We start from the raw sequence: 57,671 nt of genomic DNA on the forward strand, positions 1-57,671 counted from the left end.
GGGGCTGAGCGGGGGCTGTGGGGGTGGTTGAGCGGGTGGTTGAGTTCCGTGGGTTGTGTGCGGGTTAGAACAGGCTGGCAGCGGGGGGAGGGGTGGGGGGTGCGGGTCCGGTTCGTTGGCTGTGCGGCCGGTGGGGTGTTGGGCGCCGTACTCGTGCCGTCGCGGATGCGGCTGCGTGAGGAGACCGGACGCTCCGTCTGTGGCTGAGGGGGAGCGGGCTGCTGCCGCGATGTGGCTGGGCCCGTCGTGGGCGCTTCGCTCGGCTCGCCACCGTCGTGGCTGGGCGGGCGGGTGTCCCTGGGCTGTGGTTCCTGTGGCGTAGGGCGTGTGGTGGGGCTGCGGGTGGCTTGCGGCCTGCGAGCGGGCCCGCTTATCCGCCGCGGCGGCGGCCAACTGCCCTCGAATGTGGGCTCCTGTGACAGGAGAGGCCCGGTGGGGCTGGAGGTGGCCTGCAGTCTGCGACTCGGCCCGCTTATCCGCCGCCGTGGGCGGCTGGCCGTCCCTGAGGGGGCCCGTCTGTGACAGGGGCATCCTCGTGGTGCAGCTGAGGTGCTCGGCTGCCATTCCGGGCCACTTATCCGCCCGCTGTTGCACGCCGGGCCGGTGGATTTCCGTCCCCTCATCGAGCCATCACCCCCACCAGCCCGCACCCGCCCGCGCAACCACAACGGACGCGAGCTGAGCGAAGCGCCCCCACCGGCCTCAGCCACATCGCGGCAGCAGCCAGCTCCCCCTCAGCCACGGCCGGAGGGACCGGTCTCCTCACGCGCCCGCATCCGTGACGGCGCGAGTACGGCGGCCAGCCTCCCACCGGCCGCACAGCCGACCAACCGAACCCGCGCCCCCCACCCCTCCCCCTGCTGCCGGCCTGTTCTGACCCGAGTCGGGACACACCTCGCGGCGGCATGTCACATTCGGGACCTCGGACGTGTCCTTATCCGTGACAGCACCACTGACCAACGGAGGGATGCCGACCATGAACAAGCCGATCCTGGTGACCGGAGGCACCGGCACCCTCGGCCGTGCCGTCGTCGCGCGGCTGCTCGCCGACGGCCTGCCCGTGCGGGTGATGAGCCGCCGGCCGCGGCCTACGGGCGACGATCGACCGTACGAGTGGGCGGTCTGCGACCTCGCCAAGGGCACGGGCCTCGATGCCGCCCTGGCGGACGTGCGGGCCGTGGTGCACTGCGCGACCAACGCCCGCAACGACGTGGCGACGACCCGGCGGCTGGCCGAAGCCGCGCGGCGGTCCGGGAGTCAGGGCCCGCACCTCGTCTACATCTCGATCGTCGGCATCGACGACGTGCCGCTCCCGTACTACCGCTCGAAGCGGGCGGCGGAGCGGATCGTCCGGGAGTCGGGACTGCCGTGGACCATCCTGCGCACGACGCAGTTCCACGACCTGGTGGCAACCATGACCGCGGTGCAGCGCCGGCTGCCGGTCGTACTGACGCTGAGCGGCGTACGTGTCCAGCCCGTCGAAGTCACGGAGGTCGCCGACCGCCTGGCGGAACTCGTCCAGGGCGCCCCGACAGGCCGCGTGCCCGACATGGCGGGCCCCGAGGTCCGGGACGCCCGCGACTTGGCTGCCGCCACGCTCCGGGCGATGGGCCTGCACCGACGCGTCGTGCCGCTCCGACTCCCGGGAAAGATCGCCCGCACCCTGCGCGCGGGCGGCCTCCTCGCCCCGGACCGGGCGATCGGCAAGGTCACCTTCGAGCAGTACCTGGCCGGTCGCGGGTGAGCCCCTCGCTTCGGCCCTACGCCGGCCAGCGCCCGGACCGCACCTCATGGATGAACGCGGTCCAGGCCACGGCCGGGGTTATGAAGGCGGGGCCGTTGTGTTGTTTGGAGTCGCGGACGGCGATGTGGGTGGCTAGCGCCGCGACCGATATGCAGCCGGCGCCGGTGTTGTCACCGCTGTGCGAGGACTTGAACCAGGATGATTCGCGGGCTATGTCGAGAGCGTTGAGGTAGCTGTTACTCGTCATCGATTTCTTTCGCCAGTCTGTGGAGGAACTCGGGTGTCGTCACCGGTGCCAGGGCGCCCTCACGCATCGCGTCGAACCTCCGGGTGTAGGCCCAGACCTCGCGTGGCTTGTCGGATACCGTCATGACTTGGGGGCCGTCCTCCATGACCACGGGATCGAGCTCGGAGTCGAAGTCGAGGAGCACGAAGTTCGCTCCGGACCGGTACGTTGCAAGGTCTTGCGGGAGGATCTGAACGGTCACGTGGTCGAGTGCGGCTACCCGCTCGATCTCCTCGTACTGCTCACGCATGATGTCGGGGCCGCCGACCATGCGCCGGAGCGCCGCCTCATCGAGGATCACGCGCAGCTCAATCGGATTGTCGCCGTGCACGATCGCTTTGCGCTCCATGCGGAGGGCGACGTTCTTCTCGACGAACTCGGTTGTCCTCTCGTCAACCAGCTTCGCTGTCATGAACAGCGCCCGGGTGTAGTTCTCGGTCTGCAGGAGTCCGAAGACCAGATGCGAATTCCAAGCGCGCATGGTGACGGCATCGGACTCCAGTCCCACGTATAGCAGGGCACCTGAAGGCATGAAGTTCTGATACGGCCTGTACCAGTCGGCGCTGAGCGAGTCCCGGTGAAGTGCCAGCAGGTGCTCACGGTCGCCGCGGTCGTTGACGCCGTACAGATCGAGCAGGTCTTCCAGATCGCGGACGCGTGGGAGCTGATTGTGTCCGGACTCGACCCTATGGATCTTGGTGTGTGAGCTCTCGATGGCCTCGGCGGCATCCTTTGCGCTGTACCCCTTCCTCTCTCGGAGGCGGCGGAGCTCCTTGCCCAGCTCCCTCCGACGGAACGTCGGACCGCGTCGTGCTGCCACTTTGAGCCCTCCCGGTGCTGTACCCCGTGCTGCGCCTCTGTACCCCGAGGGCGCGCGCATGCTGGTTCACGACAAGCCCCAGTTGTCCGCGAGGGCAGGTCTGTTGGCAGTCTTCCACCCCCTGTCCGCTGCTGTGCAAGCCATGCCCAGGCTTAGGCATATGCCAATTCTTCTAAGAACCTTGAGGATGCTTGTGAGTGAACACGCCGCTGCGGGACCGTAGTTCGGCCAGCCCCCACACGCTCGCAAAGGAGCCGGACCATGCCTCCATTCCCCCGCACCGCCCACACCGGTGGAGGACTCACCTACGCACTCCCGCCCGCCGGGGGAACCGTCCTCGACTCCGTGATCCGCGACGCCATCGCCATGGACCGCTGGCTCCCCGCCCCCAGTCGCGTGGCCGAACTGGCCGACCGGCTCCGCGCCTGCATCGAAGCCGTCGTGCCCGCCGTCGAGGGCGCCGTGCAGGGCAGGCCCGTGGACGATCCCGTCCGTGTGGAGGTCCTGGCCACGGCCGCGGAGGCCCGCCACCGCCTCGGGCTCGGGCCCGGAGACGGCTACGCCTCGGCGATCACCTTCGCCAGGGGGCTGGGGCTGGTGGCCAGGGATCTCCTCCGGCTTCAGGAGGGGCTGCGGTGAAGGGGGCCTGGAGACGCCTGCGCGTATGGTGGCGTCGGCCCGTACCGGCCCGGCGGCCGGGCCCGACCCCGGCGGGCGCCGGAACGGGGCCGGGGCCCGTACCCGTCCCCGTTCCCCACACCGGCGGGCCGCCCGCGCTCAGCCCCCTACCGGGCTGTACCTGCCTACGTCGATGAGACCGGCGTGCTGGCCGCGCAGGCCGCGTCCGTGTTGCCCGAAGGGCAGTTGTTGCCCGCCGTCGTGGAGGTGATCCGGTTGTCCAAGTGGTCGTCGCCCGTCGGCGGGTTGGCCACCCGCACCGAGTAGCTGATCGTCGCCTTGGCGCCGGAGGTCAGGTCGCCCTGCCACTGGAGAGTGCGGGACGCGTACGAGGTCCTGCCTCGGTCGGAGGTGGCGGAGGCGAACGTCGCGTCGTCCATCACGTCCGACAGGTCGTCGGAGATCGCCGCGCCGTCGATCGCGGTCGTGCCGGTGTTGGTCACCGTCACGGTGTAGGTGACCGTGTCCCCGGGGTGTGCCGTCGTCCGGTCGACGGTCTTGGCGATTCTGATGGACGTCGCCATGGTGTCGAACGGCGCCGTCGGCGCCATCGCGGCGCCGGTGATCACCCCCACGCCCACCAGGAAGGCGACGAGGGTCAGAACTCTGGGCAGACGATCAGGCAAGACGGTCCCCTCTCCCTGCGCGCATTCAGTGGGGAGATGGCTTGCACCGGGACATGAGCACTACCCATAAACCGCCCCTAGGGGTGAACGCTCGCTCAGGCTGACACTCGTTTCACGGCGGCGTATGAGGAACTCGCCGCTCGCCCACTCGCGGAAGGGCTCGCGTGCGACGCGATCCCTGGGTAGCTTAGGGATCGGCACGAAGAGGCCCCCGCCACGGGCCGGATACCCGGGCGAGGGCCAACCGTAGGGACGGTGGTTTGACCGTCAGCCCTCAGTCTGTGTGAGGACTGCCGGTCACCGTCCAGCGGTCACCTTTTGGCGCACCACCTCCACAGCTCGCGAACCACGGCCGCGATTCGCTCGTGCAGAGGCTTCTTACGGTGGCGCCCCACTGGCGCCCCCCTTCATCGGGATGCGGCCAGAATCCGGTGACCGCGCCGGAGGGAGCCCGGACCGGGACACCCTGGGCGAGAGCCCCGATGTCGGGACCTCTTGAAGGGGGGCGCTCTCGAAGCGCTGAGAGGGACTCTATAACCGCGAATCCCACCAAGTCGCCCGATAGCACGGAAGGTTGATCGGGACTTTCTTGTGCGACTCGCGTTCGATCTAGGTCGGCTCTCCCAGGAACACCGGATTCGTCAGCGCCACCATCGCCCCCGGCACCCCCGAGCCTCCCGCCGCCGCTCTCCGCACCTCCGCCCGTACGTACGCCGCGTGCGAGGGCGTCGTGTGCCACTCGACCGTCCCCGCACCGGAAGTAGGCAGTGGCGTCTCGTGCAGGCGGCCCTGGTCCGTGATGAAGGTCGCCGTGCAGCCCTCCGGTGCCCCCGATACCTTCAGGCGGATCGTCACCGGTGCATCCGCGGCGACCGGGAGGCGTTCGCCGATGCCGGCGTGGTGGCCGCGGCCGCCTGTCGCTGTGAAGGTCAGGTTCACCGCCGAGGACTCCGCGATCCAGCTGCGGCCCGCGCGGAGGGCGGTCAGGAGGGCGTCGCGGGACAGGGTGTCCGCGTGGACGACCGTCTGGGGCATGCCCACCACCTGGGGCTCGCGGTGGGCGTCGCTGTTGCCCATGGCCGGGAGCCAGCGGCGGCCGCCTTCGCGTACTGCGGCGACGAGGGACGCGTCCCACGCCGCGATCGCCATCTCGTCGTCCGGGGTGTACGGGCCGTTCCAGACCTCCACCGCGTCGGCGTCCTCGTAGCCGAACTTCCAGTTGCAGCCGACGCAGGTCGCGTACGGGTGGGCGGGGACGACCAGGCCGCCCGCGCGGTGGATGGTGCGGGCGAAGCGGCCGAAGGCGGCGTCGCGGGCGCGGTAGCGCCAGTCGACGAAGACGCCGGGGTCCGTGCCGAGGGCGACCACGTGGCCGTTGCGGGTGGTGACCTCTTCTCCGGTCAGGATGAGGAGGTCGTCGCCCCACAGGCCTTCCCACGCCCCGTGCGACGACGTCGTGTTGTGCTCGGTCGTCGTGATCCAGTCCAGGCCGGCCGCCCGCGCCGCGGCGGCGATCTCGGCGGGGGTGCGCTTGCCGTCGGAGTGGACGCTGTGCAGGTGGTTGTCGCCCCGGTACCAGGCGCGGCCGCGGCCCCGGGCCCGCTGCGGCGGGTACACCGGGCGCGGGGCGGCCCCGGGCGGCGGCGTCCCGTACCGCAGCGTCACCGTCACCTCGTACGCCAGGCCCTGCGGCGCCACCGTGTACGGGCCGAGGACGACGTGCCAGGTGCCGGGCCGCACGGGGCCGGCCAGGTAGCCGGGCGTGGCCCGTTCGGCGGCGATCGCGAACTCGGTCCGGGCGCCCCCGGACCAGCCGCGGAAGCCCGCGCCGCCCAGCTCCGTGCCGCGCTCGTCGAAGATGCCGATGTCGCACGTGTTGCCCTGGGTGCCGGCGGGCACGGACGGTCTGTCGTACGTGTACGAGACGGCGATCTCGCGCACGCCGGGCGGCACGTCCACGGGCAGGTAGACGTAGTCGGGCGCTCCGGCCGGGAGCCGTCCGGAGACCTTGCGGGTGACGGTCCGGCCGCCGCCCTCGGGGCCGTCCCCTGCGCTCGCGAACGTCACGGTATCGAGCGTAAGCGCGGCGGTCGCGCCCGCGACAGCCGTGAGCACCGTGCGTCGGTCCATCCGCTTCATCGCTGTCCTTCCGTGGAAGGGGGGCTTCGGGAGCACTGTTGTACGCCTCCGTGGCGCGCAGGGGTACAGGAAGCCCCGCGATTGCGACATTCGTATGGCGGCACCGCCCCGCCGAGGGCTCATGGGGCCCGTTTGGGCTTACCGTGAGCCCGTTCCCCGCAGGTCGCGCAGAACGCGAAGGACGCGAAGGAGGTGCCGCCCCGTGCGGATCGCAACCACGGTCTTCCTCACCGACGAGACGATCAGCCCGGTCCGGCTCGCGAGCGAGCTGGAGCAGCGGGGCTTCGACGGGCTGTACGTGCCCCAGCACACGCACATCCCGGTCAGCCGGGAGACGCCGGCGCCCATGGGCGATCCGCTGCCGCACGAGTACGGCCGGGCCCTGGACCCGCTGGCGGTGCTCGCCCAGGCCGCGGCGGTCACCGAGCGGATCGAGCTCGGCACGGGTGTCCTGCTGGTGGCCCAGCAGGATCCGATCGCGCTCGCCAAGCAGGTGGCGACGCTCGACTTCCTCAGCGGCGGCCGGCTGACGCTGGGCATCGGGTTCGGCTGGAACGTGGAGGAGGCGGCCGACCACGGCGTCGAGTGGAAGACCCGGCGCGATCTGGTGCGCGACCGGATGGCCCTGATGCGGGCGTTGTGGGCCGAGGAACCGACCGGCTACCGCGGCGAGTTCGGGTCCGTCAGCGCCAGCTTCGCGCATCCCAAGCCGCTGCGGACGCCGCGTCGGCGCGGCCCGGACGTGCCGCCGCTGGTGGGCCCGCGCACCCTGATCGGGGGCGCCGCCGGGCCGAAGCTGTTCGCGCACGTCGCGGAGTACGCGGACGGCTGGCTGCCCGTCGGCGGCAGCGGGCTCAAGGAGACGATCCCTCAGCTGCGCAGGGCCTGGCAGGAGGCCGGGCGGCCGGGCGAGCCGCAGGTCGTCCCCTACGCGGTGCACCCGTCGGCCGGGAAGCTCGCGTACTTCGCCGACCTGGGGCTCACCGAGGTCGTGGTGGGACTGCCGTCGGCGGGGGAGGCGGAGATCCTGCGGGCGCTGGACGCGCACGCCGAATTCCTGTGAGGGGCAGGCCGGATTCTTGCGAGGGGCGCGCCGGAATTCCCGTGAGGGGCCCTTCACCCGGGGTGACGAGAGGCACACGAATGACGGACGAACCCCTCCCGGGCGGCCCGCACCGCGCTCGTATGCTCGGACAATGACTTCGACCCCGCCGCCCCCGCAGGGATCCGCACCGACCGCCAACGCCATGCGGCGCGCCCTCAAGCGCGCCAGGGACGGCGTGGCCCTGGACGTCGCCGAGGCCGCCGTGCTCCTCCGGGCCCGCGGCGCGGACCTGGAGGACCTGTGCGCGTCGGCCGCCCGGGTGCGGGACGCGGGGCTGGAGGCCGCCGGGCGCCCCGGCGTCATCACGTACTCGAAGAGCGTCTTCATCCCCCTCACCCGCCTCTGCCGGGACAAGTGCCACTACTGCACCTTCGCCACCGTCCCCGGCAAGCTGCGCCGCGCGGGCCACGGGATGTTCATGTCCCCCGACGAGGTCCTGGCCATCGCCCGCCGCGGCGCCGAACTCGGCTGCAAGGAAGCCCTCATCACCCTGGGCGACCGCCCCGAGGACCGCTGGCCCGAGGCCCGCGAGTGGCTGGAGGCGGCGGGCTACGACGACACCATCGCCTACGTCCGTGCCGTCTCCATCCGCATCCTGGAGGAGACGGGCCTGCTCCCGCACCTCAACCCGGGCGCCATGACCTGGACGGACTTCCAGCGGCTGAAGCCGGTCTCCGCCTCGATGGGCATGATGCTGGAGACCACGGCCGAACGGCTGTGGAGCGAGCCGGGCGGCCCGCACTACGGCTCCCCGGACAAGGAACCCGCCGTCCGGCTGCGCGTCCTGGAGGACGCCGGGCGCAGCTCCGTGCCGTTCACCAGCGGCCTGCTGATCGGGATCGGCGAGACGCCCGAGGAGCGCGCCGAGTCGCTGTTCGCGCTGCGCCGCGTCTCCCGCGCGTACCACGGCATCCAGGAACTGATCATGCAGAACTTCCGCGCCAAGCCGGACACGGCGATGCGCGGCATGCCCGACGCCGAACTGGACGACCTGGTCGCCACCATCGCCGTGGCCCGGCACATCATGGGCCCCTCCGCCTGCCTCCAGGCGCCGCCCAACCTCGTGGCGGGCGAGTACGCGCGGCTCATCGGCGCCGGCATCGACGACTGGGGCGGCGTCTCCCCGGTCACCCCGGACCACGTCAACCCCGAGCGCCCCTGGCCGCAGATCGACGAGCTCGCCGAGCGCTCCGCCGCCGCCGGCTTCCGGCTGCAGGAACGTCTCGCCGTCTACCCCGAGTTCGTCCGGCGCGGCGAGCCCTGGCTGGACCCCCGCGTGCTGCCCCACGTCCGCGCCCTGGCCGACCCGGAGACCGGGCTGGCGAACGAGCACGCGGACGTCAAGGGCCTGCCCTGGCAGGAGCCCGAAGACGTCTTCGTCCCCTCCGGCCGCACCGAACTGCACCGCGCGATCGACACCGAAGGCCGCACCACCGACCGGCGCGACGACTTCGACGAGGTGTACGGGGACTGGGAGGCGCTGCGCGAGGCCGCCGCGCCCGGCATGGCGCCTGAACGGATCGACGCCGACGTGCGCGAAGCGCTGCGGCAGGCCGCCGACGACCCCACCCGGCTGACCGACCCCCAGGCCCTCGCCCTGCTGCACGCCGACGGGCCCGCGCTCGACGCGCTGTGCCGCGTCGCCGACGACCTGCGCCGGGACGTGGCCGGCGACGACGTCACCTACATCGTCACGCGGAACATCAACTTCACCAACGTCTGCTACACCGGCTGCCGCTTCTGCGCCTTCGCCCAGCGGCGCACCGACGCCGACGCGTACACCCTCTCCCTGGACCAGGTCGCCGACCGCGCCGCCCAGGCGTGGGACGTCGGCGCCGTCGAGGTCTGCATGCAGGGCGGCATCCACCCCGACCTGCCGGGCACGGCCTACTTCGACATCGCGCGGGCGGTCAAGGAGCGCGTGCCGGGCATGCACGTGCACGCCTTCTCGCCGATGGAGGTCGTCAACGGCGCGACCCGTACCGGCATGTCCGTACGGGAGTGGCTGACCGCTGCGAAGGAGGCCGGGCTCGACACCATCCCCGGCACCGCCGCGGAGATCCTCGACGACGAGGTCCGCTGGGTCCTCACCAAGGGCAAGCTGCCCGCCGCCACGTGGATCGACGTCGTGCGCACCGCCCACGAGGTGGGGATCCGGTCCTCGTCCACGATGATGTACGGGCACGTGGACCAGCCCCGGCACTGGCTCGGGCACTTCCGCCGGCTGGTCGAGATCCAGCAGGAGACGGGCGGCTTCACGGAGTTCGTCACGCTGCCGTTCATCCACACCAACGCCCCCGTGTACCTGGCGGGCATCTCCCGCCCCGGCCCGACCATGCGGGACAACCGGGCGGTCACGGCCATGGCCCGGCTGCTGCTCCACCCCCACATCACCAACATCCAGACCAGCTGGGTGAAGCTCGGCGCCGAGGGCGCGGCGGAGATGCTCCGCTCCGGGGCGAACGACCTGGGCGGGACGCTGATGGAGGAGACCATCTCCCGCATGGCGGGCTCCTCGTACGGCTCGTACCGCTCGGTCCGCGACCTGGTCGCCATCGCGGAGGCGGCGGGACGGACGGCGCGGCCGCGGACGACGCTGTACGGGGAGGTGCCGGCGGAGCGGGTGGCTGCCGCGATGGCGTCGGACGGGCACCTGCCGGAGCTGCTGCCGGTGCTGGACGACTAGCGTCGGGCGGGTCGGGCTGCGCCCCGGGGCGCCGGGATGGGCCGGGGCGGTGCCGGTGCCCGGGGCCGGGGGCCGAGGTCGGGTCGTGCCCCGGGCCGGTGGCGGATTCCGCCGGGCTCGCGCCGTCGGGGCCGGTCGCCGTTGCGGCGGGAGGATTTGCCCCGGCCCCACCCTTTCGCCGTTTCCCGGAGCTGCTCCCCGGACCCCCTGGGTGCGTTCCGGGAGGGGCGAGCAGGGGCTGTGCCCCGGGCCTCCGGGATGGGCCGGCGCAGGCCGTCGCTGAGGCCGTAGGCGGGCGGCGTTCGGTCTTTGGTGTGTCTCAGATGTTGCCGTCTTGTCGAGATGCCTCGACCGGACGGCAACCGTCGGGCGTTTAGGGTGGCCCGCATGTCTTGGCCTCAGAATCCCCAGCAGCCCCACCAGCCGCCGCAGCCGCATCCGTCTCAGCCTCCGCAGGGCGTACCGCAGGGCGGGGCGTGGGGTGGGCCGGAGGCCACTGCCGTCGACCAGCCGGCCGTCGCCCCGCCGCCCGGCGGTGTCCACGCGGCGCCCACCGCCTTCGCGCAGCCCGCGGTGACGCCGCCCGGCCCGCCGCAGGGCGGCGGCGCCCACGCGCAGCCGACCGTCTTCGCCCAGCCCGCCGTCCAGCAGCCGGGCCCCGGCGCGGCCGGATCCGTGCCGCCTCCGCCCCCGCCGCCGGGCGGCTGGACGGCCCCCGCCCCGGCGCCGGCCCCCGCGCCGGTCCCGCCGAGCGGCGGGCGGGGCGGTGGCGGCGGCAACAAGACGATGCTCGCCGTCGTCGGCGGTGTCGTGGCCCTCGCCGTCATCGGCGGCGGCGCGTTCTTCTTCCTCAAGGGCGGCGACGACAAGAAGGACGAGAAGGCCGGCGGCACGGCGCAGGCCTCCGGCGCCCCGGCCGCGGGGAACCAGCAGCAGCCCGCCCCCGACGGCGGCGCGGGCAGCGCGGCCCCCTCGGACGGCGGCCCGCAGGCCGTGCCCGCCGGATGGCAGACGCAGACCAGCAAGGAGCACAAGCTCCAGTACGACGTGCCCGGCACGGGGGAGAAGTGGAAGGTCTTCCCCCAGGACACGATGATCGCGTACACGGACGCGTCCGGTAAGCCGCAGATCTCGATGCGCGACACGGCCAACTTCAGCGAGGGCGGCTGCTCCTCGTCCGCCAACCCCAACGCGATCGGCGAGGCCGGCAAGGGCCAGCTCGCCACCGTCGGCACGGCGGGCGGCGACGCCTCCCTGAGCATCCAGGAGAACGCCCGCAACTGGGCGGGCAACTGGGGCGTCTTCGCGTACGGCGGCCTGGGCAACAAGCCCAAGATCGAGGTCAGCCAGGCCAAGCCCTGGAAGCAGAACGGCATCGAGGGCTGGACCGCGACCGCCAAGGTCAAGGTCCTCAACCGCCCGAGCCCGTGCGTACCGCCCACGGCCATCGTCAAGAGCATCGTCACCAAGCTCCCCGACGGCACCTTCAGCAGCTGGATCATGTACGCCGACCAGGGCGTCTCCGGCGCGCTGCCGGAGTCCCGGGTCGACGAGATCATGAAGACGGTCCGCCCGCTCAAGGGCTGAGGCCGGGAACGGGAACAGGACCGGGAACAGGAAGGGGCGGGACACCATGACCACCACCGCACTGTGGAGCCGGGCGCAGCAGCAGGACTTCCGCGCCCGCGTCCGCGGCTGCCTGCTCGGCGGGGCGATCGGCGACGCCCTCGGCGCGGGCATCGAGTTCCACTCGCTCGACATGATCCGCGGGAACCACGGGCCCGCCGGTGTACGCGACTACGTCCGGGCCTACGGGCGGCGCGGTGCCGTCACGGACGACACCCAGATGACGCTGTTCACCGTCGACGGCCTGATCCGCGCCGAGATCCGGCGCGACGGCGGCACCTGGCCCGCCCCCGAGGAGGTGCACCGGGCGTACCTGCGCTGGCGGGTCACCCAGCGCTACCAGGAGCCGGATCCGCGCGACCCCGCCCTGGGCCTGCTCGGCCGCCAGCCGTGGCTCCACTCGCAGCGGGCCCCCGGCAACGCCTGCCTGTCCGGGCTCGACGACGACCGCATGGGCACCCTCGCCGCGCCCAAGAACCCGGAGTCCAAGGGGTGCGGCACCGTGATGCGCTCGGCGCCGTTCGGCCTGCTGGTGGACCGGGAGGCCGCGGAGGTCTTCCGGCTGGCCGCCGAGTGCGCCGCGCAGACCCACGGCCACCCCTCGGGCATTCTGGCGGCGGCCGCCTTCGCGGCGATCGTGCACGGGATCGTGCGCGGCGGGACGCTGGAGACGTCGGTCCGGCAGGCGCTCGGCCTGCTGGCGCAGTGGGGCGGCCATGAGGAGACGACGGCCGCGCTCCGGCAGGCGCTCGACGCCGTGCGCCAGGGGGCGCCGAGCGCCGAGCGGCTGGAAGCGCTCGGCCAGGGCTGGGTGGCCGAAGAGGCCCTGGCCATGGGCGTGTACTGCGCGCTGGTCGCCGAGGACATGCGGCACGGGCTGCTGCTCGCCGTCAACCACGGCGGCGACTCCGACTCCACGGGCTCGATCTGCGGCAACCTGCTCGGCGCGCTGCACGGCGAGACCGCGCTGCCGCCGGACCTGCTGGCCGAGCTGGAGGGGCGGGCCGCGATCGCCGAACTCGCCGACGACTTCGCCCTGGAGCTCACCCAGGGGGCGCAGCTGCACGGCCCGGACGCCGCCTCGGCGGTCTGGTCGGAGCGCTACCCGCAGGGCTAGCGGACGGGGCCGCCGGGGGGCCGGCGACCGTTGCGATTGCACAATCCGGGGTCGCGGCCGCACGGCCGCGGCCTCCGGGCCCGGGCCCGGAGACCGACCCGGACACGGCGGAACCCCCTCGGCCGGGACGGCGGACCAGTCGAGGGGGTTCTGCGCGGAACTGCCTTGGGGTGGTGAAGTCGTCGTATCGGGCGGACTTATCAGAAGTCGTACGCGCGACGGGAAACGGTCGTCACAAACGAGGACCAGGCGGCGGGCTTGAAACCGAGAATCGGCCCCTGGGGGTCCTTGGAGTCACGGACCGCGATGGACTGGGGGAGAGGGGAAGCGACCTCTACGCAGTCGCCGTTGGCCAGCGAGTACGAGGACTTGCGCCACGTGGTGTTTCCCTGCTGGATGGCCATGATTGCTCCCATGCCTTGGTGAGTATGTGCCTTGATCAGAAACGCCGGTCGGAACGCCGGTTTCCCGAGGTGCGACCGACGTTACGCGCCAACATCACCTGATGAACGGGCCATTCACTCGACCGGATGGCATATTCGGGAACGCCCTTCCCGGTTGACCGTGGAGGGTGTACCGTGCGGCGGCCGCCCGGGAGGCGGGGCCGGCCGGCAGCGCGGACGTGCCGGGGACCGCGTGGATCTGCTCGGGTCCGCTCGGATCCGCCCGGGCCGCTGAGCTCAGATCTCCGCCGCCCACTCCTCCGCGACCCGGTCGATGAACTGCCGGGAGTGATCCGCGTTGAGGGCCTGCATTCGCAAATGCTCGTACATCACGCTGTAGGTCTGCACATCGTTCGGCTTCTCCAGGTAGAGGTCACTCGTGATCCCCTCCAGATAGACCGTGCTGGCATCCTGCGGATCGTTGAACTCAAGAATGGAGAACTTTCCGTACATGCCCGGATGCGCACCCACGTCGTACGGCAGCACCTGCACCGTGATGTGGGGCTCCATGCTGAACTGCACGAGCTGGCGCATCTGTTCCGCCATGATCTCCCGGCTGCCCACGATCCGGCGCAGCGCCGACTCGTCGATGACCGCCCAAAGCCGCAGCGGATTCTCCGGATCGGTGATCCGTTCCTGCCGTCGCATCCGCACCTGCACGCGCCGCTCGATATCCGCGCCCGTCGCCTCCGGCCAGGAGCCCTCGGTCACGGCGCTCGCGTAATTGGGCGTCTGCAGCAGACCCGGTACGAGAGATGCCTCGTACACGCGCAGTGAGGCCGCGTCCGTCTCCAGGCCGATGTAGACGCTGTAGGGAATGTCGCCGAAGGCGTGCCACCAGCCCTGCTGGCGCGACTCCTTGGCCATCTGCATCAGCGAATCGACAATGCGGTGGTCCTCGACCCCGTACACCCCGCAGAGATCGCGCACGTCGCGCTGGCTGATGCTGCGGCGGCCGTTCTCCAGGCGGCTGATCTTCGACTGCGAGACGAGCAGCCGCTCGGCGACCTCTTCGGCTGTCATGCCCTTGAGTTCGCGGAGCTTGCGCAGCTCCTGCCCCAAGCGGCGTCGCCTAACGGTGGGATTGACACTGGACGCCACGGGACGCACCTCCGGCTCCGTCATGCTGCTGTCTCCTGACCTCGCAGCCTGCCACCACATGCCGGGGCGGCGCTGGAAAATGCCACACAGAGTCCGCCTGCGGTGAAGGGTTGCCGGGGCCGGCCGCCGCGGACCGTGCATCGTCCCGTGCACGTGCACGCGGGGTGGTGGGCCGGACCGCCGTCCCGGGCGGCCGGCCCACCACCCCGCGCGATATCGCGGCTCCCGAACCGGGCCGGGGGACTGCGCTGCGGTCGGTCGAGCTCTGGGTGTGCTGTGGGTGTTGCTGTACGGGTGGTGCGGTGGTGCGGTGGTGCGGTGCTGCATCGGTGGTGCGATGTGCTGTGTCGCGCCGTTCTCCGGGCGGTCAGCGGTGCGGCCGGCGGATGCGGCGGCGTCGGCTCAGGACGCGCCTGCCCGGGCCATCACGGCCGTCCCCTGGGCCACCTGCTGCCCGGACGCCGTACCCCGGACCGACGTGCGCCGCCCCGAACCGCCGGCGCCGTGGGCGCCCGCGCCGGAACCGGCCGCCGCCGGGGCCCGCCGCGGCTGCGCCGCGACGCCGTTCTGCACGTCCATCACGGCGTGCGCCACGAGCCCGCCCATGGGATCGTGCCTGATCAGATCCCGCAGCCGGGAGCGGGAGGACCGCCCCTCGTTGCCCGGGTAGAGGTGCTTGCCGAGACCCACCGCGTGGGCCAGGGCGGCGAGCGCCGCGGTCCGCGGGTCCGGCGGGACGCCGGTGCGGATCGCGCTGTCCAGTCGGGCCCTGATCTCCCGGCTGATCGCGGTGTCCGTCGCCTGATAGCGCGTCGTCGGCAGCACCCCGCACATCTGGCCCGCCACGGCATGCACCATGCCGCACCGCTCCAGGTGCGTGAGATACGTCTGGCGCAGCCCCAGCCGGGGCCCGCCGATCCAGTGGACGGCGCGGACCGGACTGCCGCGGCGGCGCAGCAGTTCGAGCGCGGTGTCCAGCGTCGGATCTCCTGTCGGCCGCGGCATCACCACGGCGATACGATCCCCGTCTGGGGCTATCCGTCCAGCCAGAGCCAGCTCCACTAGCTGTGCCCCGGCGAGACCCAGGTCGAGCGACTGCGGCTGCGCCGTGGTTCCCGTGGCCGGGTCCAAAGCGAGCAGCAGAAGCTCCTCCGGAATTGTTCTGCGGCTCCTGCCCATCCATGCCTCCCCGCGTGGATGACTGACAGGGTGACCCCTCTCACATTGGTCTGTCGAGAGTGCGTGGTGGCTTCGGGTGGGAACCGGTAGGTATGTCGTCTCGTCTAGCACGACGGTGAGGCCGGTCGATCCCTTCAAGCGGTGCGGTTGCGCGGTGACGGGCCTGCCGCACAGGACACTGGTAAGCGTTTGAGAAGGTTCGGCCTGCGGGGTGCGGAGCACCCCGCGGTGGCGTATCGCGTGGGAATTCGAGGAGGCATCGGTGGCGGGCGAGTCCCCCGGCAAGTCGGAGCAGCGGAAGTCGTCGGGGGAGACGGCTGGCGGCGAGCTCGACCCGCGACTCGGGGTTTTCCGGGAAACTTCCGGAAAGCCGTCCGGGAAAGCTGACGCGCCCGAGAGCGCGGATGCCGCGGATGCCGCCGAAGGCGGCCGTGAAGAAGTGTCCCCGGCGTCCGGTGAGGCCGATGCGGATGCAAAGCCCCAGACCTCTGCGGAGGGCTCGGCGAAGGCCGGGTCCGCTGCCGGGGGCCGCGCGGCGGCGGGCGGCGACGCCCGCCTGAAGGCCGCTGTGGCGGCGTGGGTGGCCGGTTCGGACGGGGAAGAGGACGAAGAGGGCTCCGAGGCCTCCGACGGTCCGGAGAAGGCCTCCAAGGCCTCCAAGCCCTCCAAGGTCCCCGCCTCGGACGAGGCCGGCGAGGCCGGCGTGAACGGTGCCCCGTCGGGCCGGGCCAAGGCCGAGGACCCCGAGCCCGTCGACCGGGCGACGGCCGTCTTCCGTACGGTCCGGCCGAAGGCCGACGCCTCGTCCGCTGACGGCGACGGTGACGGCAAGGCTGCGAAGTCCGCGAATCCCGCCTCCGGCGAGGACGAGGCCAAGGCCGCCCCCTCCGCGGGCCGGCCGGCGAACGGCGCCCCGTCCGCCGATGCCAAGGACAAGGCCAAGGCCAAGGCCGAGGACTCCGCGCCCGCGGACCAGGCCACCGCCGTGTTCCGTACGGTCCGGCCGAAGGCCGACGCCTCCGGCGCCGAGGCCCCGGCCGCCGCCGCGCGTTCCGCCAACGGCGCCCCGTCCGGCGACGACAAGGACAAGGGCAAGGCCAAGAGCTCCGCGCCCGCCGACCAGGCCACCGCCGTCTTCCGTACGGTCCGGCCCAAGGCCGGCGGGGCGTCCGGTGACGCCGCCGGTGCCGCGAAGGCCCCGGCCGCCGACAGCCAGGACGGCGGGTCCGACAACCAGGCGACCGCCCTGCTCAAGGCCCCCGTCCTCGGCGAGCCCGCCCGTAAGGACGGCGCTGCCAAGGACGGTGCTGCCAAGGACGGTGCCGCCAGGAAGGGCGGCGCTGCCAAGGGCGAGGACTCCGACTCCGAGCGCACCAGCCAGTTCGTGCCGCTGAAGTCGCTCGACGAGGCTGCCGCCAAGCCGGCCACCCCGGCCAAGGCCGCGGCCAAGGCGCCCGCCAAGGACGCCGCCGAGGCTCCGGGCAAGCCCGCCCCGGCCAAGGACGCCGCCAAGGCGTCCACCAAGGTCCCCGCGCCCGCGCCCGCCCCGGGCAAGCCCGCCATTCCGGTCAGCGTCACCCCGCCGGCTCCCTCCGAGCGGACGCAGCAGCAGCCGTTCCCCCCGAGACCGGGCGGCGGCGGCCCCACGGTCCCCCCGGCGGCGGGACAGCCCGCGGCGCCGCTGGACCTGCTGGCGCAGCTGACCAACACGCCTCCGCCGCCGGAGACGCCCACCCGCACGATCCTGCGCCGGGTGAAGATCTGGACGCCGCTGGTCGTGCTGCTGGCGATCGTCTTCTGCGTGGTGCAGGCGTTCCGCCCGCTGCCGGAGCCGAAGCTGGTGCTCACGGCGAAGAAGACGTTCACGTTCGACGGCGACAAGGCGCAGATGACGTGGCCGGCGACCGGCCAGGCGTACGTCGAGGTGGACGGCCTGGGCGCGCTGGGCGAGTCCGGCGAGGAGAAGCCCGTCCCGATCGCGAGCGTCACCAAGGTGATGACCGCGTACATCACCCTTCGCGACCACCCGATGAAGAAGGGTGACAAGAAGGGCGCGCTGATGACCGTCGACGCCAAGGCGGTCAGCGACTACCAGAAGGGCAAGCCCGAGGGCGAGTCCCTGGTCCGGGTGACCGAGGGCCAGAAGCTCTCGGAGTACGAGGCGCTGGAAGCGCTGATGCTGCCGTCGGCGAACAACATCGCCAAGCTGCTGGCGCGCTGGGACGCCGGTTCCGAGGAGGCGTTCGTCAAGAAGATGAACGACACCGCCAAGGACCTGGGCATGGTGAACACGACGTTCACCGACCCGAGCGGCTTCGACGCGACGACGAAGAGCACCGCGAAGGACCTGGTCAAGCTGGGCAAGAAGGCCATGGCGGACCCGGTCTTCAAGGAGATCTCGGGGCTGACGGAGTACATCGACAGCAACGGCGAGAAGCAGAAGAACTTCAACCCGATCGTTCCGCTGTACGGCACCGGCATCAAGACCGGCACGACCACCGCGGCCGGCGGCAACCTGCTCTTCGCCGCGGAGAAGAAGATCGGCGGCACCACGCAGCTGATCATCGGAGCGGTGCTGGCGCAGCACAAGACGCCGATCATCGACTCGGTGGTCGCGGCGACCAAGGACGCGATCGAGTCCGCGAAGAAGGCGCTCGAGGCGAAGACGGTCGTGAAGAAGGGCGACGTCGTGGGCGCCGTGGACGACGGTCTCGGCGGCCGCACCCCGGTCGTGGCGACCAAGGACGTCACGGCCGTCGGCTGGGCGGGCCTGTCCGTCGGCCTGGCGGTCAACGACGGCGGCCACAAGCTGCCGCACGAGGCGAAGTCCGGTGCCGAGGTCGGCATGCTGACCGTGGGCAGCGGCCCGGGCCAGGTCCGGGTGCCGGTGGCGCTGAAGGCGCCGCTGGCCGAGCCGGGCTTCGGCGCGAAGCTCACGCGCCTCGGCTGAGGTGCACGGGGGCGGCGCTCGCCGTCCCTGCCGGGCCCTCGCGGCGTGCTAGCGTCGCGAGGGTTTGAGCACGGCCGCGGCCGTGCCGCTACCCGTGGAACCGGGGCAGCGCGACGATGGGGGAAGACCTCCGGGGGAAGACGGGGAGAACTGCAGTGACCACCGTGGACCCGGCACGGGCCGGCAAGCCCGACGAGCCGGGTGAGCAGGACGGGCGGGATTCCGTCTTCCCAGGAGCCCCGCGGCCTTCCGGCGGCGCGGGCCTGCGCGGCCGGCTCAGGCGCGCGGGCCGCGCGGCGGCCGGCCGCCCCGTCCTGACCACCCTGTGCGTGGCGGCGGCGCTGCACGTGCTCTGGGTGTACGTGTTCGCGAACAGCGGCGGCGACCTGGCCGCCCAGGACGCGTGGGCCGAGTTCGTGGGCCAGCATCCCGACTCGGCGTACAACCTCGCCTGGTACGGCGGCATGCACCCCGTTTCGTACAGCGTGATCTCGCCGTACCTGATGGCCAGCATCGGTGTCCGCACCACGATGATGATCGCGGGCACGCTCTCGGCGGGCCTGATCGCCCTGCTGCTCGTGCGCAGCAGGGTCGTGCGCCGGCCGCTGGTGGCGGCCTTGTACGGCACCTTCGCGCTGACCTGCAACGCCATATCCGGACGGGTCACCTTCGGGCTCGGCACGATGTTCGGTCTGGCGGCCGTCGCCGTGATCTTCGCGTGGCCGATGCGCTGGCGCTCGGAGGGCAAGTACCGCTGGGGCCGGGCGGGCCTGGCCGCGCTGGCGGCCGCGCTGGCGACGGCGTCGAGCCCGGTGGCCGGCCTCTTCGTGGGCTTCGTCGCGGCGGCCCTGTGGCTGGGCAAGCGGCGCCCGGCGGCGTACGCGCTGGGCATCTCCCCGGCCGTGGTGGTGGGTCTGTCTGCGTGGCTGTTCCCGTTCTCGGGCCACCAGCCGATGGCCTTCGCCTCGGCGATCCTGCCGCTGCTGAGCGGCCTGTTCGGGGTGCTGTTCGTCCCCAAGGAGTGGCGCACGGTCCGGATGGCCTCGGCGCTCTACGTCCTGGCCGTCCTGCTGGTCTGGCTCATCCCGTCGCAGATCGGCACGAACGTCTCCCGGCTCGGCATGATCTTCGGCGGGACGGTGCTGGTCGCCGCCCTGCCGGAGCTGAAGGTGCCGCGGCCGGCGGAGCTGTTCAAGAGCGGCCTGCGCTGGACGGCGCTCATCCTGGCCCTGGTGACGTGCACGTCGTGGCAGCTGGCCAACGCCATCGGCGACATCATCCACACCACGCCCGCCGCTTCCTGGGCGCGCGAGCTCGCGCCCCTGGTGAACCGGCTGCAGCAGACCGACACGGCGCGGGGCCGGGTCGAGGTCGTGCCCGCCCGCAGCCACCGCGAGTCCTCGGCCCTCACCCCGTACGTGAACCTCGCCCGCGGCTGGAACCGGCAGGCCGACCGCGAGCGCAACCCGCTCTTCTACGAGCCCGGGCTGCTCACCTCCTCCAGCTACCGCGCCTGGCTCGACCGCTGGGCCGTGCACTACGTGGTGCTGCCCACCGACGAGCCGGACCCCGCGGCCGTCGAGGAGGCCAAGCTCGTCGCCAAGGGCCAGTCCTACCTGCGCCAGGTGTGGTCCGACGACAACTGGCGGCTGTACGAGGTCGAGGCGCCGACGCCCCTCGCCGACCCCCCGGCGGTCGTGGAGCGCACGGACGCGGAGGGCCTCACGATCCGGGTGGACAAGCCGGGCCCGGTCCTCATCCGCATCCCGCACTCCCCGTGGCTGGGCCTGGTCGACGAGAACGGCAAGGACGTCAAGCCGCCGAAGGCGGGGCCGCGCGGCGAGCCGCCGGTCAACGTCAACGGCTGCCTGTCCAAGGAGGTCCAGGAGGCCCGCGAGGACCGGCCGGAGGACAGCTGGACGGTGCTGAACGCGCCGAAGCCGGGCACGTACCACATCGTGGCGCGCTACAAGCTGCCGCGCGGCACGGGCTGCCCGGACAACCTGGTGAAGTAGCCCGGCGGGGAAGCGACTCCGCCGGGAAGCGGCCCCGGCGGAAACCTCCGGACGCTTCCCGGCGCCTGCGGGTCACTCGCAGACGCGCGGCGGTGACCCGGCGGCCCGCGGCGGGGCCTTGAGGTCCTTCTGCACGCTGTCCAGGTAGCCCAGCACTTTCTGCTGCCTCTCCGGGCCCGGGTCGGCGAGGTAGTCCAGGACGCCGTGCTGGAAGGCGAAGCGCATCCGGAGCGGCATCACGTCCGAGGCGTCCAGGCACTTGGGCCGCTGCCGGTCGCGGAGGGCCTTGCCGACGGCGTCGTTGACGCGCTCGGAGGGTCCGGGCTGCGGCGCGTCCGCGGTGACGAAGAAGGGCCGGCCGGGGTTGCCCGGGTCCTTCGCGGCCGTGCCCGCCGCCCCCTGCTGCCCGCCCTCGCCCGGCCCGGGCGGCGCCTCGGCCCACGCCCGCTGGCCCTGCGGGGAGGCCAGGAAGCGCATCAGGTCCCGGGCCGCCGCGCTCTTCCCGAAGAGCGTCGCGAAGTCCGCCGACACCTCGGAGGAGGCGGGCCGGCGGGCGATGCCGGGGAGCACCTCCCGCGTGGGGACGAAGGCCGCGCGGCGGGTGTAGTCGGAGTCGCGGATGAACGAGCCCTGGTGCTGCAGGGCGCACTGCGAGGAGAAGACGCTCTTCGCGAAGTCCTGGCTCAGGGCGGCCGTGGCCGCTCCCCGGTCGAAGATCCCCCCGAACGTCCGCCAGGCGTCGGCCACCGCCCCGCGCGACCACTCCAGCTCGCCCCGGGCCCACTGCTCGTAGACCTCCTTGCCGCTCTGCTGCAGCAGGATGTCCTCGATCCAGTCGGTGCCCGGCCAGCCGGACGTGGCGTCGCCGCCCATGCCCGCGCACCACTGGCCGCCGCGGGCGGCGAGCGCGCGCAGGTCCTGCCGGCGGGCGGGGTCGTACCAGACGACGCTCTTCAGGTCGGCCTTGACCGCGATGCCGTAGACCTTGCCGCCGATCGCGGGGGCCCACAGCGGGCCGTACCCCTCCAGGGCGTCCCCGAGGACCGGGGCGAGCTCCCGCGGCGGGGTCTCCGAGCCGACGTACTCGCGCACTTCGCCGAGGCTCGGCAGGATCGCGACGTCCGGCGCGTTGCCCGCGTTCAGCCGGGAGAGCAGCACCTCGCGCAGGGCCGTGGTGCCCTGGTAGTCGACGTCGACGTGGTACTTCGCGGAGTACGCGTCGAGCACCTGGCGGAAGCGCGCCTCCTCGGTGTCCGTCCACGGGGCGAGGACGGTGATGCGCCCGTGGTGCTCGCTGCGCGCGTCGCCCGAGCCGGCCGCGCAGAACAGCACCAGCCACAGGGCCAGCAGGACGGTCGCGGCCTCGAAGGAACGTATCCGCCGGCCGAGGCTCTGCGGGACCCGGGCGAAGCGGTACTCCTCGATGCGGGGCTGGAGGCCGAGGACGGTCAGGGCGGCGATGACGACGCCCGCCAGGAGGATCCAGGCGGGGACGGCGGTCAGCCAGTGGGTGTCCTGCATGTGGCCGCGCACCGTCTCCGGGACGCTGCCGGAGACGTCCCCGCCGCCCGCCGCGCGGTAGGCCCGGCCGAGGTCGTCCCGGAGCTGCAGGGCGGCGGTCAGGAGCAGGGGTACGAGCCCCGCCAGCAGCACGGTGGCCCCCGCGAGGGGACCGTTGAACCGGCGGCGGAAGCGGCGCCGGAGGAAGAGCTGCGTGTCGACGAGCAGCCAGGCCAGCGCGCACCACAGCAGGACCGCCGCGCCCCAGGCGAGCTTCAGCAGCCAGCCGGTCGACGTCTGCGACTTCAGCACCGCCGCCTGCCGGTCCTGGACGCCCGCGAGCCGGGCGATGATGCCGCTCTTCTTGCGGTTCAGCGTGCTGTCGGCGTAGTGCAGGTAGGCGTCGCGCAGCTTCTCGTCGGCGTGGCTGCGGGCGGCCTGCCCGACGAGGTAGTCGTACGAGGAGAGCTGGCCGGCCACGGTGCTCAGGGCGCTCTGCCCGGCGGAGCCCGCGACGGTGGTGGCGGAGGCCTTCTCCAGGCTCCTGAAGGCGGCGTTGATCTTCGCGCGGTAGTCCTCGCCGGTGCCCTCCGTGGCGGCGGCCGGGCCGCGCAGGGAGGCCGTCGCGGCCTTCAGCGAGTCCCGCAGGGCCTTCTCCGTGGCGGCGACGTGGCCCATCGCCGGGACGGTGCGGTCCGGCACCTGGGCGGCGTCCCGGCTCACCCCGTAGTACGCCGCCAGGAGGGCGCCGCAGGCGAGCACGGTCGCCACCAGCAGGGCGGCCGTCCGGCGTATCAGCCAGGGTCTGGTGTCCGCGGGGGTGGTCATGCGGCCGGCTCCGGCGGCTCGTGCTCCGGCCGTTCGTGCTCCGGCCGTTCGTGCTCCGCCCGCGGGTGCCGCTCCGGCGGTGCGGGGTCCGCGAGGCGGTACCGGCACTGGGAGCAGACCTGCGCCGTACCGGGGGAGACGCGCCCGCAGCGCGGGCACTGCACGTCGGGCCGGGCGGCTGCGCCGGACCCGCCGGACGTGCCGGGGGCGCGGGCGGCCGGTGCCGCCGCGACCTGCGCCGCACCGGGCGCGCGCCGCTGCCCGTGCACGGAAGGCGGCGGGGCGGGCGGTCCGGGCGGCGCGGCCCAGGACGCCTGCGCCTGCGTGCTGTGGTCGGAGCCCACCCAGGCCGCGTGGAGGTCGCCGGCGGCGATGACGTCGCGCAGCCGGACCCGCCCTTCCCGGGCGTCGTCGACGTGCACCAGCCGCCGCAGCCGGCGCAGCATCTTCTCGTCGCCGAGGTCGTCGGCGAGCCGCACCGCCCGGCCCCACTCCTCCTCCGCGGTCGCGCGCCCGCCGCGCTCGTACGCCTCGCAGCCGGCGTTGACCGCGCGGCCCAGGTCGGCGTGGCCGGCGAAGTGGGCGACGCGCGGGTGGACGCGCGTGGACAGGGCGGCGTCGTCGGTCCAGTGGACGAGCAGGGGGACGGGCCGGGGCACGGCGACGACGGCCTCGGCGGGGTGGTCGCCGACGGCGTCGGCCACCAGCGACAGGGAGGCCAGCTGCATGTCCTCGCCCATCGGGTCGCCGGCGGGGTCGGCCGTGACGCACAGGTGGTAGTCGCGGGACTCGTCGCCCCAGGCCCCGGTCGGGAAGTCCCAGCTGCGCTCCCCGGTCTGCACGGCCTCCGCGGTGAGGTCCAGCTCGGTGGGGAAGACCTGCTTGAAGAAGCGGAGCTCGCTGCCGACGCGCAGCCGGACGCGGATCCGTATGCCGGGCAGCGCCTTCGTCATGGCGCTCGTCATCATCGTGCGGAACTCCTCCTCCAGGTCGGAGTCGCGCTCGACGGCGTCCGCCTTGCCGTGCAGCCGGGCGGCGATCGCCCGCAGCTCGGCGGCGGCCCACTGGTCGCCGATGCCGCGCGCGTCGCAGGTGAACTTCCCGGCGCAGTCGGCGAGGACGCGCTCCAGCTCGTCGGGCCGGTCGTGCTCGTTCCTGCCGTCGGTCAGCAGGAGGGCGTGCCGGATGGGGTGGTCCTGCCCCGGGGCGGTGAGCAGGTCGCGGGCGCAGGCGAGCCAGGAGGCGATGGCCGTGCCGCCCGCGGCGACGAGGCCGTGGGCGGTGCGGGCGGCGTCGGCCCGGGTGTCGGGCCCTGCGACGGCCATCCGGCCGCCGGCCGGGTAGACGACGCGGGCCTTGTCGGTGCCCTCGACGAGCGCGAAGCGGGTGCCGTCGCGCAGGACGCCGATGGCGGCGGCCGCGGCCTTGCGGGCGGCCGAGATCTTCGTGCTGGGCCAGCTCATCGACCCCGAGCAGTCGATGACGACGACCTCGGCGGAGGAGGCGTGCGTGGTCAGCCCGCCCAGCCCGTGCCCCTCGACCGTGAGGACGGCGTGGGCCGGCACGGTGCCGGAGCCGGCCGGCAGGTGCTTGTTCTGCCCCAGCTGGGCGGTGAGGGCGGGCAGGGCCGCCGTCGGTGCGCGGTCCTGCGGGCCCGCGCCGTCGTCTCGGTTCATCGCGCATCCCGGTTCATCGCGTCGGTCCCTTGCCTCGGTCCATTCGTTCCCCCGTGCCGGACGTGCCAGACGTGCCGGACGTGTCGGCCCTTGCGGCCGTGTCAGAAGCGGGTCTTGGGGCGGACGCGGTTCGCCAGGTCGACCAGGGCGGCCAGGCCCCCGGGCGTGGGCGCCTGCCGGGCCAGCCGGCGCAGCTTCGCCTCCAGCCGGGAGCGGAGGGCGAACTCCTCGTCGTCCGCGCCGAAGAGTGCGGCGCCCCCGCCCGGCCCGCCGGCCGTCGCCCCTGCCCGTACCCGCTCCAGGGCCACTTCGAGCGTCTCCGCCTCCAGCCGGTCGCGGGCCGGGCCGCCGGGGTGGCCCTCGTCCAGGTAGAGCCGGGGCAGCAGGTCCAGGGCCGCGGCCAGGTCCGCGCGGCCGGGCAGCCCGCGGGCGGGGTCGGGGTGCAGGCGGCCGGAGAGGATGCGCACGCAGGCGATGCGGCCCGCGTCGTAGTGGCGGGAGACCTCCGGCAGGCCGCCGAGGAGCCCGGCCGCGCCGGTGCGGTCCCCGGCGGTCAGCCGCAGCCGGGCGAGCCCGAAGGCGGCGCTGCCCTGGGAGCGGTTGCGCTGCCACACGGCCTGGTAGTAGCGCTCGGCGGACTCCGCGTCGCCGCGCTGCTCGGCGCAGTAGCCGAGGGCCAGCTTGGGGGCGTACTCGCCGGGCAGGTCGTGGTAGACGCGGTCGAACCGGGCCTGGGCGGCGGCCGGTTCGTGCCGGGCGAGGTGCAGCAGGCCTTCGTGCCAGGCGATCCGCCAGTCGTGCGGGACCAGGTGCCCCAGCAGCTCCTTCGCCGCCGTCAGGCGCTGCTCCGCGGCGCCGAGTTCGCCCAGTTCGAGGTGGGCGCGCAGCTGGCGCAGGCGGATCTCCACCGACTCGTGCCCGGAGGCGGACAGCTGCTGGATCAGGCGCCGCGGCCCGCCGGCGGTGGGCTGGCCGAGCAGGGCCGCCGCCGGGTCGGCGGGGTCGGGGTAGGGCACGGGCAGGTGGCGCGGGACGCGGTCGGCCGCGGGCAGGCCGGGGTCGAGGAGCGGGCGCCGCTCGCCGGTCAGCCAGCGCTCCAGGGGAGGCACGCGCCCGAGCGAGGCGTCGAGGAGGGTGGCGGCGGGGGCGAACAGGGTGGACGGCTCGGGGTGCTCGGTGCCGGTGCGCAGGGAGCGGATCTCGCGCAGGACGCCGCGCAGTTGCTCGCCCATCTCGCGGGCGGAGGCGAAGCGGTCGAGCGGGTCCTCCGCGGTGGCGCGGGAGACGGCACGCCGGTAGGACTCGGCGCCCAGGCCCTCGGGCTGCCGGCCGGAGTCGTCCGAGAGGGCGCGCAGGGTCATGCCCAGGCTGAAGAGGTCCGACCGGACGGACAGGCCGCGTGCGCCGAGCCGGACGACCTCGGGGGCGGTGAAGCCGCGGGCGCCGAGGACGACGCCGCTCTCGTCGCCCAGCTCGCGGGTGGCGCCGAGGTCGATGAGCTTGATCCGATCCGCGTAGTGCATGACGTTGTTGGGCTTGAGGTCGCAGTAGACGTAGTTCTTGCGGTGCAGGCTCTCCAGGGCGTCGAGGATGCGGCAGCCGTACGAGAGGACGTACTCGAAGATGCGGTCCTCGCCGAAGGGGCCCTCGCGGCGGGTGATGCGGTCGCGCACCTGGGAGAGGAGCATGCCGCGGACGAACTCCATGACGATGTAACGGGTGTGGCCGTCCCCGTCCCTGTCCGCGGCGCTCTCCGTGTCCCCGGTCCCGTTTCCGTCCCCCTCCCCGTTTCCGTCCGCCGTGCCGCCGGCTCCGGGCTCCGGGTGGGTGACGAAGTTGATGATGCGGACGATGTCGGGGTGGTCGGAGCGGATGAGGTTGCGCCGCTCCTCGCCCATGTTGTGCAGCGCGATGGGATCGCGGGTGTTGATGAGGCCCTTGAGGGCCACGGGATTGCCCTCCAGCCGGATGTCGTGCGCGAGGTAGACCCAGCCGAGGCCGCCGTTGGCCACGCAGCCCACTACGCGGTACTGCTCGCCGACCAGATCGCCGGGGGCCAGGCGCGGGGTGAAGTCGTAGGGATGGCCGCAGCGTTCGCAGAAGCCCGTGGGCAGGGCCGGCTGCCCGGCGTACGGGCGGCCGACGATCGCGGTGCACCCGTCGTGCCCGCAGGTCTTGCCGCCGGCCGGGACCCGGGGGTCCGCGACGACCAGGGCCTCGGGGGAGGGGGTGGCGATGTAGGGCAGGTCGAGCAGGCCGTCCTCGGCGGGGCCCACGGTGAACAGCCGGTCGGTCTCGGCCCGTCTGCGGGTGCCGGCCGTGGGCGGGCTGTCCGGCACGGGCGGGGCCCCGCGCCGGGCGCGGTGGCCGCGCGTGGAGCAGAAGCCGGTGGCTTCGATACGGCCGTCGCAGCCGGGCCAGGGGCAGCGGTCCGGGGGCGGGGGCGGTGCGGGGGGCGGCGCGGGCGGCTCCCCCGGGGGACCGCCGGGCGGCTTCCCGGGGGTGCCGGGAGGTGTGCCGGGGGGACTGCCGGGCGGTTCGCCGAGCGGTGTGCCGGGGGTGGTCATCCGGGGTCGCCCCCTCGCGGACGGTGGGTGTGGTGCCGTACGGCCTCGGCGAAGCGCTCCACGGCGCGCTCGGCCTCGGCGAGCTCGCAGGGCGCCTGGTAGAGGAGGTTGTGGGCGGTGCGGTAGAGGGGAGCGGCGGCCCGCTCCTCCTCCAGGCTGCGGGCGGCGAGCAGCGCGAAGAAGGCCTCCAGCCGGCCGCGCAGCTCGTTGCGCCGGGCGATCCGGGCCTCGGCCAGGCCGATCGACTCCTCTATCCGCAGCAGTCCGGCCTCCACGGCCCGCTCGAAGGCGGCGAGGTCGGCCAGGAAGCGCTCGCCGCCGGGCTCCGGGTGGCGGCGCAGGGCCGTGAGGTCCAGCCGGAGGGCGGCCGCGCGCTGCGGCACGGGGCGCACCGGGGCGATGAGGGCGGCCTTCTCGAAGGCGGTGCGCTCGCGGCGCGCGATGTGGTCGATGCCCTCGCGCACCCGGTCCAGGCGTGCGGCGATGTCGTCCTTGGCGGGGTCAGCCATCCTCAGCGCCAGCTCCAGGCTCTGCGATTCGGGGTTGCGGAAGACGAGGAGCAGCCGGGCGCCCCGGCCGGCGAGGAGCCCGGTGAACTCGACCAGCGCCAGGGGGTCGGCCGCGTAGTCGACGCCCTCCGCGACGATCGTCAGCGGCACGCTCCGCGCCGCGCCCAGACGGCCGACCGGCGACTCCTCGTCGTCGGCGGGGCGCAGCCCGAGCCGGTCGGCGATGCGCTCGGCGACCCTGGCGACGGTCTCCCCGGAGACGTCCAGGGCGAGGTCGACGCTGCCGAGGGGCGGCAGGACGTCGTCCTCCGTCTCGTACGCGGACGGAGGGCGGCGCGCGGTGCCGTTGGCGCGGGCCGGGGAGCCGGGGCGGGGATCGGGAGGGGTGCCGGGCGGCGGGGCGTTGCGGGGCGCGGGGGGCCGCAGGCCGGCGGGCCGGTGACCGGTGGCCTGGTGGCCGGTGGCGTGGTGCCCGGCGGCGTGGTGCCCGGCGGCGTGGTGCCCGGCGGGCCGGGCTCCCGTGGACCCGCTTCCGGCGGGCTCGCTTCCGGTGGGCCGGGGGGCGGGTGCGGCCGGTGGTGTGGCCTGGTGCGGCGGCTGCGTCGGTTCCGTCGGTTCCGTCGGCTGTGCCGGCTGTGCTGGCTGTGTGCACAGCTGCTTCCGGTCCCGCTGGAACGTGCCGGGGCCGCCGGGTAACGCACCCGGCCCGGCGCTCCCGGCGGGCCCGGCGGCCGGAGACGGGCCGTCCGCGGGGAGTTCGCGGTCGGCCAGGGCGACCGCCCTGCTGAGCGTCGCCGAGCGGACCGCCTCGCCCTTCTTGATGACGATCGCCTCCACCCGCCGCGTGCCCTCCGCACCGGCGAACCAGCGGGCGAGCCAGCGGGCGAAGTCACGGTCCCGGGCCGCGCTCCGCGGCACCGAGGGCAGGCCGTTGCCCCGCTCGCCGCTCACGTAGCGGGCGATGGCCGGCAGGTGCCGGACGACGGTCTCGATGGGGATCATGTACGACAGGTGCAGCCGCTGGTCGGCGGGCGCGGCCGAGGAGCGGTCGTCGTAGCGGCTGACGACCATGCCGAGGACGCGGTGGGTCTCCGCGTCCGTCACGGCGGCCCCGCTGAAGCCGGGGCGCACCGTCTCCTCGGGCGTCACGGGGAACATCTGCACCCACTCGCCGCGCGGGCCCGACGGCCCGGCGAGGGTGGCCCGGAACCACACGCCGTCCTTGAGCTCCCTGGTGCTGGGGAAGCCGCACATCCATACGGTCCGGCCGCGCGTGGGCGCGACGCGGTGCAGCGGGGCGGCGTGGCGGACGTCCTGCGGCTCGTCCAGGGTGAGGAGGGCGACGTCGCCCCGGGAGTCCTCCAGCTCGGGCACCCAGCAGCCGTCGGCCACGCGGGCCGCCACGGGGCGGGCGCCGGGCACTCCGACCAGCTCGACCAGCACGTCGCCGGTGGGGGCGGCGGGGAGGGCGGGGTCACGGGGGCCGGAGGGAATGACGTGGGCGCAGGTGAGGACCGCATCGGCGGCCAGCAGGATGCCGGCACCCAGGACGTCCCCGCCGGACGTGGAAATGCGGACCCGCCAAGTCTCGCCGCGCATCTCGGTGTTGACGGGGACCTCGGTCTCCTCCCCCATGGGCGCAGAGCATACGCGCGCCCCCGGCGGAAGTGCCCCCTCCGACTGTGGGGTCACCGTTCCGTGTGATTCACGGCGGGTGCCGTGCACCCCCGGGGTTCACCCGTTTGCCACGTTCGGGGGCCGCCCTTCCGGTTACTGCGTGGTCACCGTCGGCGACCTGCCCTTACGTCCGCCGGCCGGGGCCGGGGGCCGTTCCGGACCGGTGGTTCTGATGTGACGTCAGGGTGCGGGAGGGGCCGGATCCCGGTTCGCTCGGCTCTGAGGAGCGCGGACCCCCCACTCCTTTCGGTGGCACATCGAAGTGCCGCGGCCGCGCTCACGGAGGAACAAGCATGCGTAACTCACGAGTGCTCACCGGGACCGCCCTGTCCATAGCCGCCCTCGGGCTGGCGAGCGCTCCCGCGCTCGCCGCGGACTTCGGCAAGCTGGAAGTCGGCCCGAACCCCGCGAAGCCCGGCGCAGAGGTCACGGTGAACACCACCGCCTGCGGCGCCAACGGCTCGGGCACGGGCGACGCCAGCGCCGTCGGCGGCCCGGCCTCGTTCCAGCTCAAGCCCGGCACGCAGAAGGAGTCCGTCGTCGGCACCTTCAAGGTCCCGAACAGCGCGAAGGCCGGCACGTACGGCGTCGGCGTCAAGTGCCACAGCGGCAAGGAGGCCACGGGCGACCTGGTCGTCTCCACCGGCTCGGCTCCGGGCTCGCGTGCGGGTTCCGGCTCGGGCTCGGGCTCGGGTTCCGGTTCGGGCGCAGGTGCGGGATCGGGTTCGAGCGCGAGCCCCGGTACGGGCGGCGGTGCCGGTGCCGGCGCGGGCTCCGGGGCCTCCACGACCCCCGCCAAGCCCCCGAAGGGCGGCATGAAGACCGGTGTCGGCTCCACCAGCGACGACTCCGGCATGACCGAACTCATGGCGGGTGCGGCCGTGCTGGCCACCGCGGCGGTGGGCGGCACCTGGTACCTGCGGCGCCGTGGCAGCAACGGCAACCGGGTCTGACGTGCCCCCGGCCGGCTCCGTTCCCTGGTCCCCGAACGCGCTCGCGTCCGGGGACCAGGGGCGCGGTGGAGGAGAACGATGTCCCAGTCGCAGAACGCAGGCGAACGGGCCGTCCGCAGGGCGCACGGTTCCCGCAAGCCGCGGAACTCGCGGCAGATGCGCCGGAATCCGAACAGACGGGCCGCGGCGGCCGCGGCGTCCCTGGCGGCCCCGCTCCCCGCCGCACCCTCCGCGGTCCACCCGCCCGGCTCTCGCCGCCCACGCCCTGCCCGGCGCCCCCCGCGGTCCTCGCCGCAGGCGCGCGCCGCCCGGCGCGAGGCCCGGCGCAAGACCGTCGTCGCCGTGTGCATCGCCGTCGCCCTGTGCTTCGGGAGCTGGCTGATCCAGCGCGGCGCCGACATCCAGGACCCGCCCCCGGTGCCCTCCGCGGCCGAGGCCTTCCCGGCCGCCGGGCCGCCCGTGGGGCCGGTGCGCGGCGAGCGCGCGGTGCCGCCGCTGCCGGCCGCCGTGCCCACGCGGGTCCGGATCCCGGCGATCGACGTGGACGCGCCGCTGCAGCCGCTGGGCCTGCTGCAGGACGGCAGCCTCGCCAGCCCGCGGGACGACGAGAGCAACCTCGCCGGCTGGTACGCGGACGGGGCGGCGCCCGGCGCGACCGGCACCGCCGTCGTCGCCGGGCACGTCGACACCGCCACCGGGCCGGCCGTCTTCTACAACGTCGGCGCCCTGAAGAAGGGGTACCGGGTGGAGGTGGCGCGCGCGGACGGCCGCACGGCGCTGTTCACCATCGACGCGATCGAGGTGTACAGCCGGACGGACTTCCCGTCGCAGAAGGTGTACGGGCCGTCGAAGCGCGCCGAGCTGCGGGTGATCACCTGTGGCGGGGGGTTCTCCGAGGAGAGCCACGCCTACCTGGGCAACGTGGTCGTCTACGCCCACCTCACCGGGGTGCGGTGAGGGCACGCGGCCGGCCGTTCCCGGCCGCGGCCCCGGCGCGCCCCGGCCCGCCTACGCCGCGCCCCGGCCCGCCTACGCCGCTTCCCGCAGCTCCGCGAGCAGCTCCAGGATCCGCTCGCCGTGCTTCGCCAGCTTGCTCTCGCCCACTCCGCTCACCCCGGACAGCGCTTCGAGGGAGGCGGGCGCGGCCGTCGCGATCTCCCGCAGCGTCGCGTCGTGGAAGATCACGTAGGCGGGGACGCCCTGCTCCTTCGCCGTGGCCGCGCGCCAGGCCCGCAGCGCCTCGAAGACCGGGACCGCCTCGGCGGGCAGGTCGGCGGGCGCGGCCCGCTTGCCGGAGCCCGAGCCCGAGCCGCCCGACTTCGCCGAGGCCCGCGCCGGCCGCTCGGGCTCGCTGCGCAGCCGCACCTCGCGCCGGCCGCCGAGCACCTCGCCGCTGGCCTCCGTGAGGACGAGCGTGCCGTAGTCGCCCTCGACGGCGAGCAGCCCCTGCGCCAGCAGCTGCCGCACCACGCCCCGCCACTGCGCGACGCTCAGGTCGGTGCCGATACCGAAGACGGTGAGGCCGTCGTGGTCGTGCTGGATGACCTTCGCGGTCTTCTTGCCGAGCAGGATGTCGATGATCTGGCCCGCGCCGAACTTCTGCCGCCGCTCGCGCGCCAGCCGGTAGACCGCGGAGAGGAACTTCTGGGCGGCGACGGTGCCGTCCCAGGTCTCGGCGGGCGTGAGGCAGGTGTCGCAGTTGCCGCAGGGGCCGCTCTCCTGCCCGAAGTACGCCAGCAGCCGCACCCGGCGGCACTCGACGGTCTCGCACAGGGCCAGCATCGCGTCGAGGTGGGCGGCCAGCCGGCGGCGGTGGGCCTCGTCGCCCTCGGAGCCGTCGATCATCTTGCGCTGCTGGACGACGTCCTGCAGGCCGTAGGCGAGCCAGGCGGTGGACGGCAGGCCGTCGCGCCCGGCGCGGCCCGTCTCCTGGTAGTACCCCTCGACGGACTTGGGCAGGTCGAGGTGGGCGACGAAGCGGACGTCGGGCTTGTCGATGCCCATGCCGAAGGCGATCGTGGCCACCACGACGACCCCGTCCTCGCGCAGGAACCGCGCCTGGTTGGCGGCGCGGGTGCCCGCGTCGAGCCCCGCGTGGTACGGCAGGGCGTCGATGCCGTGCTGCACCAGGAAGGCCGCCGTGTCCTCCACGCTCTTGCGGGAGAGGCAGTAGACGACGCCCGCGTCCCCGGCGTGCTCGGTGCGCAGGAGCTCCAGGAGCTGCTTCCTCGGGTCGTTCTTCGGCGCGATGCGGTACTGGATGTTGGGCCGGTCGAAGCTCGCGACGAAGTGCCGGGCGTCCTGCAGCTTCAGCCGGGACGCGATCTCGGCGTGGGTGGCCTCGGTGGCCGTCGCGGTCAGGGCGATGCGCGGCACGTCCGGCCAGCGCTCGTGCAGGGCGGACAGCGCCAGGTAGTCCGGCCGGAAGTCGTGGCCCCACTGGGCCACGCAGTGCGCCTCGTCGATGGCGAAGAGGGAGATCTTGCCGCGGTCGAGCAGGCGCAGCGAGCTCTCCACGCGCAGCCGCTCGGGCGCCAGGTAGAGCAGGTCGAGCTCGCCGGCGAGGAACTCGGCCTCGACCATCCGCCGCTCGTCCGCGTCCTGCGTGGAATTGAGGAAGCCCGCGCGCACGCCGAGGGCGCGCAGCGCGTCCACCTGGTCCTGCATGAGGGCGATGAGCGGGGAGACGACGACACCGACGCCGGGCCGGACCAGGGCCGGGATCTGGTAGCACAGCGACTTGCCGCCGCCGGTGGGCATCAGGACCAGCGCGTCGCCGCCGGCGACGACGTGCTCGATGATCGCTTCCTGATCGCCCCGGAAGGCGTCGTAACCGAAGACGCGCCGCAGGCAGCCCAGAGCCTCACTGCCCGCGGCGTCGGGTGTGGGGGAGGGGGAAGGGACGGGGTCAGCGGGGCGGGCGGTCTCGGTGAGGTCGGCCATGCGGAAAGTCTAGGGCGGGCCGCCGACACGAACGGGGGCCTGTGGATAACTCACGGGTGGCCCGGGGCGCGGGGGCCGGGGCCCGGGGCCGGGGCCGGGAGGGCGGGGGCCGGACCCGTGCCCGGCCCCCGCCGTCCCGGCCCCCGGTCTACGCGACCTCGATCCCGTAGTCCCCCAGCAGCTCCTCCAGCCCGCCCTGGTACCCCTGCCCGCCGAGGACGAAGTCCCAGTCGCCGTTCGCGCGCCGCCGGAAGGAGCCGAGGACCAGCGCGGTCTCGCCCGCCCGGCCGTCGGAGACCTCCAGCTGCCCCAGCTCGGCACCGGCGCCGTCCGCCAGCCGGATCCGGGCGTCGGTGAACCCCGCCAGGTCGGCGTCCGGATTGACGGCCGGGTCGACGGCCGCGACGAGCACGAGCCGGTCGGCGTCCGCCGGGAGCGCCTCGAAGGCGACGCGGACGGCCGCCTTGTCCCCGCGGGGCGGCGGCCCGGCGCGCACGGCCCCGTCGGGGGTGGCGGGGTTGTTGAAGAAGACGAAGTGCTCGTCGCTGAGCACGCGCGTGCCCCGGCAGACGAGAGCGCAGACGTCGAGGGCGACGGCGCCGGACCAGGACATGCCCAGGACGTTGTGGTCACCGGGATCACCGGGATCACCGGGATCACCGGGAGCACCGGGCTCCCCGTGATCCCCCGGCGCGCCGGTCGCGCTGTCGTCGGGCGCGGCCGCCGGGGGAGCGGGCCGCCGGCCGCCGCCCTGCGCCCCGCTGCCGCCGCCGAGCCGTCCCCGCAGCCCGTGCCGCTGCAGCAGGCCCACCAGCTCCTCGCCCGGGACGAGCGTCAGGGGCTTGCCGTTGGCGAAGGCGTACGAACCGGGGCCGAAGCCGGACGTGGTGACCAGCACGCCCTTGTTGGCACCGGCGCCCTGCACCGTGCCGTACAGGTCCCGGACGGCCGTCGGCGGCACCGTCTTGCGGTACCGCTTCACCTGCACGATGATCCGGCCGCCGCTGATCGGGTCCGGGTCCAGGGCCTCGACGTCCACGCCGCCGTCGTTGGAGCGGGTCGTCATCACGGCCTGCATGCCGCGGGCGCGGAAGAGCTGGGCGACGAGCGCCTCGAAGGCGACTGGGTCCATCTCGTAGAGGTCGGGGTCGTCGCCGCCCCCGTGGGAGACGACGCCGCGACCGACGTCGGCGGGCATCCGGCCCGGGCGCACGGCGGCGAGCTGGTCGGGCCGGGCGGACAGCAGCCCGCCGAGCCCGTCGGTGAGGCAGTCCACCGCGCTGACCTGCTCCAGGTGCAGCCCGGCGAAGACGGAGCGGGAGACGGTGGCCGAGGCCAGGACGATCTCCGCACGGCGGCCCGTGGCCGGGTCGTGGTCGTCGACGAAGCCGTTGACGACGACGGACTCCAGCGCCCCGGACCCGTCCGCCGCGAACAGGTCGCGCAGCACCAGCAGGACGCACTGGGCCAGCACGTCCCGGTAGACGGCCCGGCGCTGCGCCGCGGGCCGCACCGTCTCCTTCTCCTGGTCGGCGGTCGGCATGTACCGCACGGCCTTCGCCTCCGGCACGATGTCGTACGCCGGAAGCTCCCACATCAGCACCAGCTGCCGGGCGGCCGGGTCGTAGGCGGCCGACACCTGGTGCGGGAACTCGTCGGGCCACGCGGAGGAGGCGTAGAGGGCGGCCGAGAAGTAGTCGACGACGGCGTCGGTGTCACCGGTGCGCAGCGCCGCGACCATCTCCTCCACGCCCGCGTTGTGCTCCCGGATCTCGGCGAGCTGTCCTGCGGCCCACTGCTCGTACTGCCGCCGGTACGCCGCCAGCTGCTGCTGCCGTGTGGCCTCGGCGGCCTGCGCGGCCCGCAGGTCGTGGTCGTACTGCTCGCGGCCGTGGCCCGCGCCGAAGCCCCAGCCGCCCTGGGCCCGGTACAGCCCCGGGTCCGGCATGGGCACGGGCTGCCCGAGGTGCCCGGGGCTGAACGGCTCCACGGTCTCGGGCCGGAGCAGCGCGGCGGTGGAGAACGCCGGTACCTGACAGCCCGTCACCAGCAGCCCCGTCAGCTCCGCGACGCGCGCTTCGATCTCCTCCGTGCGCCGCCGGGCCTCGGCCTCGCGCCGCTGCCGGTAGGCGGCCCGCTGTTCCCGGTCGGCCCGCGCGGCCTCCCGCGCCGCCGCCCGCTCCTGCCGCTCCTGCTCCCTCTGGAACTGCACCCGTTCCCGGTGCTCGGCCTCCCGCAGGCGCTGTTGCTGGCGCTGCGTTTCGGCCCAGATCCCTATCAGTCCACTGGAGCGACGACTCATGCGGATACATGCCCTCCCCCCGGGACACCCGGCGTCCCGGAACCACGTGCACTGGCCCCGACAACCAGTGGTCAAGTCGACTTTAGCCGCCTGACGGACAATCCGATCAGCTGCAAGTCGTACGAGGGGGGTGGGGTGAGGGGGTGGCCGAGGGGGGGGCGACTGGAGGCGGCTGGGGGCGGCTGGGGGAGGCGGCCGAGCGAGGTGAGGGGTGGGCCGAGGGCGGGCCGACGTGGTGGGCCGGGGTGGTGGGCCGAGGTGGTGGCCACGGGTCGGTCGTCTTGTAAGCCGTACGAGTGATTTACCCGGCGTGCCCTGTTGCCGGTGCGGCTTTCCGGGGAGCTTGTCCTGGAAGGACCGCGTACAGGCGTCCGGTTCGTGAGCAACGGTTCGTAAGCGACGGGGTGGGCGGGAGGGCACTGATGGTGACGACGGCAGCATCCGAAGCATCCGACTCGGACCAGTACCCGGTGCGCTTCTGGGCCGTGGACGATCTGCGCGGGCTCGATTTCGACCCGTTCATGGCCGAGCGGCTCCGGGAGGAGCCCATCGCCCGGGTGAAGCTCCCCCACGGCGAGGGGCACGCCTGGCTCGTCACGCGCTACGAGGACGTCAAGTTCGTCACGTCCGACCCGCGGTTCAGCCGGCAGGCCGTGCTCGGCCGCCCGATCACCCGGCTCGCCCCCCACTTCATCCCGCTCGACGAGGCGGTGGGCTTCGCCGATCCGCCCGAGCACACCCGGCTGCGCAAGGCCGTGGCGCGCTCCTTCACACCCGCCAGCCTCGAACGGCTCCGGCCCCGCGCCGAGCGCGTGGCCGGCGAACTCCTCGACGCCATGGAGCGCGAGGGCCCCCCGGCGGACCTGATGGCGCACCTGAACGGCCCCCTGCCCCTCGCCGTCATCAGCGACCTGATGGGCGTCCCCGAGGCCGATCTGCCGCGCATGGCGCACTGGACGGAGGTCCTGCTGTCCGCGGGCCACGGGCGGGAGGCCAGCGACCGCGCCAAGGCCGACATGGCCGCCTATTTCGTGGAGATGCTGGCGCGCAAGGGAGCGGAGCCGGGGCCCGACCTCGCCAGCGAGCTGGCCGCCGCCGTCGCGAAGGGCGACCTCAGCACGGAGGAGGCCGTCGCCATCGCCCTGCTCATCCAGGCCAGCGCCGCCCACGCCGTGCGCAACAACAGCAGCAACATGGTCTACGCCCTGCTCACCCACCCCCACCACCTGGAGCGGCTGCGCCGCGATCCCGGGCTTCTCCCGCAGGCCATCGAGGAGTTGCTGCGCTACATCCCGCACCGCAGCGCCGTCGGCCTCGGCCGCATCGCCATGGAGGACGTGGAAGTGGGGGGCGTGCTGATCCGGGCCGGCGAAGTGGTGCACTCCTCGTACCTCACGGCCAACCGCGACCCCTCCGTCTTCGACCACCCGGACGAGATCGACTTCGACCGGGAGCACAATCCGCACCTGTCCTTCGGGCACGGACCGCACTTCTGCCTGGGCTCGATGCTCGCCCGCCTGGAATCCGAGATCATCCTCTCCAGCCTGATCGCACGCTTCCCGGACCTGCGCCTCGCGGAGCCGGTGGAGAAGATCCGGTGGCAGCGGAGCGCGCTCATCCGGGGGCCGGAGCACCTGCCCGTCGCGTGGTGAGCGATGCCCGGCGAGCGAGGAAGGGTCCGATGGCCGAACCGCTGACGAATCCGACGCCCGATGCGAGGCCCGATGAGAGGCCCGACGCGGCGCCCGGTGCGACGCCCGAAGCAACGTCCAGTGCGACGTCCGGTGCGACGTCCGGTGTGACGTCCGCCCCGGCCTCCGCCGGCTGCCCGGCCTTCCGCACGCCGGGCGAGACGGTCCACGACTGGCCGGTGGACCACCTCCCCGCCCTGGAGTTCGACCCCCTCATGCACCGCCTGCTGCGCGAGGAGCCGGTCGCGCGGATCCGGCTGCGGTTCGGCGAGGGCGACGCCTGGCTCGCCACCCGCTACGAGGACGTCAAGGCGGTCGCCGCCGACCCCCGGCTGAGCCGCGCCCTCACCGTCGACCGGCCGGTCACCAGCATGACGCCGCACGTCGTCGCCCCGGCCGGCGGCGTCGGCCGCACCGACCCGCCCGACCACACCCGGATCCGCCGGCACGTGGCCCTCACCTTCGGCCGCAAGCGCGTCGCCGCCCTGCGCCCCCGCGCCGAGGAGCTCGCCGACCAGATGCTCTCCCGCATGGCCGAGCACGGCTCCCCGGCCGACCTGACCGAGTGGCTCACCGACCCCCTGCCCGCCCAGCTCATCGGCGAGCTCCTCGGCGTCCCGCCCCACGACCTCGACCGCCTGCAGAACTGGCGCAGCGTCATCCTCTCCAGCAACCACTCCGAGCAGGAGAGCAACGCCGTCAAGGGCGAGATCGCGAGCTACTTCAAGACCATGGCCGCGCACCGCCGCGACCACCCCGGCGACGACCTGTTCAGCGCCCTGGTCGAGGCCCAGATGGAGGGCGGCCTCAGCATGCCGGAGCTGATCTCGCTCGCGGTGATGCTCGTCCTCAACGGCATGGACGCCGTCCGCAACCAGGTCTCCAACATGGTGTACGCCCTGCTCACCCACCCCGGGCAACTGGCCCGCCTGCGCGCCGAACCGGCCCTGCTCCCCCAGGCGGTGGAGGAGCTCCTGCGCTACATCCCGCACCGCAACGGCGTCGGCCTGCCCCGCGTCGCCACCGAGGACCTGCAGGTCGGCGAGGCGCTGATCCGCAGCGGCGACGTCGTCTACGTCTCCTACCTCGCCGCCAACCGCGACCCGTCGGTCTTCCGCGACCCGGACCGCCTCGACCTCACCCGCGACGACGCCCCCAACCTGTCCTTCGGCCACGGCCCGCACTACTGCGTCGGCGCCCTGATCACCAGGATGGAGGCGGAGGTCATGCTCACCGCCCTCCTCACCCGCTTCCCGAACCTGACCCTGGCCGTCCCCGAAACCGAAATGCGCTGGCGCCGGGGCTCCATCAACCGCGGCCCGGAATCCCTCCCGGTCGCCTGGTAGACCGGATCACGCAGAGAGCCTCTCGGGGACCTCCGCCCGGGAGAACTCCTCGCCGAGGAGCCGGGCGAGCAGCGCCAGGTGCGGGGTCGCGCGGTCGGTGCGCCAGACCAGGGCCATTTGCGAGGGCTCGTCGAGGCCGTCGATCGCGAGGTAGCGCACGTCGCTGCGGGTGACGCGCTCCGCCAGGGGGCGGCAGATCAGCATGGCGTGGTCGCCGGCGGCCACGAGGACGAGGCCCTCCTGGACGGTGGTGATCCCCGTACTTGAACGGACAGGTGCCCCTGCGGGCGTGGAGAGGGGCACGCGGGCGGCCATCCAGTAGTCCGGGGCGTCACCGGTCGGACGGAGGACGTCCAGATCCGCCAGCTCCTCGACGTGCACCCGGCCGGCGGCGGCCAGGGGGTGGGAGGAAGCGACTGCGAGCAGCCGGTCCTGCGGAGGGAAGCGGAACCCGACGGTGAGGGCGGCTTCCCTCACGGGGAGCTCGACCACGGCGGCATCGAGTCGCCCGTCGAGCACGGCCGAGAAGGGCGAGCCCAAGGGGATCTCGCTCAGCGCCGTCGTGACCTCGTGGTGGGCGCGCAGCCGGCGGGAGGCCTCGGTGACCTCTTCGTAGATGCTGCCGCTGAAGCCGATGCGCAACTGGCACAGGGCGCCACGGCTGGCGCGCTCATGGGCCTGGGCGAACACGGTGAGCAGTGCCTCGTAGGCCGGGCGCACCTCGTCGACGAACTGCGCGCCGAATCGGGTCAGTCCCACGCGTCGACTGGTGCGCTGGACGAGCTTTACGCCGACACGGCGTTCGAGGCCGGCGACGAGTTGGCTGACACGGCTCTGCGAGTATCCCAGGCGTGCGGCCGTCCGGCCGAAGTGCAACTCCTCGGCCAGCGTGAGCAGGCACTCGATCTCTTGGACGTGGACCTGGTTCATCGCGTCCTCTCCGGGCGTCGCTTCCGGCAGCTCATCGATCAGGCTAGCTGATCGATCGTTGAGGAGATCGCTGTTGTTCCCGCTCTGCCGCATTGCTTGGCTGGCAGCATGAGTTCACATACGTCGGTCGAGGGCTCCGGCTCCCCTTCGGCGCGCACCACGCCGTGGCAGTGGGTGGCGGTCGCCGTGTTGGCGCTGAGCACGTTCGTGGTCGTGACGTCGGAGATGCTGCCGGTCGGCGTGCTGACCCCGATGGCCGAGGGCCTGCGGATCAGCCCGGGCACGGCGGGGTTCAGTCTGTCGATCACCGGTCTGGTCACCGCTGTCACCGCCCCGGCCGTCCCGCGCCTCCTCGGTGCGCTCGACCGCCGCGTGGTGCTGGCCGTGGCCATGGTGGTGCTGGCGGCCGGCAACGCGCTGACCACCATGGCCGGCGGCTTCGGCCTGCTCGTCGTCTCCCGGGTCGTCATCGGGGTGGGGATGGGAGCGGTATGGGGCCTGGCGTCCGCCGTTGCGCCGCGGCTCGTGGCGCCACGCAATGCCACGCTGGCGGTGTCCCTCGCCATCGGCGGGGTCGCGGCGGCCTCGGTCATCGGCGTGCCGTTGGGCACGCTCGTCGGCAACTCCTTCGGCTGGAGAGCCGCGTTCGCTTCGCTGTCCGCCGCCGCAGTGCTCCTCGCGGCCGGTCTGCTGATGGCACTGCCCCGCCTTCCGCGCCCGGCCGCACCGGCCGGGGAGGGTCACGCCGGCCGCGAACCGCTGCTGCGCAACGCTTCGGTGGCCGCCGGTCTGGCGCTGATCGTCTTCCTCGTCACCGCGCACTTCGCCGCCTACACCTACGTGCGACCCGTCCTGGAAGAGCGCACCGGTTCGACACCCGGCACCATCGCCCTGCTCCTGCTGGTCTACGGCGTCTTCGGGCTGATCGGCAACTTCGCTTCCGGGGCCCTCGCGGCGCGCCGGGCGCGGACCACGGTGCTGGGCCTGACAGTCGGCATCGGTGCGTCGGTCGCCCTACTCGCCCTCTTCGGCACCATCGCCGGCGTCAGCATCGCTCTGTGGGGCCTGGCCTACGGCGGGCTGTCGGTGGCCGGCCAGATCTGGATGACGCAGTCCGCACCGCACCGCGCCGAACACGTCACCGGTCTGTACGTGGGCGTCTTCACCGCCGCCATAGCCCTGGGCGCCTTCCTCGGCGGGCTCGTCGTGGAGGCGGCCGGCATCACACCGCTGCTGTGGAGCGCCACTGCGCTCGCCCTCGCAGCCCTCGCCACAGGACTGTTCGGCCCCGGGCCCGCTCACGCAAGCGGCCCCGGACGAGTCGTCCGGGGCCGTGCGACGTGCCCCCGGGCAGATTCGAACTGCCGACACCTGCTTTAGGAGTTCGATCGAGGTGCTGATGCAGTGCTGGACACAACACTACGGGTGACGATCCCGCTCCATGGAGAATCGCCAGGGTCCAGCCATGTCTGCTGCTGTTGATGTCAGACGTGGATGTCAGACACGCTCAGGACTGGTTCGCCGACTCCTGGCTCAACCCAAGTGGAGGGGATGAGGCAAACGGCCCTATCCGCACCCCGGGTCCCGCCCTTTACCGTGCGGACGACCTCATCCCAGGGCACCTTACCCCTCCGGCCCCAGAAGCCGCAGGCCCCATGGGCCCCCACCTGGCCCCGAACATGACGCGGAGGGCGGCTCCAGGGCTTTGGCCGGTGTCCTGCCCGGTCTGGGGTCGGGCATGGCCAGGGGGCCGTACGCTTGCTGGCAACTCGGGCAGGTTTCACCCCTGCCCGCAATGTGTCCGAGTGGCCCCCTGGTCTTGCCCGACGCGGGACCCGGACCGGGAGGTGGGTAAAGCCCTGGAGCCGCCCGGCCCTCCCGCCGTCCCGTCTTTGGCCCACCTGTGGGCGCGGACGGCGACGGCGACCGGCCCCGTGGCGTAGACATAAGGGGCCGGGCGGCGGCGTCGTCCGGCGCCGCCGCGTTGCGCGGCTCCAGATCTGCGAGGATCCGGATGCTTGCGGCGCAGGTGGTAGGGCCAGGGCGGCTTCAGTCGTGGGCCTCGGCCACGCCCACGTATCCGGGGCGGGATCTGCGGTGGGCATAGCCATGGGGCCGACCGAACACCTGCATGGGTAAGTGTGGGCTCGCTGCGTGGGGTGGCCACGCAGCGAGCGAAGCGAGCCTTGATGAAGTAGAGAAATCCGTAACTCCGGCACGCCGGGGGGTGGTTCGGGCGTCCACTGTCACTTTTACTGACAGCGCCACGAATCGGGGTGGGTACCTTCGTAGCGTCGAAGGGAACCCGGCGCCTGCCACTGGACCGCATGAGCGTTCTTGGTCAGCTTGCCAAAGTTCTCGGCTCGGAACTGGACAAGCTGCTCCTGCCCGCGCACACGCGGCGGCTGATCGAAGCGTGCTAGGAGCTGGATGACGCCTACCCGGATCGGCTGCTGGCGCGCTGGGCTCACATGCTCGGCTTCCGAGGCCACTTCTCCATCAAAAGCCGCCGCTACTCCACCACCCTGGGCACCCTCCGACAGGTCCGTGCCGACTACCGCGCCCGCCAGGAACGCCGCGAACGCGGACTCTCCGAAGATCTCGACAACACGGAGGGCTCCACACGCGTCCTTGCTCACTGGACCTACGCCGGACAAGGCCACAGCCCCGGCGAATCCTGGCTCGCCGCCACCATCGCCCACAACCTCAAAGCCAACCGCGAAACCGCCCGGGAAGCCTTGGAGGGGGCGGCATGACCACCGTAACGTTTGAGCCGCTCACCGTGCGGGAAGTCGCGGCGCGGTCTGGCCTTGGGCGCTCCGCCTGCTACGACCTGATCCGCCTCTGCCGCATGGCCTCAGTCGGCATTGATCGTGTCACGACCGCCCATGACCATGGGCGTTGATGTCAGTTGTGGATGTCAAAGACCCCCAGCCAAGATCGGCTGAGGGTCTTTTCCCTGGTGCCCCCGGGCAGATTCGAACTGCCGACACCTGCTTTAGGAGAGCAGTGCTCTATCCCCTGAGCTACGGAGGCAAGGTAGCCGCCAGTGTAGCGGGTGGCGGCGGGCGGGGGTCAGGGGCCGAAGCTCCAGGAGAGGGTGTGGTCCGTGGTGGCCAGGGCGGCCAGGACGATCAGGTCGGCCGCGCCCAGGGTCAGGCCCAGGGCGGCGCGGCCGGGGCGGTTCGTGCCGCGGAGGAGGGCGAGGCCGGCCAGGGCGAGGGCCAGGGGGCCCAGGACGATGTTGAAGATCAGGAGGCCCACCAGGCCCAGGACGAAGGAGGCGACCGCCATGCCGTCGGCCTCGCGGCGGCGGGCGGGCGGCTTCTCCGGCTGAGGCTGCGGCTGCGGTTGGACTCGCTGCCGGGGCTGCGGTCGCTTCGTCAGGGTCGTCGTCGGAGTCGTCGGCATGTCAGTGCTCCCTCCTGCGCTCGCGGATCGCGAAGACCAGCAGCCACAGGGCGATCGCCGTCGCCGCCGGGATGATCACGGGGAGTGTGAGATGGGCGGCGGCGCCCACGAGGACTCCCAGGAGGAGCACGGCCGCCACTAGGAAGATCATGTCCTTCCCCTTCTTGGGTGAACAGTTGGAATGACAGTTGTTCACTGAAATCCAGCGTAGCGCTCCTGGCGTCCCGTGGCAAACAGTTGTTTACTGAATCCATGAGCAGCAGCACCCACGCCACCCTCGGGGTCCGTCAGGCCCAGAAGCTGAAGACCCGTCAGGCCCTGCTCGACGCCGCGCTGCGGCTGCTGGAGGAGCAGAGTCTGAGCAGCCTCGGGCTGCGGGAGGTCACACGGGTCGTGGGGGTCGCGCCCGCCGCGTTCTACCGGCACTTCCGGGACATGGCCGAGCTCGGCGTCGCGCTCGTGGAGGAGTCGCTCGGCAGCCTGCACGTGATGATCCGGGCCGTGCTGGCGGAGCAGCAGGAGGCCGAGGAGGTCATCGACCGCAGCGTCGAGGCCGTCGCCGGTCATGTGCGGCGGCATCCGGCGCACGTGCGCTTCATCGCCCGCGAACGGCACGGCGGGGTGCGGGCGGTGCGGGAGGCCATCGCGGCGGAGCTGGAGCGGTTCGGGGACGAGGTCGCCGCCGCCCTCGCCGCGCAGGAGGTCTCGCAGGGGTGGAGCGCCGAGGACGTGCGCATGCTCGCCGGGCTCTACGTCGACCACCTCGTGATGACCGCGTCGGCGTTCCTGGAGGCGTCCCCGGAGGAGGAGCGCGCCATCGCCGACACCGCCGGGCGGCAGCTGCGGCTGATCAGTCTCGGGCGCCGTCACTGGCGCGCGGCCTGACCGTCCGCACCCGCACCTGCCAGTCGCCCTCGTCGTCCTCGCCGAGCACGTCGACGGTCATGCCGGGCGGCCCGGTGTACCGCTGCCCGGCGGTGTACGGGGCGTCGCTCAGCGCCGCGTTCACGTTCAGGTCCGTGGTGTAGCAGCCCTTGCTGCCGGGGGTGGCGTCCGCCGTGCGCACGGGGCCGGAGCCCGTGGACATGGTGGTGGTGATCGCGGTGACCAGGACGCCGGAGCGGCACACCGCGTGGTCCAGCGGCCCGGGCGTCCGCGCCTCAAGCGTGATCACGGTGTGCCGGGAGACGGGGACGACCGCGAGTTTGAGACCGCCCGGGACCGACGTGGGGGTCAGGGCGAAGGAGCGGACGCCCGGCCCGTCGAGGCAGCGCACCTGCGCGGGTGCGAGCCAGCCCAGCTTCCACTTGTGCCAGGCGAGGAAGTCGTTGGACGGGCCCCAGTCCTCGTCCATCGGGTCCCAGTGGCCCACGGGCGTCTTCAGCAGCGCGGCGCCGCGGCCCGTGTAGTAGAGGTCGGGCAGGCCGAAGCTGTGGGCGTTCTCGTGGTTGAGGACGCGGAAGGGGCTGTCGCCCGTCTGGCGGCTCCAGATGAACGAGACGTTCTTGAAGGGGGCGCCGTCGGCCGTGGTCAGGCCGGTGGGCGAGCCGGCGAACGTCACCGACCGCACGTCCTCGGTGGCCGGCGGCCCCGCGCCCGGCGTCACCAGCACGTTGATCAGGTCGTAGCGCCGGAAGTCGACGGTGTCGTCCACCGCGTCGAGGATCTCCGCCGCGATCGCGTGGTAGCCGTCGTCGCTCTCCGCGTCGAAGGGCGTGCCGCGCTCGATCCCGTAGGCGGCGTACGGGCGCGACATCCGGATCCAGCGCAGCACCGGTGTGGAGCGGTAGTCGAGCCGCCCGTAGGAGCTCGCCCGGTAGTAGTCCGCGACGGCCGGGAAGAACTCGGCGTAGCGCGCCTGCGGGGTGGTCGTGGCGGGGGAGTCCGGGAAGTCGATCAGGAAGGTGACGGCGCGGACGGTGCCGCTGGAGCGGGCGTAGCCGGGCGGCGTCCGCGCGGTCTCGGAGACGTTGTCGGTGGCGCCGGGCAGGGCGCACGGGCCGGAGGGCGGCCGTCCCCCGGTGTCCCCGGCGGCGGGCGGCCCGCCCGCCCCGGCCTCGGCGCCGGGCCCGAAGTGCCCGGCGGGCACCGGCGACGTCATCGCGAGCGCGGTGGCCGCCATGACCACGACGGCCAGGGCCTTCATGCCGGAGTCTCCGGGCCGGGGCTCATGCGGGCACCTCCAGGACTGGCACCTCCGGGGCGCGACCGGGACCGGCCCCTCCGGCCCCTCCGGGGCGCGCCGCCGCTCTCTGATCACCTTCTGCCGCCGCGGCCCCGCGCGCTCCCCGGGCTGCGGCAGATGGGGCATGCCGGGGCGGAGCGCCGCATAGGTGACGCGCATCACATGCGGTCGGTGAAATATCCGGGGACCTTCTCCCCGTTTACCCCTCGTCCGAGGAAAACGGGGAGCTTCTCCCCGGTTCTTCCCCGGGTCGCGCCCCGGGCCCTGGCCCGGGTCCTGGCCCGGGTTCCGCCCCGCCCGTCCGCCCCCCGCCCCCGCCCCGAAGGAGCAAGGCCGTGGTCACCGCTCAACCGCCGCGCCTCCGCGCCGACGCCCTGCGCAACCGCGAGCGGATCATCGCCGCCGCACGGGAAGCGCTGGTCGAGTACGGGGCGGAGAGCTCCCTCGATGAAATCGCTCGACGCGCCGGGGTCGGAAATGCCACGCTGTACCGGCACTTCGCGGACCGCCGCGAGCTGATCCACCATGTCACCCTCTCCGTCATGGCCCGTCTAGCGGACCGGGCCGAGGCGGCACGAGCTGAGGAGCCCGATGCTTTCCGATCGCTGAGGCGGTTCGTCCACGCCGCCGCGGACGAACGGGTGGGCGCGCTCTGCACGTTGCTCGACGAGGGCGTCGATCCCAACCACCCCGAGCTGGTGGCGGCGCGCGATCGTCTCGACGGGCAGGTCGAGCGCATCATGGCCGACGCCCGCGCGTCAGGTCAGCTGCGCGGCGACATCGGACTCGGTGATCTCATCGTCGCCATCACGCAGTTGACCCGGCCGCTGCCGGGCAAGGGCTGTGCGGCCTTCGATCAGTTCGTCCACCGGCACCTGCAGCTGTTCCTCGACGGCCTGATGGCCCCGGCCCGGTCCGAACTCCCGGGATCCGCCGCCACGCTGGAGGACCTGCGCCGCCACAAGCACTGTTCCGCGGCCGGTCCCGGCGTCGGCGCCGATGCCGATGCCGACGAGGCGTCAGGCCCGGGTGCCGGCCCCGGATCCGGCTCCACCCCCCGGTGACCCCCCAGACTTCGCAGGCCCCGCCGGGCCTGCACCACCACCACGACCCCACCGTCCCGCTCCACTGCGCGCCGAGGTAGACACACTCATGCCAGACATCAGTACCGCCCCTGACCCGAAGCGCTGGAAAGCGCTCATATTCATCGCCCTGGCCCAGCTCATGGTCGTCCTCGACGCGACCATCGTGAACATCGCCCTGCCCTCCGCCCAGGCCGACCTCGGCATCTCGGACGGCAACCGGCAGTGGGTCATCACGGCTTACGCCCTGGCCTTCGGCGGTCTGCTGCTCTTCGGCGGCCGCGTCTCCGACCTGTGGGGCCGCAAGCGGGCCTTCGTCATCGGCCTGATCGGCTTCGCCGCCGCCTCGGCGCTCGGCGGCGCCGCGGTCAACACGGGGATGCTGCTGGGCGCCCGCGCCCTGCAGGGTGTCTTCGGCGCGCTGCTCGCCCCGGCCGCCCTGTCGCTGCTCGCCGTCCTCTTCACCGAGGCGAAGGAGCGCGCCAAGGCGTTCGGCATCTTCGGTGCCATCGCCGGTGCCGGTGGTGGTGTCGGCCTGATCCTCGGCGGCCTGTTCACCGAGTACCTCAACTGGCGCTGGACGTTCTTCGTGAACATCCCCTTCGCCGTCGTCGCCGCGGCGGGTGCGATCGCCGTCATCCGTGAGCCGGCCGAGGGCCGCAACCCCTCGAAGCTGGACGTCCCCGGCGTCATCCTGGCCACCCTCGGCCTGGTCTCGCTGGTCTACGGCTTCACCCGCGCCGAGTCCGACGGCTGGACGGCCGGCAGCACCCTCGGCTTCTTCGCCGCCGCCGCGGTCCTGCTGTTCGCCTTCGTGCTCGTCGAGAAGAAGGTCAAGGCCCCGCTGCTGCCGCTGCGCGTGCTCACCGACCGCAACCGCGCCGGCGTTTACATCTCGCTGGGCCTCGCCGCCATCGCGATGTTCGGCCTGTTCCTCTTCCTGACCTACTACCTGCAGATCGTCCGGGGCTACTCGCCGGTCAAGACCGGTCTCGCGTTCCTGCCGATGATCGCCACGATGATCGCCGGCTCCACGCAGATCGGCGCCCGCCTGATGACCCGCGTCCCGGCGCGCTGGCTGATGGGCCCGGGCTTCCTGCTCGCGGCCGTCGGCATGGTCCTGCTCACCCGGATCGACCTGGACACCTCCTACGCGGCGGTGGTCCTGCCCGGTCTGATGCTGATGGGCCTCGGCATGGGTACGGCCTTCATGCCGGCCATGAGCCTGTCCACGTACGGCGTGCAGGCCCGTGACGCCGGTGTCGCCTCGGCGATGGTCAACACCTCGCAGCAGGTCGGCGGTGCCATCGGCACCGCTCTGCTGAACACCATCGCTGCCAGCGCCACCACCGACTACTTCAAGTCGCACGCGGGCGCCGGGTCCGACCCGAAGCTGCTCACCTTCCAGTCGATGGTGCACGGCTACTCCACCGCCGTGTGGTGGGCCGTCGGCATCCTGGCGCTGGCCGCGCTGGTCGCGGTCACCTTCGTCAATGCCGGTCACCAGGGCGGCGCGGTCGCCGGTTCGGGCGACGGCGAGGGCGCGGAGAACTCCGTCCCGGTCATGGCGCACTGACCTGCACGGAGCAGGCGCACGGAGCAAGTAACGGAGCAAGAAACTGACGAAGGCCCCCGCCACGTACGGCGGGGGCCTTCGCGCATGCGGACGCCACGGAGGACGTCGCGAACCGGAGCGGCGTCAGCGCAGCCAGGGCAGGTCCGCGCCCGCCGGCTGCAGCCCCTCCGCGATCGTCCGGCACATGTCGCCCAGCTGGACGACCTGTTCGGGGGAGAGCCGGTCGAAGAGCGCGGCCCGGACGGCGGCGACGTGGCCCGGGGCGGACCGCTGCAGCATCGCGAAGCCCTCGTCCGTGAGGACGGCCAGCTGGCCGCGCTTGTCGGAGGGACAGTCCTCGCGGCGCACCCAGCCGTTCTTCTCCAGCCGTGCGACGGCGTGCGAGAGCCGCGACCGGGTGATCTTGGCGTGCTGGGCCAGTTCGGTCATCCGCATCCGGCGGCGGGGGGCCTCGGAGAGCGAGACGAGCAGCCCGTAGTAGACGTGCGGCATGCCCGCGTCGCGCTGGAGCTGCCGGTCGAGGTGGTCCTCCAGCAGGGTGGTGGCGTGCAGGAACGCCCGCCAGACGTCCTGTTCGGCGTCGGTGAGCCAGCGCGGCTCCGCCGCGGCGGCGGAGGCCTTCCGCTCCGTACGAGCGGTGTCCTCTTCGGGTCGTTTGGTCATGACATCCACTGTTTCACCCACCGGCTTCCTGTCGCTGCTGTCGCGCTCTCGGTCGCGCTCTGGATCCTTGAAGTTTAAATAAGGCCGAGTTAAGCTCAAACCCAAGAGCTTGAGATTTCAAGTACTCCTTGGAGTACTGCCCCGACCAGGAGGGTCCATGCCGGCCACCGACACCCGTACCGGCGCGCGCATGCCCGCGCTCTACCTCTCCCACGGCGCCCCGCCCCTCGCCGACGACGAGCTGTGGACCGCCCAGCTCGCCTCCTGGGGCGCGGAGCTGCCCCGCCCCACCGCGATCCTCGTCGTCTCCGCGCACTGGGAGGAGGCGCCGCTCGCCCTCGGCGCCACCAGGACGGTGCCGCTCGTCTACGACTTCTGGGGCTTCCCCGAGCACTACTACCGGGTCCGCTACGCCGCCCCGGGCGCCCCCGGGCTGGCCGAGCGCGTCCGCAAGACGCTGCGCGGCGCGGGCACGCCCGTCCAGGACGTCCCGGAGCGGGGCCTGGACCACGGCGCCTACGTGCCGCTGGCCGAGATGTACCCCGAGGCCGACGTGCCCGTCCTGCAGATATCCCTGCCCACCCTCGAACCGCGCCGGCTGATGGAGATCGGGCGCAAGCTCGCGCCCCTGCGCGACGAGGGCGTGCTGATCGTCGGCAGCGGCTTCTTCACCCACAACCTGGCCGCGCTGCGGCACGCGGGCTCCGGGCCGCCCGCCTGGTCTGCGGAGTTCGACGCGTGGGGCCGCGAGGCGCTGGAGGCCCGGGACGTCGACGCGCTCCTGGACTTCGAGCGCAAGGCCCCCGCGGGACGCCTCGCCCACCCGCGGACCGAGCACTTCGCACCCCTCTTCGTCACCCTCGGCGCCGCCGAGGGCGAGCTGGACGGTCAGCGCAGCGTCATCGACGGGTTCTGGATGGGGCTGGCGAAGCGCTCGGTGCAGTTCGGAGAGTGACATCGGCCCTCACGCTAGGGCCGGTTGTCAGATACACGGAACCGTCTGAAGTCCTACGTCGCTGGGTCCCGTCACCTCCCCGGGGCCTGCCGCTCACCCGGTCCCGTCACACGTCCGCCCGGTGCTCGTGCCAGTAGAAGACGTAGTACGAGGCGAGGCCCATGCCGAACCCCGTCAGCAGTCCGATGCCCGTGGAGCGCAGCACCGTGCCGCCGCTGAGGCTGTGCAGGAATCCCATGCTGCCGCCGAAGAGGGCCCCGAAGGCCGCCGCGCGGACCTCGGCGATCATCGTGTTGCGCTCGTGGAGCAGGGCGTAGCCCGCCGCCATGGCGATCAGGCCGGCGACCACGCCGATGAGCACGGCGGCGGCCACCGAGTAGCCGTTGTTGCTCGCCAGGAAGATGGCGAACAGGCCGAGCGCGACCCCGCCGACGACGGGTACGGCCCAGGTGAACCGGGGTGCGTGCCCGGCGGGGAGGTGGGTGCCGCGCGCCACCGGGCCGGGGCCCTCGTGGGCGTGGTGGTGGCGCCCGGGCATGATCGAGTGCGTCATCGCGGGGCTCCTCTCTCGTCCCACCAGCGCACACCCGTGCGGGGGTACGGGCAACTCGATCAAACGGAGCGTGGCAACCACGGGGCCGTCCGCGTCGTCCTTGAGGGTGGGAGCACGGTCAAGGGCGACGGCTCCCGGCCGGGGCGCCGGCTGTCGCGCCTCCGTGACGGCCGTCTCACCCGGCCGCGGCGACAGGGGTCCGTGAGGTCCCCGGGACGCCTTCCCGTGCGGTCTGACCTGCGCTTCCGTAGGTCTCCTCGGCATGCATTCCGGTCTGCGGCCGCACAGGGTACTGCATGATCACCAAAAAGAAGACGTTCCGTGGGAATTCTGTCCGGATTCCAGTCGTTCTTTCCATCGGACGGGGCAACCGTGACAGGGTCCGCCCTTACAGGGAAGCCCTATCGAGCCCGTCCGTCCCGCGACCGACTCATCGCAAGGGAGTACGCATGGCAACCCGTGCCGTCGCCCGTCGTCAGACTGCCGACAAGGGCGCTGAGGGGGCGAGCAGCGCGCGCGCCTCCGGCGAGATCGCCGACCGCGACCTGGTGGGGATGTACCTCGACGAGATCGCACGTACACCCCTGCTCGACGCCGCCAAGGAGGTCGAGCTCTCCCAGACCATCGAGGCGGGCGTCTACGCCCAGCAGCTCCTCGACGGCCATGAGGAACCGGGGAAGCCGGGAAAGGGTGCCGAGGCCGCGTCGCGCGAGGAGCTCGAGGTCATCGCGGCCGAGGGCGCGCGGGCCAAGGACGTCTTCATCAAGTCCAACCTGCGCCTCGTCGTCGCCGTCGCCCGGCGCTATCCCCGCAGCGGCCTCCCCCTCCTCGACCTGATCCAGGAGGGCAACGCGGGCCTGGTGCGCGCGGTGGAGAAGTTCGACTACACCAAGGGCTTCAAGTTCTCCACGTACGCGACGTGGTGGATCCGCCAGGCGATCACCCGTTCCATTGCCGACCAGTCCCGCACGATCCGGCTGCCCGTCCACCTGGTGGAGGAGCTCGGCCGGATCCGGCGCGTCCAGCGCGAGTTCAACCGCGAGAACGGGCGCGACCCCGAGCACTCCGAGATCGCCGAGGAGCTGGGCACCACCCCCGAGCGCGTCGGCGACGTCCTGGACTGGGCCCGTGACCCGGTCAGCCTGAACATGTCCGTCGACGACGAGGGCGAGACCCAGTTCGGCGATCTGCTGGAGGACACCTCCGCGGTGTCGCCCGAGCAGTCGGTGATCGCCCTGTTGCGCAGCGAGGAGCTGGAGGACCTGATCGGCCGCCTCGACCAGCGGACCGCCTCGATCATCAAGGCGCGCTACGGCATCGAGGACGGCCGCGAGCGCACCCTCACCGAGGTCGGCAAGCAGCACGGCCTCACCCGTGAGCGGATCCGGCAGATCGAGAAGCACGCCCTGCTGGAGCTCAAGAAGATGGCCCACGACACGGGCTTCGACGCGGCGGCGTAGTGCGCCGTAGTGACGTAGCGGCTTAATAGGGCATAACCTCATAGACCGGGCCCCGGCGCCACCCCCCCCTGCGTCGGGGCCCTCCTTTGCGTCGTACGTTGCTGTTGCGCCGTACGCCGCCGCTGCGGCCCGCTCCACGCTTCTGCGGCCCGCTCCACGCCGCTGCGCCCGCTCCACGCCGCTGCGGCAGGCGCCGCCCGATCACCCCGCCGCGGCCCGGGTGATCCTCGCCCCCAGCTCGCGCAGGTGGTCCACCAGGCCCTGCGGCTCGTGGACGGTGAAGTCGCAGTCCAGCAGCGCCAGCCGGAAGGCGATCCACTCCACCGAGTCGGTGAGCTCCAGGTCGAGGCGGCACGTGCGGTCGTCCACCGGCTGCGGCGCGCCAACGTGCTGGGGGAGCCGCGCTGCGACGAACTCCGCGGGGGCGTGCAGCGTCGCGACGACGCGCACCGTCGGCTGCATCCGGCCCAGCGAGCGGTTCATGAACTCGGCCGCGTCCGCCGCCGGCAGCTCGCGCGGCGTGAAGCGCGCGCCCGTCGCGAACGGCTCGCTGACCCGGTCCACGCGGAACGTGCGCCAGTCCTCGCGGTCGATGTCGTAGGCGACGAGGTACCAGCGGCGCCCGGTGCTCACCAGCCGGTGCGGCTCGACGAGCCGCTGCGTCCCGGTGCCGTCCCCCTTGCGGTAGGCGAAGCGCAGCCGCTCGTGGCCGGTGGCCGCCGAGGCCATGACCGTCAGCGTCCGCGGGTCGACCGTCGCGCCGTCGCCCGAGGTGATCGGCACCGTGGCCGCCTGCAGCGCCGAGACGCGGTGCCGCAGCCGGGACGGCAGCACCTGTTCCAGCTTGGCCAGGGCCCGTACGGACGCCTCCTCGATGCCGTCGACGGCGTGCCCGGCCCCCGCCCGCAGCCCGACGGCGATCGCGACCGCCTCCTCGTCGTCCAGGACGAGCGGTGGCAGGGCCGCGCCGGCCGCGAGCCGGTAGCCGCCGACGGCGCCCATGGTCGCCTGCACGGGATAGCCGAGGTCCCGCAGCCGTTCGATGTCGCGCCGGATGGTGCGCGTGGTCACCCCGAGCCGCTCGGCGAGTTCGCTGCCGGGCCACTCGCGCGGCGTCTGGAGCAGGGAGAGCAGATTCAGGAGCCGTGCCGGAGTGTCGGTCATAACACCAGGGTGGCAGCGAAGTGGGACACAAGCTGTCCTATATGGGGTCTACGGTCGGGTCATACGCAAAAACGCATCCCACACCTCACCCACACCACCGAAAGGCCAGGTCCATCCATGACCACCGATTCACCGCCCACCGACCGCCGCCGCTGGCTGGCGCTCGCGGTAGTGATGACCGCTTCCTTCATGGATCTGGTCGACGTGACGATCGTCAACATCGCGATGCCCAGCATCAGGCGCGACATCGACGCCTCGTTCAGCGTCCTGCAGTGGCTCAGCGAGGGCTACGCGCTGGCCTTCGCCATCGGCCTGATCACCGGCGGCCGGCTGGGCGACATCTACGGCCGCAAGAAGGTCTTCCTGCTGGGCATGGGCGGCTTCACGCTCGCCTCGATGCTCTGCGGCGTCGTCAGCGACCCGCAGCTGCTCGTCGCGGCGCGCGTCCTGCAGGGCCTCATGGGCGCCCTGATGGTCCCCCAGGTCCTGTCGATCATCCACGTCACCTTCCCCGCGCACGAACGCGGCAAGGTCTTCGGCATGTTCGGCGCGGTCGTCGGCCTCGGCGCCGTCTCCGGCCCGCTGCTGGGCGCCCTGCTCACCCAGTGGAACCTCTTCGGCCTCGAATGGCGCCCGATCTTCCTGATCAACCTGCCGGTCGGCATCGCCGGTCTGCTCCTCGGCCGCCGCTTCATCACCGAGTCCAAGGCCCCGCAGGCCCTCAAGCTCGACCTCGTGGGCGTGGCCCTGGCCAGCGCCGGCCTGCTGATGCTGCTCTTCCCGCTCACCCAGGGCCGCGAGCACGACTGGCCGCTGTGGGGCTTCATATCCATGGCCGCGTCCGTGCCCGTCTTCGCCGGCTTCATCGCGTACGAGCGCCACAAGACCCGCAAGGACGGATCGCCGCTGGTCGAGCTGTCGCTGTTCAAGGTCCGGAGCTTCGCGGGCGGCGTCGGCGTCCAGCTGGTCTTCGGCATGACCACCGGCATCTTCTTCATGGTGTGGACGATGTACATGCAGATGGGCCTCGGCTGGTCCCCGCTGCGGGCCGGCCTGACCGGCATCCCGTTCTCGATCGCCGTCTCGGTGGCCGCGGGCATGTCCGTGCAGAAGCTGGTGCCCCGCTTCGGGCGCAACGTCCTCTCGGCGGGCGCCGTCGTGATGGCCGCGGGCGTGCTGACCTACATCTGGGAGGCCGACCGCTACGGCGCGGACATCACCTCCTGGCAGATGGCGCTGCCGCTGATCGTGATGGGCGCGGGCATGGGCCTGATCGTCTCCCCGATCACGGACGCGATCCTCTCCGAGGTGCCGCGCGAGCACGCGGGTTCCGCGTCCGGCCTGATCAACACCACGATGCAGCTGGGCCAGGCGATCGGGCTCGGCCTGGTCTCGGTGGCGTTCTTCTCCGTCGTGGACAAGGCGGACCCGCGGCACGAGACGGTGGCCGACATCTTCAGCGGTGCGTTCACGCACGCGATGTGGTGGGTCGTGGGCGGCCTGGTGGTGGTGTCGGGGCTGATGTTCCTGCTCCCGAAGCACAAGGCCGCGGCCGCGGAGGCGCCGGAGGCGTCCGCGATGGCCAACGAGGCGGAGCCGGCCACGGCCTGACCCGCTGGAACCCCCGGAGCGCCGGGCGGGCCGGATTCCCGGCCCGCCCGGCGCTCCGTTTTTGAATCTGTTTACTTCCTGCCCGTATCGGCGGTAACCTCCGCGAGAACCACAGACTCGGGCATGGAACGGACGTAAAATATGTACGCACCGGAGCGTCAGCAGCACATCCTGCGGCTCGCCCGCGAGAGCGGACGCGTGGACGTCCTCTCCCTGGCCGAGGAGCTGCAGGTCACCGCCGAGACCGTCCGGCGCGACCTCAAGGCCCTGGACCGGGCGGGCCTCGTCCGCCGGGTGCACGGCGGCGCCATCCCCGCCGGGCGGCTCGACTTCGAGCCCGACCTCGCCGAGCGCGAGGCGACCGCCGCCGGCGAGAAGGACGCCATCGCCCGGGCCGCCCTCGCCGAACTCCCCGCCGACGGCAGCGTGATCATCGACGCGGGGACGACGGCCGCGCGCCTCGCCGGCCTCCTCCCGCTCGACTGCGCGCTCACCGTCGTCACCCACGCCCTGCCGGTCGCCGCCCGGCTCGCGGACCACCCCGGCATCTCCCTCCACCTGGTCGGCGGGCGGGTCCGGCACCGCACCCGCGCCGCCGTCGACGCCTGGGCGCTGCGCGCGTACGCCGAGATCCACGCCGACGTGGCCTTCCTCGCGACCAACGGCTTCTCGGCCGACGGCGGCCTGACCACCCCCGACCTGGCCGAGGCCGCGGTCAAGCGGGCCGCCGCCGGGGCCGCCCGGCGCGTCGTCCTCCTCGCCGACTCGGGCAAGTACGGGCAGCGGCACTTCGCCCGCCACGGCGAACTCTCCGACGTCGACCTGCTGATCACCGACGCCGGGCTCGCCCCCGAGGACGCCCGGGACATCGAGGCCGCGGGCCCGGCGGTGGTCCGAGCATGATCCTCACCGTCACCCCCAACCCCAGCCTCGACCGCACCTACGAGATCCCGTCGCTGGAGCGCGGCGCCGTCCTGCGCGCGGCCGGCGACCGCGTCGACCCGGGCGGCAAGGGCGTCAACGTCTCCCGCGCGGTCGCGGCCGCCGGGCGGCGCACCGTCGCCGTCCTGCCGCTCGGCGGGGCGGAGGGCGCGCTGCTGGAGCGGCTGCTCGGCGCGTACGGCATCGAGGTCGCGGGCGTGCCCGTGCAGGGCTCGACCCGCGTCAACGTCGCCCTCGCCGAACCCGACGGCACCCTCACCAAGGTCAACGCCGCGGGCCCCGAACTCACCGCGGGGGAGGCGGAGTCGCTGCTGTCGGTCGTACGGAGCCGGTCGGCGGGCGCGGACTGGATCGCCTGCTGCGGCAGCCTGCCGCGCGGCCTCGCCCCCGAGTGGTACGGGCGCCTGGTGGCCCGCGCGCACGGCGCCGGGGCCCGGATCGCCCTCGACACCTCCGGCCCGTCCCTGACCGCGGCCCTGCGCGAGCGCCCCGACGTCGTCAAGCCCAACGCCGAGGAACTCGCCCAGGCCACCGGGCGGGCCCTGGCCACCGTCGGCGACGCGGTGCGGGCGGCCGCCGGCCTGCGGGAGCAGGGCGCGCGGGCCGTCCTGGCCAGCCTCGGCGCCGACGGCCAGCTGCTCGTCGACGACTCGGGCACGTACTTCGGCACGGCGCGGGTCGCGGCCGTGCGCAGCAACGTCGGCGCGGGGGACGCGTCCCTCGCGGGCTTCCTCGCCGCCGGCGGCACGGGCCCCGCCGCGCTGGCCTCCGCACTGGCCCACGGTGCGGCGGCCGTCCAGCTGCCGGGCAGCGCGATGCCGGTGCCGGCCGACCTCGACCCGGCGGGGGTGACGGTGACGTCCGACGTCCCGCTCGACCGCGTACTGACGGAACCGACACAAGGGAGCCCGCGATGAGCGAGACCGCGAGGAGCGAGCCCGCGACGAGCGAGACCGCGACGGGCGCGCCCGGGGCGCACGAGCTGATCAGCGCGGCGCTGGTCGACCTCGCGCTCGACCGGTCCGCCGCCACGAAGGCTGAGGCGGCCCGGTCGCTCGCCGAGCGCATGCAGGCCCTCGGCCGCGTGACCGACCTGGAGGGCTTCCTCGCCGACGTCGCCGCGCGCGAGGCCCAGATGCCGACGGGCCTGGACGGCGGCATCGGCATCCCGCACTGCCGCAGCGCGCACGTCACGGAACCGACGCTCGCCTTCGGCCGCTCGGCGGCCCGCATCGACTTCGGGGCGCCGGACGGCCCGGCGGACCTGATCTTCCTCATCGCGGCGCCGGCGGGGGCGGACAGCGACCACCTCACGATCCTGTCGGGCCTCGCGCGGCAGCTGATGGACGAGGAGTTCACGAAGGCGCTGCGGGGCGCGGGGAGCGCGGAGGTGGCGGCGGCGCTGATCAGGGGCGAGGAGGTGCCGCAGGAAGAGCCCGTCGAGGAGACGCCGCCCGTTGCGGTCGCGGACCGCTTCCGCGTCGTGGCGGTGACGTCCTGCCCCACGGGCATAGCCCACACGTACATGGCCGCGGAGGCGCTGGAGAAGGCCGCGCGGGAAGCGGGCGTGGAGCTGGCGGTGGAGACGCAGGGTTCGGCGGGCTACACGCAGCTGGACGCGGACGTCGTCGCGGCGGCCGACGGGGTGATCCTCGCGCACGACGTGGAGGTGCGGGGGCGGGAGCGCTTCGCGGGGAAGCCGACGGTGGACGTCGGGGTGAAGGCGGGGATCAGCAGGGCGGCGGAACTCATAGCGGAGGTAAGGGAGGCGGAGGCGAGGGAAAAGGAAAAGGAACCGGAGAAGGAAAAGGAACCGGAGAAGGAACCGGAGGAGGGCCGAGTCCGGACGCCCTCTCCGATGGAAGCGGCCTCCCGGCCTGGGGACAACTTCGCCACTCGCCTCCGCACGTGGCTGATGACGGGCGTGAGTTACGTCGTGCCGTTCGTGGCGGCGGGCGGCCTGCTCATCGCACTGGCCTTCGCCATCGGGGGCTACGAGGTGAACAAGGCGCCGTCCGTCGCGGAACACTTCGCGTGGACGGAGACGGCGAGCTGGGCGGCGCTGCTGTTCCAGGTCGGCGGGGCGGCGTTCGGGTTCCTGGTACCGGTCCTGGCGGGCTACATCGCGTACGGGATGGCCGACCGCCCCGGCCTCGTCCCCGGCTTCGTGGGCGGGGCCATCGCCCTGACCGTGAACGCGGGCTTCCTGGGCGGCCTGATCGCGGGCCTGCTGGCGGGCGCGGCGGCGACCGCCGTACAGCGGCTGCGCGTACCGCGTCCGCTGCGGGGCCTGATGCCGGTGGTGGTGATCCCGCTGGTGACCTCGGCCGTGGTGGGCTTCCTGATGTTCCTGGTGGTCGGCAAGCCGGTCGCCTCGCTGCAGAAGGCCCTCACGGACTGGCTCGGCGGCCTCGACGGCGCGAACGCCGTCGCCCTGGGCGCGATCCTCGGCCTGATGATGTGCTTCGACCTGGGCGGCCCGCTGAACAAGGTCGCCTACGCCTTCGCGGTCGGCGGCCTCACCGACCCCAACGAGGGCAGCCTGAAGGTGATGGCCGCGGTCATGGCGGCGGGCATGATCCCACCCCTGGCCATGGCCCTGGCCACGACCGTACGCGGCCGCCTCTTCACG

At 73.1% G+C, this 57,671-nt stretch carries 42 protein-coding genes, 2 tRNA genes and 1 pseudogene (1 of these 45 running past the window's edge); 23 read left to right on the forward strand and 22 right to left on the reverse strand.

The genetic code is table 11. The annotated features are described in order from the left end of the window. The first annotated feature begins 976 nt into the window (after positions 1–976). Positions 977–1,744 (forward strand): SDR family oxidoreductase, encoded by a 768-nt coding sequence (locus NQU55_RS24745; protein ID WP_168092709.1) that lies wholly within the window; start codon positions 977–979, stop codon positions 1,742–1,744. Positions 1,745–1,760: 16 nt separating this feature from the next. Here NQU55_RS24745 and NQU55_RS24750 read toward each other — a convergent pair whose 3' ends face one another. Further along, positions 1,761–1,991, reverse strand: a complete 231-nt coding sequence (locus tag NQU55_RS24750; RefSeq protein ID WP_206329290.1) for a DUF397 domain-containing protein — start codon at positions 1,989–1,991, stop codon at positions 1,761–1,763. Beyond that, complete coding sequence (locus tag NQU55_RS24755) at positions 1,981–2,850, reverse strand: helix-turn-helix domain-containing protein (RefSeq protein WP_168092708.1); 870 nt, start codon at positions 2,848–2,850, stop codon at positions 1,981–1,983. Before NQU55_RS24755 ends, NQU55_RS24750 begins: the two co-directional genes overlap by 11 nt. Before the next feature lie 261 nt (positions 2,851–3,111). Here NQU55_RS24755 and NQU55_RS24760 point away from each other — a divergent pair, with 261 nt between their 5' ends. Further along, positions 3,112–3,489: a DUF6415 family natural product biosynthesis protein gene (locus NQU55_RS24760; protein WP_168092707.1), complete on the forward strand. Its 378-nt coding sequence runs from the start codon at positions 3,112–3,114 to the stop codon at positions 3,487–3,489. 164 nt (positions 3,490–3,653) lie between these two features. On the opposite strand, the gene NQU55_RS24765 is transcribed toward NQU55_RS24760, so the two are convergent. Together NQU55_RS24765 and NQU55_RS24770 are read right to left on the reverse strand one after the other, a co-directional pair. Next, positions 3,654–4,154: a DUF7927 domain-containing protein gene (locus NQU55_RS24765; RefSeq protein ID WP_168092706.1), complete on the reverse strand. Its 501-nt coding sequence runs from the start codon at positions 4,152–4,154 to the stop codon at positions 3,654–3,656. Between the two features lie 609 nt (positions 4,155–4,763). Continuing rightward, positions 4,764–6,284: a CehA/McbA family metallohydrolase gene (locus tag NQU55_RS24770; protein WP_168092705.1), complete on the reverse strand. Its 1,521-nt coding sequence runs from the start codon at positions 6,282–6,284 to the stop codon at positions 4,764–4,766. 211 nt (positions 6,285–6,495) lie between these two features. Here NQU55_RS24770 and NQU55_RS24775 point away from each other — a divergent pair, with 211 nt between their 5' ends. The 4 genes from NQU55_RS24775 (at position 6,496) to NQU55_RS24790 (ending at position 12,827) form a co-directional block, all read left to right on the forward strand. Continuing rightward, positions 6,496–7,356 carry a TIGR03619 family F420-dependent LLM class oxidoreductase gene (locus tag NQU55_RS24775; RefSeq protein ID WP_168092704.1) on the forward strand — a complete coding sequence of 287 codons (861 nt, stop codon included), beginning with the start codon at positions 6,496–6,498 and terminating at the stop codon, positions 7,354–7,356. Between the two features lie 133 nt (positions 7,357–7,489). Continuing rightward, positions 7,490–10,084 (forward strand): bifunctional FO biosynthesis protein CofGH, encoded by a 2,595-nt coding sequence (locus tag NQU55_RS24780; RefSeq protein WP_168092703.1) that lies wholly within the window; start codon positions 7,490–7,492, stop codon positions 10,082–10,084. A gap of 387 nt (positions 10,085–10,471) precedes the next feature. After that, positions 10,472–11,671, forward strand: coding sequence for a DUF8017 domain-containing protein (locus tag NQU55_RS24785; RefSeq protein WP_240976336.1), 1,200 nt, complete (start codon positions 10,472–10,474; stop codon positions 11,669–11,671). A gap of 46 nt (positions 11,672–11,717) precedes the next feature. Beyond that, the gene (locus tag NQU55_RS24790; RefSeq protein WP_168092702.1) at positions 11,718–12,827 is read left to right on the forward strand and encodes an ADP-ribosylglycohydrolase family protein; all 1,110 of its coding nucleotides are present in this window, start codon (positions 11,718–11,720) and stop codon (positions 12,825–12,827) included. A gap of 200 nt (positions 12,828–13,027) precedes the next feature. Here NQU55_RS24790 and NQU55_RS24795 read toward each other — a convergent pair whose 3' ends face one another. The 3 genes from NQU55_RS24795 to NQU55_RS24805 form a co-directional block, all read right to left on the reverse strand. After that, on the reverse strand, positions 13,028–13,231 hold the full coding sequence (locus NQU55_RS24795) for a DUF397 domain-containing protein (protein ID WP_168092701.1): 204 nt from the start codon (positions 13,229–13,231) through the stop codon (positions 13,028–13,030). Between the two features lie 276 nt (positions 13,232–13,507). Further along, a complete protein-coding gene (locus tag NQU55_RS24800; protein WP_168092715.1) occupies positions 13,508–14,371 on the reverse strand; it encodes a helix-turn-helix domain-containing protein in 864 nt (287 codons plus the stop codon). 402 nt (positions 14,372–14,773) lie between these two features. Further along, positions 14,774–15,550, reverse strand: a complete 777-nt coding sequence (locus NQU55_RS24805; RefSeq protein ID WP_179081288.1) for a GOLPH3/VPS74 family protein — start codon at positions 15,548–15,550, stop codon at positions 14,774–14,776. A 439-nt stretch (positions 15,551–15,989) separates the two neighbouring features. On the opposite strand from NQU55_RS24805, the gene NQU55_RS24810 reads away from it, so the two are divergent. Together NQU55_RS24810 and NQU55_RS24815 are read left to right on the forward strand one after the other, a co-directional pair. Beyond that, positions 15,990–18,500 carry a D-alanyl-D-alanine carboxypeptidase family protein gene (locus NQU55_RS24810; protein WP_168093032.1) on the forward strand — a complete coding sequence of 837 codons (2,511 nt, stop codon included), beginning with the start codon at positions 15,990–15,992 and terminating at the stop codon, positions 18,498–18,500. A gap of 155 nt (positions 18,501–18,655) precedes the next feature. Beyond that, the gene (locus tag NQU55_RS24815; protein WP_372504800.1) at positions 18,656–20,515 is read left to right on the forward strand and encodes a DUF8823 domain-containing protein; all 1,860 of its coding nucleotides are present in this window, start codon (positions 18,656–18,658) and stop codon (positions 20,513–20,515) included. Between the two features lie 72 nt (positions 20,516–20,587). On the opposite strand, the gene NQU55_RS24820 is transcribed toward NQU55_RS24815, so the two are convergent. The 4 genes from NQU55_RS24820 to NQU55_RS36585 all read right to left on the reverse strand — a co-directional run bounded on the left by NQU55_RS24820 (position 20,588) and on the right by NQU55_RS36585 (position 29,230). Further along, positions 20,588–22,843: an ABC transporter substrate-binding protein gene (locus tag NQU55_RS24820; RefSeq protein WP_168093033.1), complete on the reverse strand. Its 2,256-nt coding sequence runs from the start codon at positions 22,841–22,843 to the stop codon at positions 20,588–20,590. Continuing rightward, complete coding sequence (locus NQU55_RS24825) at positions 22,840–24,519, reverse strand: vWA domain-containing protein (RefSeq protein ID WP_168093034.1); 1,680 nt, start codon at positions 24,517–24,519, stop codon at positions 22,840–22,842. The genes NQU55_RS24820 and NQU55_RS24825 overlap by 4 nt, the downstream gene beginning before the upstream one ends. 101 nt (positions 24,520–24,620) lie before the next feature. Next, on the reverse strand, positions 24,621–27,086 hold the full coding sequence (locus tag NQU55_RS24830) for a tetratricopeptide repeat protein (RefSeq protein ID WP_168093035.1): 2,466 nt from the start codon (positions 27,084–27,086) through the stop codon (positions 24,621–24,623). Then, a complete protein-coding gene (locus NQU55_RS36585; protein WP_168093036.1) occupies positions 27,083–29,230 on the reverse strand; it encodes a S1 family peptidase in 2,148 nt (715 codons plus the stop codon). Before NQU55_RS36585 ends, NQU55_RS24830 begins: the two co-directional genes overlap by 4 nt. Before the next feature lie 335 nt (positions 29,231–29,565). On the opposite strand from NQU55_RS36585, the gene NQU55_RS24840 reads away from it, so the two are divergent. Both NQU55_RS24840 and NQU55_RS24845 read left to right on the forward strand, forming a co-directional pair. Continuing rightward, complete coding sequence (locus NQU55_RS24840) at positions 29,566–30,225, forward strand: GVDTG sorting domain-containing protein (RefSeq protein WP_168093037.1); 660 nt, start codon at positions 29,566–29,568, stop codon at positions 30,223–30,225. Positions 30,226–30,567: 342 nt separating this feature from the next. Beyond that, complete coding sequence (locus tag NQU55_RS24845; RefSeq protein ID WP_256791185.1) at positions 30,568–31,182, forward strand: class F sortase; 615 nt, start codon at positions 30,568–30,570, stop codon at positions 31,180–31,182. A gap of 72 nt (positions 31,183–31,254) precedes the next feature. Here NQU55_RS24845 and recQ read toward each other — a convergent pair whose 3' ends face one another. Beyond that, positions 31,255–33,168 (reverse strand): DNA helicase RecQ, encoded by a 1,914-nt coding sequence (gene recQ / locus NQU55_RS24850; protein ID WP_256791164.1) that lies wholly within the window; start codon positions 33,166–33,168, stop codon positions 31,255–31,257. Positions 33,169–33,316: 148 nt separating this feature from the next. Continuing rightward, positions 33,317–35,470 carry a restriction endonuclease gene (locus NQU55_RS24855; protein WP_206329656.1) on the reverse strand — a complete coding sequence of 718 codons (2,154 nt, stop codon included), beginning with the start codon at positions 35,468–35,470 and terminating at the stop codon, positions 33,317–33,319. Positions 35,471–35,892: 422 nt separating this feature from the next. Here NQU55_RS24855 and NQU55_RS24860 point away from each other — a divergent pair, with 422 nt between their 5' ends. Next, positions 35,893–37,122: a cytochrome P450 gene (locus tag NQU55_RS24860; RefSeq protein ID WP_168094331.1), complete on the forward strand. Its 1,230-nt coding sequence runs from the start codon at positions 35,893–35,895 to the stop codon at positions 37,120–37,122. Positions 37,123–37,268: 146 nt separating this feature from the next. Then, positions 37,269–38,507, forward strand: a complete 1,239-nt coding sequence (locus NQU55_RS24865) for a cytochrome P450 (RefSeq protein WP_256791165.1) — start codon at positions 37,269–37,271, stop codon at positions 38,505–38,507. 6 nt (positions 38,508–38,513) lie between these two features. On the opposite strand, the gene NQU55_RS24870 is transcribed toward NQU55_RS24865, so the two are convergent. Beyond that, a complete protein-coding gene (locus NQU55_RS24870) occupies positions 38,514–39,437 on the reverse strand; it encodes a LysR family transcriptional regulator (protein WP_168094332.1) in 924 nt (307 codons plus the stop codon). Positions 39,438–39,545: 108 nt separating this feature from the next. Here NQU55_RS24870 and NQU55_RS24875 point away from each other — a divergent pair, with 108 nt between their 5' ends. Next, positions 39,546–40,817, forward strand: coding sequence for an MFS transporter (locus NQU55_RS24875; protein WP_168094333.1), 1,272 nt, complete (start codon positions 39,546–39,548; stop codon positions 40,815–40,817). Here NQU55_RS24875 and NQU55_RS24880 read toward each other — a convergent pair. Then, positions 40,779–40,867: transfer RNA gene (locus NQU55_RS24880), tRNA-OTHER, on the reverse strand. The genes NQU55_RS24875 and NQU55_RS24880 overlap by 39 nt on opposite strands. A 936-nt stretch (positions 40,868–41,803) precedes the next feature. Between NQU55_RS24880 and NQU55_RS24885 the strand changes: the two are divergent. Beyond that, positions 41,804–42,193: pseudogene (locus NQU55_RS24885) on the forward strand (replication initiator); the annotation flags it as partial. A 204-nt stretch (positions 42,194–42,397) separates the two neighbouring features. On the opposite strand, the gene NQU55_RS24890 reads toward NQU55_RS24885, so the two are convergent. The 3 genes from NQU55_RS24890 to NQU55_RS24900 all read right to left on the reverse strand — a co-directional run bounded on the left by NQU55_RS24890 (position 42,398) and on the right by NQU55_RS24900 (position 42,999). After that, positions 42,398–42,473: transfer RNA gene (locus NQU55_RS24890), tRNA-Arg, on the reverse strand. Between the two features lie 39 nt (positions 42,474–42,512). Beyond that, positions 42,513–42,848 carry a hypothetical protein gene (locus tag NQU55_RS24895; protein ID WP_240976611.1) on the reverse strand — a complete coding sequence of 112 codons (336 nt, stop codon included), beginning with the start codon at positions 42,846–42,848 and terminating at the stop codon, positions 42,513–42,515. Position 42,849: 1 nt separating this feature from the next. After that, positions 42,850–42,999 (reverse strand): hypothetical protein, encoded by a 150-nt coding sequence (locus NQU55_RS24900; protein WP_256791168.1) that lies wholly within the window; start codon positions 42,997–42,999, stop codon positions 42,850–42,852. A gap of 101 nt (positions 43,000–43,100) precedes the next feature. On the opposite strand from NQU55_RS24900, the gene NQU55_RS24905 reads away from it, so the two are divergent. After that, entirely contained in the window at positions 43,101–43,733 is a 633-nt protein-coding gene (locus NQU55_RS24905; protein ID WP_168092744.1) for a TetR family transcriptional regulator, read from the forward strand. Here NQU55_RS24905 and NQU55_RS24910 read toward each other — a convergent pair. Next, positions 43,699–44,994, reverse strand: a complete 1,296-nt coding sequence (locus NQU55_RS24910) for a M6 family metalloprotease domain-containing protein (protein WP_168092743.1) — start codon at positions 44,992–44,994, stop codon at positions 43,699–43,701. The two genes, NQU55_RS24905 and NQU55_RS24910, sit on opposite strands and share 35 nt — an antisense overlap. Before the next feature lie 374 nt (positions 44,995–45,368). On the opposite strand from NQU55_RS24910, the gene NQU55_RS24915 reads away from it, so the two are divergent. Both NQU55_RS24915 and NQU55_RS24920 read left to right on the forward strand, forming a co-directional pair. Beyond that, a complete protein-coding gene (locus NQU55_RS24915; RefSeq protein WP_168092742.1) occupies positions 45,369–46,097 on the forward strand; it encodes a TetR/AcrR family transcriptional regulator in 729 nt (242 codons plus the stop codon). An 88-nt stretch (positions 46,098–46,185) separates the two neighbouring features. Further along, positions 46,186–47,691, forward strand: coding sequence for an MFS transporter (locus NQU55_RS24920; protein ID WP_168092741.1), 1,506 nt, complete (start codon positions 46,186–46,188; stop codon positions 47,689–47,691). A 123-nt stretch (positions 47,692–47,814) separates the two neighbouring features. Here the strand turns inward: NQU55_RS24920 and NQU55_RS24925 are convergent, their stop codons facing one another. Next, the gene (locus NQU55_RS24925; protein WP_168092740.1) at positions 47,815–48,354 is read right to left on the reverse strand and encodes a MarR family winged helix-turn-helix transcriptional regulator; all 540 of its coding nucleotides are present in this window, start codon (positions 48,352–48,354) and stop codon (positions 47,815–47,817) included. A gap of 157 nt (positions 48,355–48,511) precedes the next feature. Here NQU55_RS24925 and NQU55_RS24930 point away from each other — a divergent pair, with 157 nt between their 5' ends. Next, positions 48,512–49,309 carry a dioxygenase family protein gene (locus NQU55_RS24930; RefSeq protein ID WP_168092739.1) on the forward strand — a complete coding sequence of 266 codons (798 nt, stop codon included), beginning with the start codon at positions 48,512–48,514 and terminating at the stop codon, positions 49,307–49,309. A 106-nt stretch (positions 49,310–49,415) separates the two neighbouring features. Here NQU55_RS24930 and NQU55_RS24935 read toward each other — a convergent pair whose 3' ends face one another. After that, positions 49,416–49,862, reverse strand: a complete 447-nt coding sequence (locus NQU55_RS24935) for a hypothetical protein (RefSeq protein ID WP_168092738.1) — start codon at positions 49,860–49,862, stop codon at positions 49,416–49,418. A 449-nt stretch (positions 49,863–50,311) separates the two neighbouring features. Between NQU55_RS24935 and NQU55_RS24940 the strand changes: the two genes are divergently transcribed. Next, a complete protein-coding gene (locus NQU55_RS24940; RefSeq protein WP_168092737.1) occupies positions 50,312–51,322 on the forward strand; it encodes a sigma-70 family RNA polymerase sigma factor in 1,011 nt (336 codons plus the stop codon). Between the two features lie 201 nt (positions 51,323–51,523). On the opposite strand, the gene NQU55_RS24945 is transcribed toward NQU55_RS24940, so the two are convergent. Further along, entirely contained in the window at positions 51,524–52,486 is a 963-nt protein-coding gene (locus tag NQU55_RS24945) for a helix-turn-helix transcriptional regulator (RefSeq protein WP_168092736.1), read from the reverse strand. Positions 52,487–52,603: 117 nt separating this feature from the next. Here NQU55_RS24945 and NQU55_RS24950 point away from each other — a divergent pair, with 117 nt between their 5' ends. The 4 genes from NQU55_RS24950 to NQU55_RS24965 form a co-directional block, all read left to right on the forward strand. Further along, positions 52,604–54,097 (forward strand): MFS transporter, encoded by a 1,494-nt coding sequence (locus NQU55_RS24950; protein ID WP_168092735.1) that lies wholly within the window; start codon positions 52,604–52,606, stop codon positions 54,095–54,097. 141 nt (positions 54,098–54,238) lie between these two features. Next, entirely contained in the window at positions 54,239–55,000 is a 762-nt protein-coding gene (locus tag NQU55_RS24955) for a DeoR/GlpR family DNA-binding transcription regulator (RefSeq protein WP_168092734.1), read from the forward strand. Next, entirely contained in the window at positions 54,997–55,956 is a 960-nt protein-coding gene (pfkB, locus tag NQU55_RS24960; RefSeq protein WP_168092733.1) for a 1-phosphofructokinase, read from the forward strand. The genes NQU55_RS24955 and pfkB overlap by 4 nt, the downstream gene beginning before the upstream one ends. Continuing rightward, a protein-coding gene (locus NQU55_RS24965; protein WP_168092732.1) for a PTS fructose transporter subunit IIABC crosses the window boundary here: on the forward strand, positions 55,953–57,671 show its 5' portion. 306 nt of this gene lie beyond the right edge of the window; the window shows 1,719 of its 2,025 coding nt (coding positions 1–1,719); the start codon lies at positions 55,953–55,955; its stop codon lies beyond the right edge, outside the window. The genes pfkB and NQU55_RS24965 overlap by 4 nt, the downstream gene beginning before the upstream one ends.

Source organism: Streptomyces telluris (genome assembly GCF_024519335.1).
GTDB classification, from domain to species: domain Bacteria; phylum Actinomycetota; class Actinomycetes; order Streptomycetales; family Streptomycetaceae; genus Streptomyces; species Streptomyces telluris.

Bases quoted from the DNA above. Each gene is read 5' to 3' on its own strand.
- pfkB (WP_168092733.1), top strand. From the start codon at position 54,997: ATGATCCTCACCGTCACCCCCAACCCCAGCCTCGACCGCACCTACGAG.
- NQU55_RS24900 (WP_256791168.1), bottom strand. From the start codon at position 42,999: ATGATCTTCCTAGTGGCGGCCGTGCTCCTCCTGGGAGTCCTCGTGGGC.
- NQU55_RS24785 (WP_240976336.1), top strand. From the start codon at position 10,472: ATGTCTTGGCCTCAGAATCCCCAGCAGCCCCACCAGCCGCCGCAGCCG.
- NQU55_RS24940 (WP_168092737.1), top strand. From the start codon at position 50,312: ATGGCAACCCGTGCCGTCGCCCGTCGTCAGACTGCCGACAAGGGCGCT.
- NQU55_RS24905 (WP_168092744.1), top strand. From the start codon at position 43,101: ATGAGCAGCAGCACCCACGCCACCCTCGGGGTCCGTCAGGCCCAGAAG.
- NQU55_RS24750 (WP_206329290.1), bottom strand. From the start codon at position 1,991: ATGACGAGTAACAGCTACCTCAACGCTCTCGACATAGCCCGCGAATCA.
- NQU55_RS24945 (WP_168092736.1), bottom strand. From the start codon at position 52,486: ATGACCGACACTCCGGCACGGCTCCTGAATCTGCTCTCCCTGCTCCAG.
- NQU55_RS24925 (WP_168092740.1), bottom strand. From the start codon at position 48,354: ATGACCAAACGACCCGAAGAGGACACCGCTCGTACGGAGCGGAAGGCC.
- NQU55_RS24745 (WP_168092709.1), top strand. From the start codon at position 977: ATGAACAAGCCGATCCTGGTGACCGGAGGCACCGGCACCCTCGGCCGT.
- NQU55_RS24955 (WP_168092734.1), top strand. From the start codon at position 54,239: ATGTACGCACCGGAGCGTCAGCAGCACATCCTGCGGCTCGCCCGCGAG.
- NQU55_RS24795 (WP_168092701.1), bottom strand. From the start codon at position 13,231: ATGGCCATCCAGCAGGGAAACACCACGTGGCGCAAGTCCTCGTACTCG.
- NQU55_RS24870 (WP_168094332.1), bottom strand. From the start codon at position 39,437: ATGAACCAGGTCCACGTCCAAGAGATCGAGTGCCTGCTCACGCTGGCC.
- NQU55_RS36585 (WP_168093036.1), bottom strand. From the start codon at position 29,230: ATGGGGGAGGAGACCGAGGTCCCCGTCAACACCGAGATGCGCGGCGAG.
- NQU55_RS24875 (WP_168094333.1), top strand. From the start codon at position 39,546: ATGAGTTCACATACGTCGGTCGAGGGCTCCGGCTCCCCTTCGGCGCGC.
- NQU55_RS24935 (WP_168092738.1), bottom strand. From the start codon at position 49,862: ATGACGCACTCGATCATGCCCGGGCGCCACCACCACGCCCACGAGGGC.
- NQU55_RS24860 (WP_168094331.1), top strand. From the start codon at position 35,893: ATGGTGACGACGGCAGCATCCGAAGCATCCGACTCGGACCAGTACCCG.
- NQU55_RS24790 (WP_168092702.1), top strand. From the start codon at position 11,718: ATGACCACCACCGCACTGTGGAGCCGGGCGCAGCAGCAGGACTTCCGC.
- NQU55_RS24930 (WP_168092739.1), top strand. From the start codon at position 48,512: ATGCCGGCCACCGACACCCGTACCGGCGCGCGCATGCCCGCGCTCTAC.
- NQU55_RS24830 (WP_168093035.1), bottom strand. From the start codon at position 27,086: ATGACCACCCCCGGCACACCGCTCGGCGAACCGCCCGGCAGTCCCCCC.
- NQU55_RS24820 (WP_168093033.1), bottom strand. From the start codon at position 22,843: ATGACCACCCCCGCGGACACCAGACCCTGGCTGATACGCCGGACGGCC.
- NQU55_RS24855 (WP_206329656.1), bottom strand. From the start codon at position 35,470: ATGAGTCGTCGCTCCAGTGGACTGATAGGGATCTGGGCCGAAACGCAG.
- recQ (WP_256791164.1), bottom strand. From the start codon at position 33,168: ATGGCCGACCTCACCGAGACCGCCCGCCCCGCTGACCCCGTCCCTTCC.
- NQU55_RS24825 (WP_168093034.1), bottom strand. From the start codon at position 24,519: ATGAACCGAGACGACGGCGCGGGCCCGCAGGACCGCGCACCGACGGCG.
- NQU55_RS24760 (WP_168092707.1), top strand. From the start codon at position 3,112: ATGCCTCCATTCCCCCGCACCGCCCACACCGGTGGAGGACTCACCTAC.
- NQU55_RS24895 (WP_240976611.1), bottom strand. From the start codon at position 42,848: ATGCCGACGACTCCGACGACGACCCTGACGAAGCGACCGCAGCCCCGG.
- NQU55_RS24780 (WP_168092703.1), top strand. From the start codon at position 7,490: ATGACTTCGACCCCGCCGCCCCCGCAGGGATCCGCACCGACCGCCAAC.
- NQU55_RS24805 (WP_179081288.1), bottom strand. From the start codon at position 15,550: ATGGGCAGGAGCCGCAGAACAATTCCGGAGGAGCTTCTGCTGCTCGCT.
- NQU55_RS24910 (WP_168092743.1), bottom strand. From the start codon at position 44,994: ATGAAGGCCCTGGCCGTCGTGGTCATGGCGGCCACCGCGCTCGCGATG.
- NQU55_RS24770 (WP_168092705.1), bottom strand. From the start codon at position 6,284: ATGGACCGACGCACGGTGCTCACGGCTGTCGCGGGCGCGACCGCCGCG.
- NQU55_RS24950 (WP_168092735.1), top strand. From the start codon at position 52,604: ATGACCACCGATTCACCGCCCACCGACCGCCGCCGCTGGCTGGCGCTC.
- NQU55_RS24920 (WP_168092741.1), top strand. From the start codon at position 46,186: ATGCCAGACATCAGTACCGCCCCTGACCCGAAGCGCTGGAAAGCGCTC.
- NQU55_RS24840 (WP_168093037.1), top strand. From the start codon at position 29,566: ATGCGTAACTCACGAGTGCTCACCGGGACCGCCCTGTCCATAGCCGCC.